The sequence below is a fragment of the Streptomyces sp. NPDC028331 genome (assembly GCF_055565775.1).
The window spans coordinates 279,028-335,617 of sequence record NZ_JBVHTR010000006.1; the positions used below are offsets into that span (position 1 = coordinate 279,028).

The window sequence follows — 56,590 nt, forward strand, 5'->3', positions numbered from 1 at the left end:
CGGGCCGGCGGTAGGCCGGCCCGGACCGCTGCCGTCGCAGGCGCCGCCCCGTGCGCCCGGCCCACGGCGCCTGCCCTGGCTCTGCCCGGCCGCTGCCCGGCTGCCGTTGCGCCGGGCCGACGGGCGGTGGAAGGCTGGAGGTGGACCGGGCCGGGGGTGTTCCGCAACCATCCGGCCCGGGAGGGCGCGGTCCGCTCCGGGCGGTCCTCCGCGTCCGCCACACGTGCGTGGCGGCAATCGGTTCCGTCCCACCAGCTGGAGGTATCCGTGGACAGCACCGAGGGATGGGGTGACGACGTCTACCAGCCCGACGGATCCGAGGTGCAGGACGACGCGGGGCTGCTCGACGCCGAGGACACTCTGGAGAGCGACGGGGTCACCAACCCGCTGGACCGGGGATGGTCGCCGCCCGAGCGGCCGTGGGCGGTGGAGCACGTGGGCGTGACCGCGGCCGAGGGGCATCGCGGCGAAACCCTGGACCAGCGACTCGCGGAGGAGATCCCGGACGTAACCGTCCCGGACGACGACGGCATCGGGGACTGGTCCGACGGTGAGGGGGAACCCCTGGACAACGAGGTCGGCGACGCCCGCTCCGGCCGCCTCGTCGCCCCGGACGAAGGGGTGCACGAGGACGAGGAGAGCGGACTGGTCGCCACCGACGTCGGCATCGACGGTGCGGCGGCCTCGGCCGAGGAGGCGGCCGTGCACATCGTCGACGAGGACACCCTGTCCGGCTGACGCCACCCGTCGCCCGCGCCGAAGGAGGCCCGATGCAGCAGGACAAGCACCCCGACTACCACCCCGTCGTCTTCCGCGACCGCGCCGCCGGCTACGCCTTCCTCACCCGGTCCACCGCGACCAGCGACCAGACCATCGAGTGGGACGACGGCACGACGTATCCGGTGGTGGATGTCGAGATCTCCTCCGAGAGCCACCCCTTCTACACGGGCAAGGCCCGCACGGTGGACACGGAGGGCCGCATCGCCCGCTTCGAGCGGCGCTACGGCACGGGACAGGGAGCCGACGGCGACTCCGGCCACTAGGCTGTAGTGCTCCGCGGGGGGGACGGTCGTCCCCCACGCCCTCAGATGACGTTGAGCGCCGCCGCGCAGCCCACGCCGCCGAGCAGCATGAACGCCGGCATCAGTACCCTCAGCTCGACCCAGCTGCCCGCCCGGAACCGCAGCGGCTTGGGCGTGCCCAACGGGTACCAGCGCTTGCGGCCCACCGGTATCGGCCACAGGATCGGGCAGCCCGAGACCGTCAGCGCGTCCCCGATGTCGTGCACCAGCGCACCCAGGACGATCGGCAGGCCGAGCCACAGGTACTGCTGGCCGGGCGCCGTGAACAGCCAGTCGGCTCCGTTGCCCGGTTTGTCGAGTATGCCGGCCAGAATCCACGCGCTCGTCGCAGCCAGCAGCCAGACCAGCACATCGCTGCTCGAACCGCGCGCCGCCCGCCACAGCAGCCCCTCGATGGCCAGCACCATGTGCACGAAGAGGATGGCCAGCACCGCCCAGCGGCCGCCCGTGACGGCCGCCACGGACGTGCCCGCACCGATCAGCGCCGCCCACAGCCAGGTGTGTGTGAGCGTGCGGTGTCCGCCCGACCGGCGAGGGTCGCCCGGCTTCCTGGTCGCCTTGTAGACGGCGTACGACAGCTTGTCGACGATCTCGCACAGCCAGCGGGAGAGGGGACCGAAGGCCCGCGAGATGGTGGCCGCCTTGTGGTCCAGGTCCGGGGCCAGCGCGGCCCCCGCGCAGATCAGCGCACCGACGAGCAGGACCGGCCAGGGCATCGGGTGACCCGACGCTGCGGCGGCCGCCCCCACCCCGAGCCAGGCCGCGGCCCCCGACAGTGAGTGTGCTGGTCCCATCATGGCCGCATCCCGCCCCATTCCTCTTGTTGCGCTGTCCAGTTGTCCGTGTGCGCTGACGTCGTGTCGGCGCCACAGCGTAGCGTTCGTGATCTTCGGGTCGGCAGCCGATTCCCCCATCAGGTGCGAGGGCAGGCAAGATGGGTGCGTGACCCTTATCGATCAGCTCCCGCAGACCGCAGACCCCGACGCCCTCTACGAAGCCTTCGAGTCGTGGGCCGGGGAACGCGGCCTCACCCTCTATCCGCACCAGGAAGAGGCGCTGATCGAGGTTGTCTCGGGAGCGAACGTGATCGTGTCGACGCCCACCGGCTCCGGCAAGAGCATGATCGCCGCGGGTGCGCACTTCGCGGCGCTGGCCCGGGACGAGGTCACCTTCTACACCGCGCCGATCAAGGCACTCGTCTCGGAGAAGTTCTTCGAGCTGTGCAAGCTGTTCGGCACCGAGAACGTCGGCATGCTCACCGGTGACGCCTCCGTCAACGCCGACGCGCCTGTGATCTGCTGCACGGCCGAGGTTCTGGCGTCGATCGCGCTGCGCGACGGCAGGCAGGCCGACGTCGGCCAGGTCGTGATGGACGAGTTCCACTTCTACGCCGAGGGTGACCGCGGCTGGGCGTGGCAGATCCCGATCCTGGAACTGCCACAGGCGCAGTTCATCCTGATGTCGGCGACGCTCGGCGACGTCTCGATGTTCGAGAAGGACCTGACCCGCCGCACCGGTCGCCCCACGGCGGTGGTGCGCTCGGCGACCCGTCCGGTGCCGCTCTCCTACGAGTACCGGCGCACCCCGCTCACCGAGACGCTCACCGAACTGCTGGAGACCCGGCAGGCCCCGGTCTACATCGTCCACTTCACCCAGGCGCAGGCCGTGGAACGGGCCCAGGCGCTGATGAGCATCAACATGTGCTCGCGGGAGGAGAAGGACCAGATCGCCGAACTGATCGGCAACTTCCGCTTCACCACCAAGTTCGGCCGCAACCTCTCCCGTTACGTGCGGCACGGCATCGGCGTCCACCACGCCGGCATGCTGCCCAAGTACCGCCGCCTGGTGGAGAAGCTGGCGCAGGCCGGACTGCTGAAGGTGATCTGCGGCACCGACACCCTGGGCGTCGGTGTCAACGTGCCCATCCGCACCGTGCTCTTCACGGCCCTGACCAAGTACGACGGCAACCGCGTGCGCACCCTGCGCGCCCGGGAGTTCCACCAGATCGCGGGCCGGGCCGGACGGGCCGGTTTCGACACCGCGGGCCTCGTCGTGGCGCAGGCGCCGGAGCATGTCATCGAGAACGAGAAGGCGCTCGCCAAGGCCGGCGACGACCCGAAGAAGCGGCGCAAGGTGGTGCGCAAGAAGGCGCCGGAAGGCTTCGTCGGCTGGACGGAGGACACCTTCGAGAAGCTGATCGCCTCCGAGCCGGAGCCGCTCACCTCCCGTTTCCGGGTCACCCACACGATGCTGCTGTCGGTGATCGCGCGACCGGGCAACGCCTTCGAGGCGATGCGCCATCTGCTGGAGGACAACCACGAGCCGCGCAGGCAGCAGCTGCGGCACATCCGGCGGGCGATCGCGATCTACCGCTCCCTGCTGGACGGCGGCATCGTCGAGAAGCTCGACGAGCCGGACGCCACCGGCCGTATCGTGCGCCTCACGGTCGATCTCCAGCAGGACTTCGCGCTCAACCAGCCGCTGTCCACCTTCGCACTGGCCGCCTTCGAACTCCTCGACCCCGAGTCCCCGTCCTACGCCCTGGACATGGTCTCCGTCGTCGAGTCGACGCTGGACGACCCGCGTCAGATCCTCATCGCCCAGCAGAACAAGGCGCGCGGCGAGGCCGTGGCCGCGATGAAGGCGGACGGTGTCGAGTACGAGGAGCGCATGGAACGGCTCCAGGACGTCACCTACCCCAAGCCTCTGGAGGAGCTGCTCTTCCAGGCGTACAACACGTACCGCAAGAGCCACCCGTGGGTCGGGGACCATCCGCTGTCGCCGAAGTCCGTCATCCGTGACATGTACGAACGAGCGTTGTCGTTCACGGAGTTCGTCTCGTTCTACGAGCTGGCCCGCACCGAGGGCATCGTGCTGCGCTACCTGGCCAGTGCCTACAAGGCCCTGGAGCACACCGTCCCGGACGACCTGAAGTCGGACGACCTGGAGGACCTGATCGCCTGGCTGGGCGAGATGGTGCGCCAGGTGGACTCCAGCCTGCTGGACGAGTGGGAGCAGCTGGCCAACCCCGAGGAGATGACGGCCGAGGAGGCCCAGGAGAAGGCCGACCAGGTAAAACCGGTCACCGCGAACGCGCGTGCTTTCCGGGTGCTGGTCCGCAACGCCATGTTCCGGCGCGTGGAACTCGCCGCCCTGGACCAGATCGAGGAGCTGGGCGAGATGGACGCCGAGTCCGGCTGGGACGCCGAGGCGTGGGGCGCGGCCATGGACAAGTACTGGGACGAGTACGACGATCTCGGCACCGGTCCCGATGCCCGCGGCCCCAAGCTGCTCATCATCGAGGAGGAGCCGGAGAACGGGCTGTGGCGGGTCCGCCAGATCTTCGCCGACCCGAACGGCGACCACGACTGGGGCATCAGCGCCGAGATCGACCTCGCGGCCTCCGACGCGGAGGGCCGCGCCGTCGTCCGGGTCACCGACGTCGGCCAGATGTGAGCACAGGAGCACTTCACCCATGACGAATCCAGCCGAGAGGCTCGTCGACCTGCTCGACCTGGAGCGGATCGAGGTCAACATCTTCCGTGGCCGCAGCCCGCAGGAGTCCTTGCAGCGGGTCTTCGGCGGCCAGGTGGCAGGCCAGGCGCTGGTCGCCGCCGGCCGCACCACGGACGGCGAACGGCCCGTGCACTCCCTGCACGCGTACTTCCTGCGCCCGGGCCTGCCGGGCGTACCCATCGTGTACCAGGTCGAACGGGTCCGTGACGGAAGGTCCTTCACGACCCGGCGGGTCACGGCCGTGCAGCAGGGCCGCACGATCTTCAATCTGACCGCCTCCTTTCACAAGCCGGAAGAGGGGAGCTTCGAGCACCAGTTGCCGCCGGCCCGGAAGGTGCCGGATCCGGAGTCGCTGCCGACGGTGGCGCAGGAGGTCAAGGAGCATCTGGGCGCACTGCCGGAGACGCTGGAGCGGATGGCCCGGCGTCAGCCCTTCGACATCCGCTATGTGGACCGGCTGCGGTGGAGCACCGACGAGGTCGAGGGTTCCGAGCCGCGCAGCGCGGTGTGGATGCGTGCCGTGGGCCCGCTCGGGGACGACCCGCTCGTGCACACCTGCGCGCTGACGTACGCGAGCGACATGACGCTCCTGGACGCCGTCCGCATCCCCGTCGAACCCCTCTGGGGGCCACGGGGCTTCGACATGGCGTCGCTGGACCACGCCATGTGGTTCCACCGGCCGTTCCGCGCGGACGAGTGGTTCCTGTACGACCAGGAGTCCCCGATCGCGGTGGGTGGCCGTGGTCTTGCCCGGGGCCGCATCTACGACGTCGAGGGGCGCCTACTCGTCTCGGTCGTCCAGGAGGGACTCTTCCGCCGACTCGAGCGGTGACGGCACGCGTGTCTCACGCCCCGCCGGCCGGTCCGCGCGGCGGCGGTGAGCTATCTCTGCGGCGCAGCCGGCCGAGCAGGCCTCGCGACGGCGCCGGTTCGTGGCGTCCGGCCGTCGCGTGCCGGTCGGGCGCGGTCCCGGTATGGATCACGGGTTCACCCGGGATCGGTGTCTCGGTGAGGCCGGGGGTCCGGCCCACGTCCGTGGCCCTGTGCACGGTCGTGTTCCCGCAGACGGTCACGGCCCCCCGGTCCGGCGCAGTGCGGTGCACGGTCCCGGACTCGCGTTCTTCGCCGGGGACTCCCGGTGACAGCCGCGGCGCGGGCCGCCGGCGCCGCGCCTCGATCAGCGCCTGGCCCAGATCGGCCCGGAGCCAGCCGACCTCGTCGGGGTCGTCCGCGATCATGATCCGTGCGGCGATCAGGGCCGCGGGCGAGTCGGGCGGCCACTGCACGGACTGGGCGGGCCGCAGGCGGTACAACTCGGCGCGCTCGCGGGGATCGCGGACGACGTCCGCCACATGGACCGGGTCCAGCAGCGATGCCATCACAGCGGCCTTCGCCCACGGGTCCTCCGCCAGTCGCAGCCGGAATCCGAGGTGGCGGCCGCGCCAGTTGCGGGGTCGCAGGTCCAGCCCCGCGTCCAACTGGTCGCGCAGCCCCTCCGGGGTCCGGCCGGTGAGCACCGGTGCGTTCGCCTGCCCGGCCGCGAACTGCTCGACTTCCTCGGCCAGATACAGCCACACCACGGCTCGGTAGCGGTTCAGGTACCACTTCACCGGCACGATCAGGCCCAGGCGTGCCAACCGTGTGAACCGGGCGGGCGTCACGCCCATCAGGGCCGCGCCGTCCCTCGTGCCCACCGTCGCGACCCGCGCCCGGAGCGTTTCGGGGAACCCGTCCTCGCATCGCACGCGGTCGATCTCGGCGCGCGGGACGCGGCGGCCTCCTCCCCTGGCGTCCGGTACCGTCCGCACCGAGCCGAGCTGGATCGCGAGGTCTAACTCGCCACGCTTGAGGTCGAGTTCATGTGCGGCGCGGCTCAACGCCAGCGACGGCGTCCGTGACGCGTTGTCGGCGGCGCCGGTGGTTTCCGCGATGACGGGCGTGATCGTGTGTCCGGACATGGCCGTTCTCCCCCGTGGAGTCCGCTGCGGGCGCCGTGTGCGTCCGCGTCGGAAAAAACCGTAGCCTCATCGCCGGATCCCGGAATCGACCTGTGGAAAACTCCGTTCACCCGACCGTCCACGCAGGTCAGAAGTCCACTGTCGGCGTGTGATCCCGCTGTCGCTCGGCCACGGCGAGGTGCTCCCCCACCCTGTTCACCATCAGCGTCATCTCGTAGGCGATGTGGCCGATGTCGGCTTCGGCGGCGCTGAGCACGCACAGGCAGCTACCCGGCCCGGCCGCCGTCACGAACAGGATCGCGTCCTCGAATTCGATCATGGTCTGTCGCACCTGGCCCGCGCCGAAATGGCGGCCCGATCCCTTGGCCAGGCTGTGCAGACCGGACGAGACCGCGGCGAGGTGCTCCGCGTCCTCGCGCCGCAGTCCGGTGCTGGTGCCGGTCACCAGTCCGTCGTTGGACAGCACCAGCGCGTGCCGTATGGGCTCCACCCGCTCGGTCAGGTCGTCCAGGAGCCAGCCGAGCTCCGTGTTCTGCGCCATGGTCCTCTCTCCCCGTGGTGTCGCTCCCCCTGGCTGGAGGATCCGGTCAGCCAGCCTTCACCACAGCCGCCGTCCCGGCAAGCAGGATGGAGGTATGGCACAGAAGATGACCGACGAGGAATGGCGAGCTTTCGTCTCACACGGCACCCGCACCGGGAAGCTTTCCACGGTCCGCGCCGACGGCAGCCCGCATGTGGCACCGATCTGGTTCGCGCTGGACGGCGACGACGTGGTGTTCAACACGGGGAAGGAGACGGTGAAGGGGCGGAATCTGGCCAGGGACGGCCGGGTCGCCCTCTGCGTGGACGACGACCGCCCTCCGTACGACTTCGTCGTGCTGCGGGGGCGCGCCGAGTTGTCCGAGGACCTGGAGGAGGTGCGGTACTGGGCGACACGGCTCGGGGCCCGGTACATGGGTGAGGACCGGGCCGAGGAGTTCGGTGCCCGCAACGGCGTTCCGGGAGAACTCCTCGTCCGGGTGCGGGTGGAGAAGGTCCTGGCCTATTCCTCCGTCGCCGAATAGCACCGGCTCCGTCGCGACGGCTGACCCGGGCCGACCGGCGCGTCAGCCCACGGAGTCGAGGAGCCGGGCGGTGTGCATCCGCCCGGCGTACTCGACGAGGCGGATCAGCACCTCCTTGCCCGAGTCGCGGTCCCGCGCGTCGCACAGCACCACCGGTGTGCCCTGGTCGAGGTCGAGGGCGCGGGACACGTCGTGGGCTGCGTGGGCGCGGGCTCCGGCGAAGCAGTTGACGGCGACCACGAACGGGATGCGCCGGTGCTCGAAGTAGTCGACCGCCGGGAAGCAGTCCTCGAGCCGTCGGGTGTCCGCGAGCACGACGGCACCGAGAGCGCCCTGGGAGAGCTCGTCCCACAGGAACCAGAACCGGTCCTGACCCGGTGTGCCGAAGAGGTACAGCGAGAGTCCGGACCGGATGGTGATGCGCCCGAAGTCCATGGCCACGGTCGTGGTGACCTTCTGGTCCACCCCGTCGGTGTCGTCCACGGACTGGCCGGCCTCGCTCAGCAGTTCCTCGGTGCGCAGCGGCCTGATCTCGCTGACCGCGCCGACCAGGGTGGTCTTGCCCACGCCGAACCCGCCGGCGACAAGTATCTTCAACGCCAGGGCGGCCATCTCGTCCTCGGTGGCGTCGGAGTGCTCGGAGACCATCGATCTCTTCTCTCGGGAGTGCCGACCACGGTCGACGTCAGTACATCCGTGCGAAGTCAGCATCATGGCAACGGCGGTCCGTCTCCGGGGAGTTCGACCGCATATTGACCGATGTGACCATCTGCCGTCCATTCGGTGACGAGTGGACGTACAACTCGGTACGGGTCCGGCCCGCTGTGGTTCCGGCCCATCGACTACAGCGCCCTCAGCCCCTCGATGACCTCGCGCAGAATCCGTTCGTCAGGGAGTTGGGCCGGCGGCACGGGGCGGCTGACCGTCACGCACCCGAGTTCCAGGAGGTCCCCGAGGAGCACACGGACCACGCCCACGGGCAGGTCGGCCCCCGCCGCGAGTTCGGCGACGGACTGCGTCTCGATGCGGCACAGGTCGACCAGGGCCCGGTGTTCCGGGCCCAGCGCGGCGTCGTCGTCGAGGTTCGGTGCCGCCAGGTCGAGCGTGACGAGGGCGATGAGGTCGAAGCGCACCCCGGTGGGGCCCGGTTTGGTGCGGCCGCCCGTCATCGCGTAGGGCCGCACGAGGGGGCCCGCCTCGTGGTCGTACCACTGGCTGCCCGGCTGGTACGGAACGTCGGTGCTGTCCTCGGTCATCTGCGACCGCCTCCGGTCCTCATCCGGCGGCGGGCGGTCGCGCACCCACCCTGGGCGGGGTGTAGAGGTGCTCGCCGACGCGCTTCACCAGTCGTGCCATCTCATATCCCACCAGGCCGATGTCGGCGGTGACGGCGGTGAGGACGGCGAGGCAGGAGCCGTCGCCCGCGGCCGCCACGAAGAGGAACCCGTCGTCCATCTCGACCATGGTCTGGCGTACGCCGCCCGCGCCGAAGTGCCGGCCCGCGCCCTTGGCGAGGCTGTGGAAGCCGCTGGCCACGGCCGCGAGGTGCTCGGCGTCCTCGCGGCTGAGACCGGTGGAGGCGCCGACCGCCAGGCCGTCGTTCGACAGCACCACTGCGTGCCGGACTTCGTTCACTCGTACCACCAGGTCGTCCAGCAGCCAGTCGAGTTCGCCCGACCGTTGGGCGGCCCTCATGCTCGGGTCCTGGATCATGCGGGGTCTCCTTCGCTGCTGTCGCCGTCGGGTCGGGCCGCCTGTCCGGGTGCGCGGCCGCCGCCGCGTGCCCAGCCGTCGCGGTAGGCCGCCATGCGGTCCCGTACCAGTTCGGGGGTGCGCTCGTCGTCGCGCCGGGAGGGGTGAGCGCCTGCCGCCGGTTCCTCCGGGCGGCGGTCGCGCAGTTGGGGGGCGAGGCTCGCCTGCCGTACCCGTCGCGGCAGGTCCTCGGACGCCTCGGGGCCGTCGCCGGGGCGGTGCAGCCTCAGGGGGGCGACACCCGGGGGGTTGTCCTCCGGTGGCGGGTCGGTGGAGCGCTCAGTTCCGGTCCGCGCGGTACGCGCCAGGGCGGGCCGTTCCGCGGCTTGCGCCACCGGTTCCCTTTGCGGCGGGACCGCGGCCACGCGCGCGTACTCGTGGTCCTCTTCCCGTTCGGCGGCCGCCGCAGGACGAGGGGGTTCCGCCGTGCCGTTGTGCAGCAGCGCGGTCGGCAGGAGGACGACGGCGGTGGTGCCGCCGTAGGGCGAGGTGCGCAGGTGCACCTTGATGCCGTGCCGCGAGGCGAGCCTGCTGACCACGAAGAGACCGAGCCGGTCGCTGTCGAAGAGGTCGAGCGCCTCCGACTGTTCGATGCGCCGGTTGGCGTCGGTGAGGGTCTCCTTGCCCATGCCGAGCCCCCGGTCCTCGATCTCGACGGCGTAGCCGTTGCCGACGGGTTCTCCGTTGACGCGCACGCGCGTGTGGGGCGGCGAGAACTGGGCGGCGTTCTCGATGAGTTCGGCCAGGAGGTGCGTGAGGTCGGCGACCGCGGTGCCGATCACGGAGGCCTCGGGGAGTTGCCGTACCTCTACGCGCGCGTAGTCCTCGATCTCGGAGACCGCGGCGCGTACCACGTTGGTCAGCGAGACGGGCATGCGCCAGGCGCGGCCGGGCGCGGCGCCGGAGAGGATGATGAGGCTCTCGGCGTGGCGGCGCATGCGTGTGGTCAGGTGGTCGAGACGGAAGAGGTCGCTCAGTTCGCCCGGGTCCTCCGAGCGGCGTTCCATGCTGTCGAGCAGGTTGAGCTGACGGTGCACGAGGACCTGGCTGCGCCGTGCGAGGTTGACGAACACCCCGGAGATGCCACTGGCGAGTTCCGCGCGTTCGACGGCCGCGCGCAGGGCGGCGCGGTGCACGATGCCCAGGGCCTCGGCGACCTGTCCGGTCTCGTCCCCGGCGGGCGGACCGCCGGGCGCCTCGGCGTCGACGTCGATCTCCTCCCCGGCACGCAGCTTGCGCATGGCCTGCGGGAGTTTGTGGCGCGCGATCTCCAGGGCGCTGTTGCGCAGGCTGACCAGTTCGACGACGAGTCCACGTCCGATGCGCACGGAGATGACGAGCGACGCGGCGACGGCGACGAGTCCGAGCAGAACGGCTGCGCCGGCGGGTGTGAGCACGCCGCGGGTGAACGGGTCGGCCTGGCGTGCGACGCTGCGGCCCGCCTCCGCCTCGATGCTCCGCATGCCGTCCTGCACGCGCGCGTGGGCCTGGTTCCAGGCGGCTTCGGGGGCGGCGGCGAGGGCCGAGGCGCCGGACCGCCGGGACAGCGTTCTGTCCTCCATGGCACCGATGTCGACGTACACGCTGCTCGACGCCAGCCGGTTCCAGGAGGTGCGTTCCGCGCCGCGCAGGTCCGCGACGGCGGACGCGGTCAGGGCGCGCCGCGTGTCGACGGCGCCGGTGAAGAGCCTCAGCCGGTCGCCGTCGAGGGTGTGCGCCAGGCGGGCGCCCGCGAGAACCGCGTCCTCCTGGGCGAGCGACTCACCCGCGCGGGAGAACTCGAGCAGCACGCGCGCGTCGGAGCCCAGGTCGGCGTCCTGCACGCCGGTGAGCGCACCGCCCACCTGGAAGGCGGCGGCGATGGTGCCGGTGTACTGCCGGTACGCCTCCTCCCAGCCGACGTGGTGGGCGAGTAGGCCGCCGCGCAGGGACCGAAGTTTTCCGGCCCCGGTGACGAAGGACTGGAGACGGCCGGCGACACCGGAGGGCAGGTCCGTGCCGTCGGCGACGGTGTGGTGCCCGTCGAGCCTCAGTGCGGCCACGGCCCGGTCGGTGCGTCCTGCGAGCGCTTGCAGATCGCTCTGCTGTTCGGCGGCGGGGTCGGTCGCATAGCGCACGGCGGCTGCACGCTCCTCCTGGAGCGCGGCAACGGCGTCCGCGACCGGCACGCGCACGGTGGAGTCCACCCGTTGCAGCTGGCGCAGCCGGGCGACGTCCTGGGCGGTGCTGACGGTGGCGTAGGCCCACAGGGCGATCAGCGAGATCACGGGCACCATGAGCAGGCAGACGATCTTCGCCCGGACGGTGCGGGGGCGTGTGCGCCACCGTCCCGCCCGCTCGGCGGTGCCGGGCGGCTCGTTGGCGCCGCTCTCGTCGGTCCCGGCGCGTTCGTCGGCCGGCGGGCCGGCGTGCGCCCGGCGGCCGCGCGCAGGCGGCCGGGGCGGCGGCTCGGCGCCTGTCGTGGGTGTCCTACGGGGTGTTCGCATGGCCTTCTCACTCGGAGTGTGTCGCGACGTGTGGTCCCTGGCCTGTGCTCAGCGGGCGGCGCTCTCGGCCGGCCGCTGCGCCGACGCGGAGGCCTCCCGCTCTCCGGCGGTCGGCGAGAGTGCGACGAACGCCGACGTGAGGAAGAGGTAGGACCCGAGACCGACGGCGAGGGGGAAGATGAACTGCATCGCCGTGGCCCCGGGCAGGACCTCGCCGGACGGGGTCACATCGACGCTCACCGCGAACATCGCGGTGTAGTGCATGCTGCTGACCGCGGCGCCCATGACGAGCGAGGCCACGGTGACCGCGATGGGCGACTTGATGTTGAGGCCCGCCCACAGCGCCGCCGTCGCCGCGACCACGGCGATCAGCACGGAGAGGGCGACGAGCACCGGGTCGTAGTGCACCGCCCCGTGCAGCCGCAGCGCCGCCATGCCGAGGTAGTGCATGCTCGCGACGCCGAGGCCGGTGGTGAGCCCGCCGAGGAAGAGCGCCCGGGGGCGGCCACCGCCGTAGCCGACGGCGAACACGCCGACGCCCACGACGATCATGGCGATGAGCAGACTGAGAATGGTCAGCGGCACGTCGTAGCGGATCTCGGTCCCGGTGACGCCGAAACCGAGCATGGCCACGAAGTGCATGGTCCAGATGCCGGTGCCGATCGCCGAGGCGGCGGTGACGAGCCAGTTGCGACGCGACCTGCCGGTGGCGCCCAGCGCGCGGACCGTGCAGCGCAGCCCGAGGGCGGCGCCTATGCACGCCATCACGTACGACAGCACGGGGGTCAGCCAGCCGAATGCGGCGTGGTCCAGGTGTCCCATGGCCACGGGACGCTAGCCCCGGCACAGAGGCGCAAAGGGGGCGCATTTCGAAAGCTGTCGGAATCTGACGCAGACGAGGCACGGAACGACCGCGTCATGTTCGAACGTGTGCACAGCGACATCCCTCGTGAAGGTGAGGGATCATACGGAGCATGAGCGAGGACCACACACGCGTCCAGGAGTTCTTCGCCGCGCGAGCCGCCGACTGGGACGCGAGGTTCCCCGACGACGGCCCGGCGTACGCCGCCGCTGTCGCCGCTCTCGGCCTGCGCGAGGGCGGCCGGGTGCTCGACGCGGGCTGCGGCACGGGCCGGGCTCTGACGCCGCTGCGCGCGGCCGTGGGACCCTCGGGCGTGGTGCTGGGGGCCGATCTCACCCCGGCGATGCTCCAGGCAGCCGTGCGGGCCGGACGGGACCGCGACGCCATGTTGGTGCTCGCCGACGTGGCCTCGCTTCCGCTGCGCACGGAGTCACTGGACGCGGTGTTCGCGGCGGGGCTGATCGCCCATCTCCCTCACCCGGCCCGGAATCTCCGGGAGTTGGCGCGCGTGGTGCGGCCCGGCGGACTGCTCGCGCTCTTCCATCCGATCGGCCGGGCGGCCCTCGCGGCCCGCCAGGGCCGGCAGATCACCCCCGATGATCTGCGCGCCGAGTCCAACCTCCGTCCGCTGCTGGCCGGCTCCGGCTGGCACATGACGTCGTACGTCGACGAGGACGCCCGCTTCCTGGCCCTGGCCGTCCGCGAGGGCTGACTCCCAGCCGCGCTCCGCGACCTCGGCCACCGGGGCGTCCGGGTTGCGAACATGACATCGCGCCCCGCACCCGGCGCCGACCACGCGATGGTGGGGGCGTACCGTGCACGAGGTGCGTCGCCCCGGCTGCGCACCGCGCGCGGCTCGAGGGCCTCACTCGGTGCCTGGGGTCGCCGGGGAGGCCCCTGCCTGCCGGACGGGACAGCCCCTGACCCCGGGGACCGGACGCGTGCCGAGATCGGCGATGCGGTAGCCGTTCGGGTAGCCCTTGATCTCCCAGTTCTGCCGTGCGTAGTGGGGGTTCCGGCGCGGGGGCATGAGGCGGACCATGCGGCCGCGGGTCCGCACCGCACGGCGCACCCACGCGCGCGTGGCGGCGCTCGGCGGCTCGTACCGGAAGGCCCGTAGGAGCGAGTCGTCGAGCAGGCAGAGGGTGGCCCGCCGCAGGACGGGGGCCAGGGGGCGCGGGTACCAGGAGGCCATCAGGTCCAGGGTCGCGTCGGACACGCTCCGGGCCTGCGGGTCCCAGCCGAAGTGGGCGGCCTCGTAGGCGTCGAGGCAGGTCTCGAACTCCTCGTAGGTCCCGGGGATGTCCTTGATGCCCATGTGCCGCCCCAGGGTGCGGTAGTGGACGGCGGAGGCGACGGTCTCGTGCCGGGACAGCCGGCGCCATCCGTAGGCGTCGATCCACCTCTTGGGCATCACCACGAAGGTGCACAGCACGTACCGCATGTCGTCGTTGCCGATGTCGTAGCTGCGGTGCATCTGGTTGATGCGGCGGACGGCGGTGCGCCCCTCGTCGCTGTCGAAGCCGTACTCGACCACGGTGTCGAGGAGCAGCGAGGTGTCGTCATAGCGCTTCTGCGTGCGGTCGGTCAGCTCCCGGGTCTCGGCGAGCAGGCGGCCGATGCTCGGGACGGCGTACGTGCGGTAGAGCGCCAGTTCCAGGGCGCGGGTGTAGTCCCAGGGGAACTCGTAGGCGGCGCTGAGCCGGTAGATCTGCAGAGCGTCCTTCTCGGGGTGCAGACGCCGGATCTCCTCGAGCCGCTCGAACCGCTTCACCGTTCCGTCCCCCTTCTGTCACGGCGACTCCAACCTTACGTTGAAGAGCAGCACACGCACGTCGGCGGCGGCAACCACGCTGGGGGAAGGTGGCTCGGCATGTTCGACAGGATCCGCGCATCGGTCGGAAGAGTCATGAACTCTCCGCGCGCCGGGGCGGCCGAGGGCAAGCGCACACACAACCTGTTCGAGGCGGCCGCCGCTTACGTGTCGGCGTGCGCCGAGGACGACCGGGACCGGATGGACGAAGCCGCCGCGTGGGTCTCGCCGGAGGCCCTGTCGTTCGGTGTGACGGAGCTCGCCTGCCGCGCTGTGATCGCTCTGGCGCGGGAGCGCGAGGAGTCTCCGCGGGAAGTGGCGCAGACACTTCTCGGCCTGCCCACCGCCTGACGCCGGAACTCGCCGGGCGCTTTCGCCCCGTCCGGCCGGAGACGTGCGGTTCCTTCTGTGATTCGCAGTCGTGACAACCGGCTGGTGGGAGCACTAGGGTCGCCGACGAACTACGGATCGGGAGGACGGCATGACCGGGACGGACGAGGACCCCGTCGCCGCCACGGACGACGCGCTGTATGTGCTGACGGCGATTCTGCTCACGCCCGCGCAGTTCCCGAGTGTGCTGGGAGACGACTATCCGGAGGCCTGTGCGGCGCTCGGTCTGCCGCCCGCCACGGACGGGTACGGCCTCGTGCTCGGCCAGGACGGTGACGGTGCGCGCTGGACGGTGGTCGTCGACGACGTGTCACTGGTGGCCGTCGCGATCGCGTCCTGGGACTGCGGCATGGAGTACGACCTGTCGCCGGACGAGCGCACGATCGTCACCGCGCTGCCGGGGTGGCCGCTGGCCGTGGCCGTCGCGGCGCCCGGTGTGCCCGCTCCGCACGACCCGGCCCCCGAGGACACCGACCGGGAGCCGCTTCGTCCCCCGGACACCGACACCTGGGGGCCGGCGCAACGACGCCTGGGCGCCGACCAGATCGCGTTGCAGTGGGCCATGTGGCGGGAGCAGGTCAATGATGCCGACTTCGCGTCGGAGGACGGCATGAAGTCGGCAGTGGAGGGTGACGACCCCGCCGACGACAAGGCTGCAGGCGGAGCCCGCGACGGCATAGACCGCGCGCTAGACGAAGCGCACGCCTATGTGGACTCCCCTCCGCCACCGGGCCGTGTCCGTTCCTCCTTCGCACCGGGTGACGCACGGCTGCTGCGGGCCGACGGGCCCGGCTGGTCCATGGTGGCCAGGACGGACGACATCGCGTTCTTCCTCCTCGACGAGAAGCCCGGGGAGGTGATCCCCGTGGGACGCGGTGCGCAGTTGCCCGGGCTGCTGGAGGGACTCGACAAAGTGGCGGCACGTCCGGCCTGAGGCGGGACTGCCGGGGCGAGTGGCCGCCCGCGGGCGGTGACGTGGTCAGCTCTTGCCCACTCGCGGGGACCGGGCCGGCCGCCGGGCTCTCAGCGGCCGAGCTCCTTGCGCGCCACCCGGCGCAGCCTGCGCCGCTGTGACGGGTCCAGGGTGAAGTACGCGGCGGCCGGTACCCCCAGCACGATCAGGAGGGCGGCCCACCACGGCAGCCATATCCACAGGATGAGCCCGGCCAGCACTCCCCCGGTGGCGATCTTCGCGTTCCTCGACATCTGTCGCCTCCTTCGCGGCCACTGCCGCTCTGTGTTCTGAGAACGGGCGCCCGCCGCGCGCGGTTCCGGCCCGCGACCCTGAGACAACCCGGAGCCGCGCCCCTCAGCCATCCCTGAGAAAACCCCTCAGGGGACGGCACCGGCCTCGGTGTGCGTCGGCGGAGCCGCGGCCGGCGCCGGGAACAGTGACTCCAGGCCGCTCGGAAAGCCGCTGGGCAACACGCTGGCCAACCCCGACGGCAACCTCGTCGGCAGGATGGAGGGCAGCTTCGAGGGCAGTTCGGTGGGCAGCCGGGTGGGGATGCCCAGGGGCGGGGCAGACGTGCGGCCGGTGGTCGCGCCGCTCTCGGTGGGCGATTTCCGCTGCGTCGCGCCACCGCCGCTGTCGACCACGAGGACTGCCGCGACGACGCCGAGGGCGACGATCACGGCGAGCGCGAGCAAGAGGCCGACGCGGCGGCCGGGCGGTCCGGGTGGGGGTGGTCCGGGCGGCTGCTGGAAGGGCGGGCCGAACCCGGTGTGGTCCGAAGGCGGCGTGTCTCCCGGCTGCATGGACATACCCTCAACCGTCGCCTCCGACCGGTCGTGACGGGACCCCCGCGCGGCTGTCGATACGGACCCATGCCAGGGACCGCATGGTTCCGCGACATTCCGCGCGAGGGCCCGTCACCGTGCGAGCGCAGGCAGCGTTCAGCCGCGCGCGCCCAGCAGATGGTCCATGGCCAGCTGGTCCAGGCGTTCGAAGGCCATCCCGCGCGCGGCGGCCGCCTCGACGTCGAACTCCTCGAAGGCACCGCGGTCGGCGAGCAGCGCCTCCAGTCCGTCCTCGGCGGTCGGCTGGGCAAGCTGGTCCAGACGGGAGGCACGCAGGGCCTCCTGCACCTCCGGGTCGGCCCGGAAGGCGGCCGAACGCTCCTTCAGGATGAGGTAGTTGCGCATGCAACCCGCCGCCGACGCCCACACGCCGTCGAGGTCCTCGGTCCGCGGCGGCTTGAAGTCGAAGTGGCGCGGTCCGCTGTAACCAGCGCTCTCCAGGAGGTCGACCAGCCAGAAGGCGGCCCGCAGGTCGCCCGCGCCGAAGCGCAGGTCCTGGTCGTACTTGATGCCGGACTGGCCGTTGAGGTCGATGTGGAACAGCTTGCCCGCCCAGAGGGCCTGCGCGATGCCGTGGGGGAAGTTGAGCCCGGCCATCTGCTCGTGGCCCACCTCGGGGTTGACGCCGTACAGCTCCGGGCGCTCCAGGCGCTCGATGAAGGCCAGGGCGTGGCCGACCGTGGGCAGCAGGATGTCGCCGCGGGGCTCGTTCGGCTTCGGCTCGATGGCGAAGCGCAGGTTGTAGCCCTGGGAGGTGACGTACTCGCCGAGCAGGTCGAAGGCCTCCTTCATGCGGTCGAGCGCGGCTCGCACGTCCTTGGCCGCTCCGGACTCGGCTCCCTCCCGGCCGCCCCAGGCGACGTACGTCCTGGCGCCCAGCTCCACCGCCAGGTCGATGTTGCGGATGGTCTTGCGCAGTGCGTAGCGACGGACGTCCCGGTCGTTCGCGGTGAAGGCGCCGTCCTTGAAGACGGGGTGTGTGAAGAGGTTGGTGGTGGCCATCGGCACGGTCATCCCGGTCGTGTCGAGGGCCTGACGAAAGCGCTTGATGTGCGCCTCACGCTCGCTGTCCGAGGACCCGAAGGGGATCAGGTCGTCGTCGTGGAAGGTCACACCGTAGGCCCCGAGCTCGGCGAGGCGCTGCACCGTCTCCACGGGGTCAAGGGCGCGCCGGGTGGCGTCGCCGAACGGGTCCCGTCCCTGCCAGCCGACGGTCCACAGGCCGAAGGTGAACCTGTCCTCGGGGGTGGGCTGGTAGCTCATGCGCGGCTCCTTGCTCGCTGAGACTATTTCGTCATGGCACTTAACAAATTAGTATGCGGAGGCATCTCTGGGAAGAGACGATGTGTCCTCCGTCCGGGGACTCCGTGCGGGGAGTCCGTGCGGGGAGTCCGTGCGGGGAGTCCGTGCGAGGAGCCGGCGCGGGCCCTCCGTACCGGTTTCCGTACCGAGCACTCCGTGCGGGGAACTTCGTACGGTGACGATGGGCGCACGTTCGGCCGACCGGTCGGCGGCACGCCCGCCCACAGGTCAGATCCCGCGAGCCGCGGAAGAGGGAGAGCCCGATGTCAGCAGCCGAGGGTCCGCTCGTCGTCGGGGTGGACTCGTCCACCCAGTCCACCAAGGCCCTGGTCGTCGACGTGTCGACCGGACGGGTGGTGGCGAACGGCCAGGCACCGCACACCGTCACGTCGGGCGCCGGTCGCGAGAGCGACCCGCGCCAGTGGTGGGAAGCGCTGTGCGAGGCCCTGAACCAGTGCGGCGAGGCGGCACACGAGGCCGCCGCCGTGTCGATCGGCGGCCAGCAGCACGGCCTGGTCACCCTGGACGCCCGGGGTGAACCGGTGCGCCCGGCGCTGCTGTGGAACGACGTCCGGTCGGCGCCGCAGTCCCGCCGCCTGGTGGAGGAACTGGGCGGCCCCAAGGTATGGGCGGAACGCACGGGAAGCGTGCCCGGCCCGTCGTTCACGGTCACGAAGTGGGCCTGGCTGGCCGAGAACGAGCCCGAGGCCGTCCGCGCGACCAAGGCTGTACGGCTGCCCCACGACTACCTGACCGAGCGCCTCACCGGGCAGGGCACGACCGACCGCGGCGATGCCTCCGGCACCGGCTGGTGGGCGTCGGCGACGGAGTCGTACGACGAGGAGATCCTCGCGCACGTGGGCCTCGACCCCGCTCTGCTGCCGCGTGTGGTCCGGCCCGGTGAGGTGGCCGGCACCGTGCGCGACGCCCATGACCTGCCCTTCTCCAAGGGCACCCTGGTCGCGCCGGGCACCGGGGACAACGCGGCCGCCGCGCTGGGACTGGGGCTGCGCCCGGGGACCGCGGTGCTGAGCCTCGGCACCTCCGGGACGGTGTACGCGGTCTCGAGACGGCGGCCCGCCGACCCGACCGGGACCGTGGCGGGCTTCGCGGACGCGCACGGTGACTGGCTGCCGCTGGCGTGCACGCTGAACTGCACCCTCGCCGTGGACCGGATCGCCGCCCTGCTCGGCCTGGACCGGGAGGCCGTCGAGCCCGCGACCGGCGTGACGCTGCTCCCCTACCTCGACGGCGAACGCACCCCCGCCCTGCCGCACGCCTCGGGGTTGCTGCACGGCCTGCGGCACGACACGACGGCCGGGCAGCTGCTGCAGGCGGCCTACGACGGCGCGGTGCATTCGCTGCTCGGCGCCCTGGACCTGGTGCTCGACGCGGACGCGGACCGCTCCGCTCCGCTGCTGCTCATCGGAGGCGGCGCGCGAGGCCGGGCCTGGCAGGAGACGGTGCGGCGGCTCTCGGGACGTCCGGTCCAGGTCCCCGAGGCCAAAGAGCTGGTCGCGCTGGGTGCCGCCGCGCAGGCCGCCGGGCTGCTGACCGGTGAGGACCCGGCAGCCGTCGCCCGGCGCTGGGGCACCGCCCGCGGGCCGGTCCTTCAGGCCGTGGAGCGGGACGAGGCGACGCTGGCGAGAATCGCCGGGGTACTCTCCGACGCGGCGCCGCTGCTGGAGCGGGAGCCGGACCGGCGCTGACGAGATCCGAGGGAGGCATGACCGCACCGCTGCACGAAGCCCACCCGTCCAGCCCCGGCCGACGGCTGCCGGACACCCAGCAGGGCATGCGCCGCCGCAATCTGGCGCGAGTCATGCACACGCTGAGCGCCGAGGGGCCGCTGTCGCGTGCCGCGGTCGCCTCACGGATCGGACTGACCCGCGCGGCGGTCTCAACGCTGGTCGACGAGCTGATCCGGTCGGGACTGCTGGAGGAGCTGGGGCCCGAGCGGCCCGGCCGGGTCGGGCGTCCGGGTTCCGCTCTGGCCGTCAGCGGGCACGGTCCCGCCGGGATCGGCGCCGAGATAGGCGTCGATCACCTGGCGGTGTGCGCGGTCGATCTGCGCGGCGAGGTACGGGTGCGAGCGGTGCGGCGCGGCAGGAACCGTGGCCGCCCGCCGCAGCCGGTGCTCGGCGAACTGACCGCACTGGTACGGCAGGTGGCCGAGCAGGCGGAGGGAGAAGGGCTGCGGCCCGTGGGCCTCGCCGTCGCCGTGCCGGGCCTCGTCGCACGCGACGCCCGGACCGTGGTGCGCGCCCCCAACCTCGACTGGCACGACGTCGACCTGGGGCCCCTCCTGCCGGACGAGCTGCCGCTGACGGTGGACAACGAGGCCAACTTCGGCTCCCTGGCGGAACTGTGGCTCGGTGACGACACGCCCCGCGACTTCCTGCACGTCTCGGCGGAGATCGGCATCGGCGGCGCCGTGGTCGTGGACGGGCGGCTGCTGCGCGGGACGCGCGGCTTCGCGGGCGAGCTGGGTCATGTGCCCGTGCGCCCGGAGGGTCCCGCGTGCGCCTGCGGCGGGCGCGGCTGTCTGGAGCAGTACGCCGGCGAGGAGGCCGTGCTGCGGGCGGCCGGGCTGACACCGGGCGAGGATCGCGTCGAACTCCTGGCCGAGCGCGCGGCCCAGGGCGACCGTGAGGTACTGCGAGCCCTGCGCGGTGCCGGAACCGCGCTCGGAGTCGCACTCACCGGAGCGGTCAACCTGCTCGACCCGGAGACGGTCGTGCTGGGGGGAGCCCTGGCCGCTCTCGCGCCTTGGCTCCTGCCGTCCCTGGAACGGGAACTGGCGCGCCGAACGGCCGGCCCGGCCTGCGCCGTGACCGTCTCACGGCTGGGGTCCGAGGGGCCGCTGCTGGGTGCCGCGCACTCGGTGGTGCGGGCGGTGCTGGACGATCCCGCGGCGGTGGCGGCGCGGACGTGACCGCTTGGCCCGTGGATCCGGGAACCCGGTCACGTAGGGGCCCCCGAACGGGTGATGGAGATATCCACAGTCTCCTGTTTGTCCACCGGCGACACCGCCCTCTTCCTGCCCAACCGCCCAGCGCCGTACCGTGATTCACGCGGGGCGCAGCCGCCGGGCAGTGGCTGCGCGGGCGCAGAATCGGGGGGTTCACATGGCGGGGGACACGGCTTTCGGCCTGAGGCGTGAGGCGATCGGCCTGCGTGAGGTCCTGTTCCAGAGCATCACAGCGATGGCGCCGGCAGCAGCGGTCGCAGCCTCCATTCCCTCCGGCGCGGCCTTCGCGGGCGGCAGCCTGCCGTTGTCGGTGCTCGTCGCCCTGGTGGCATGCCTGTTCACCGCGTCGTGCGTGGCCGAGCTGGCGCGGCGGCTGCCTGCCGCCGGCTCGGTGGCGACCTATGCGGCGCAGGGGCTGCATCCGGCCGTCGGCTTCCTCGTCGGCTGGGCGTACGTGTTCGTGGAGGCGCTGGTGCCGCCGCTCCTGCTCCTGCAGCTCGGCTTCACGACGGCGGGCACGCTCCACCAGGAGTGGTCCACGTACCCGGCCGGTCTGTGGTGGCCGTGGGCACTCGCCGGTGCGGTCGTCATCGGGGTGACGGGTTACTTCGGCGTGCGCGCCTCGGCCCGGTTCGGCACCGTCCTCGGCGTCTTCGAGGTGCTGGTGTTCCTGGTCTTCGCCCTCTGGCTGATCGTCAGAGCAGGTGGGCACAACACGCTGTCGGTGTTCGGGACCTCCCACGCGGCGAAGGGGTACGAGGGCGTGAGCGGCGTGTTCGCCGGGTCGGTCTACACGGTGCTCGCCTTCGCCGGCTTCGAAGCGGCTGCACCGCTGGCGGAGGAGACGAAGGATCCGCGACGGACGATGCACCGCGCGGTCCTCGGAGCGGCGCTCGCGATCGGACTCTTCTACGTGGTCACGACCTACGCGATGACCGTGTTCGTCGGCCCCGACCGCTTCGCGGCATTCGGCGCGTCGGGAGCGGCGTCCTGGGAAGGTGTGGCGCGGGCCTCCTTCGGGCTCTTCTGGGTGCTGGTGTTCCTCGCCGTCGTCAACTCGACGGTCGCCAACGCCAACGCGTGCGCCAACGTGTCGACGCGTACGGCCTTCGCATTGGCGCGCATCCGGGTGTTCCCACCGCTCTTCGCGCACCTGCACCCCCGGTACCGCTCCCCCGCCACCGGCATCGCCGTGCAGAGCGCGGTGGCCGTAGGGGTCATGCTGGGGCTCGGCCTGGCCTACGACCCGGTCACGGCGTTCCTTCTGCTGGCCACCGTCATCGTGACGGTCGTCATCGGTGTGTACATCGTGGTCAACCTGGCGTGCGCGGGCTACTTCCTGCGCCGCGGGCGGGAATCGTTCAGCCCGGTGCGGCACCTGCTGTTCCCGCTGCTGGGCGTCGCCGCCTTCGTGCCCGCCCTGCTGACCGCGGCGGGCCTGCCGGTGTTCCACTTCGTGTCCACGCTGACCGCACCGGTGTCGTACGCCGGCCCCGTCGTCGGGGTCTGGATGGTCGCGGGGGTCGTGGTGCTCCTCGTCCTGCTGCGGCGCCACCCCGGTCGGATAGCCGAGACCGCCCGCGTCCATCTAGACGACTCCCCCACACCCGACCCTCTGCCGAACGGAGCCGTGCGGCCATGAACGATCCCCGAATCCTTACCGTGCGGCCCACGCCGGACGAATACGCCTGGACCTTCGGCGGCGCACCGCCCGTCGCGCGGATCCCGCCGGGGACGGTCCTCGACCTGTACACGGAGGACTGTTTCGCCGGACGGGTCCGGTCCGAGAAGGACCTCGTGTCGGAGGTGTGCGAGTTCCCGTTCCTGAATCCGCAGACCGGTCCGTTCCATGTGGAGGGCGCCGAGCCGGGCGACACCCTCGCGGTCCACTTCGTGTCCATCGAGCCGGCCCGGGACTGGGCGGCCTCGACGACGGTGCCCCTGTTCGGCGCGCTGACCTCGACACACACCACCGCGACACTGCAGCCGCCGCTGCCGGAAACCGTGTGGATCTGGCATCTGGACCGGGAGCGGCGCACCGCACTGTTCACCGCGCGCGACAGCGACATCCGCGTCGAGCTGCCGATGGATCCCATGCACGGCACGGTGGGCGTGGCACCGGCCAACCTGGAGGTGCGCTCCGCGCTGGTGCCGGACGCGCACGGCGGGAACATGGACACCCCGGAGATGCGGGCGGGCGCCACCTGTTATCTGGGGGTGAACGTCGCGGGCGGGCTGCTCAGCCTGGGTGACGGCCATGCCCGGCAGGGTGAGGGCGAGACCTGCGGAGTGGCCGTCGAGTGCGCGATGAACACCGTGGTGATCGTCGAACTGCTCAAGGGCGTCGCCACACCCTGGCCGCGCATCGAGACGGACACGCACATCATCTCGACGGGCTCGGCACGCCCGCTGGAGGACGCGTTCCGGATATCCCAGCTCGACCTGGTGCAGTGGCTGGTGCGTGACTACGGGTTCAGCGAGCTGGACGCCTACCAGTTCGCCACCCAGACGGTCGAGTCTCCGCTGGCGAACGTCTGCGACACCAACTACACGTGCGTGGCCAAGCTGCGCAAGGAGTGGCTGCCCGCACGCGAGACACACCGAGGAATCCACGCCCGGATGCGCGAAACGGCGACCGCGCTGGGGCGTTGAGCAGACCAGGAACAAGATGGCCATTTCTTCGAAAGTCAGGCCGGAAGGCACTCCGTCCATGGAACGAACCGAGCAGGAACGGGCACGACCTCTCACGAGCAGACGGCGGTTATTGCAGGGTGCGGCCCTCGCAGCGGTTCCATACGTCCTGCTGCCCTCCGCACCGGCCCAGGCCCGGCCCCGGGTCGTCGACCATCCCTCGGCGGACTGGATGTCGGCGGACCCCGGTAACTACACGCCGTCCGACCGGCCGTTCAGCTACCCGCTCGACCTCGTCGTCATCCACGTGACACAGGCGACGTACACGAACACCCTGGGGATCTTCCAGAACCCGCGGAAGAACGTGTCCGCGCACTACGTCGTCCGGTCGGCGGACGGGCACATCGCGCAGTGCGTCCGCGAGCACGACATCGCCTGGCACGCGGGCAACTGGGACTACAACACGCGCAGCATCGGCATCGAGCACGAAGGGTGGGTGGAGCGGCCCGGGTATTTCACGAACGCCCTGTACGAGGAGTCGGCCGGACTCACGGCGGCGATCTGCGCCCGGCACGGCATCCCCAAGGACCGGGCGCACATCATCGGCCACTACGAGGTCCCGGGCACCGACCACACCGATCCCGGACCGAACTGGGACTGGACGCGGTACATGAGACTGGTCAATAGCTCTTGACGCCCGGGCGAGCTGCCGATCCCGTGGGGGTTGATGGCGGTCGAAACGGTTGTCGGCGGCGCCGGCTCGGAGCGACGATGTCACCCACCGCACCGCCGTTCCCGGGAGGCCGAGTTGACCGAGCCGTGGGTGGCCCTGGAGCCAGGGGTCGATCCCGCCGAGCGGGTGCGGGAGCTGCGCCGCGCGCATGAGACGTTCACGGCGGTGGGCACGGTTGCCCGGCGGGTGCGCCCGGTGGTGGCCGAGTCGTGGCGGCGTTCGGCGCGGGCGGGCGTCGGACCGGACGGCACGGCGCGGGTGGAACTGACGGACGGCGACCTCGGCTCGTACCGGGCCGAGCATCCACTCGCGCGGGTGATGCCGCTGGTGCGTGAGCTGATGGGTCCGTTCGCGGCGGACGGCGAGCATCTGCTGGCGGTGTGCGACGCGCAGGGCAGGCTGCTGTGGGTCGAGGGGCATCCGGCGACACGGCGGCGGGCGGACGGCATGAACTTCGTGCCCGGTGCCCGCTGGGCGGAGTCCGCGGTGGGGACGAACGCGCCGGGGACGGCCGTCGCCGTGGACCGGCCGGTGCAGGTGTTCGCCGCCGAGCACTTCGTGCGGCGGGTCCAGCCCTGGACGTGCGCGGCGGCGCCGGTGCACGATCCGCGCACGGGAAGGGTGCTCGGCGCGCTGGACATCACCGGCGGGGACCGGCTCGCGCATCCGCACAGCCTGGGGTTCGTGCAGGCGGTGGCCCGGGCGGCCGAGTCCCAGCTGGCGCTCCTGGCGCCGGCCGAGGACACGGCGGACACGCTGCTGCTGACCGCGCTCGGCCGCGACGAGGCGCGGCTCCTCGTCGGCGGCCGAAGGATCCGGCTCAGCCGCCGGCACAGCGAGATCCTGGTGCTGCTGGCGCGGCACCCAGAGGGGCTGACCGGGGACGAACTGCTGTGCGCGCTGTACGAGGACGAGTCGGTGACACCGGTGACGCTGCGCGCCGAAATGGCCCGGCTGCGCCGGATCCTCGGCCCCGGCGTGCTGGCGTCGCGCCCGTACCGAATCGCGGCGGCGGTCGAATCCGATGTCACCGTCGTGGAGCGCCGGCTGGCGTCGGGGGCGGTGGCGGAGGCGGCGGCCGCGTACCGGGGACCGTTGCTGCCGGGTTCGCAGGCGCCCGCGGTGACCCGGCTGCGGCGCAGGCTCGCCGACGGGTTGCGGACGGCGCTGATCGCCCGCCGCGACCCCGACCTGCTGGCCGACTGGGTCCACGCGCCGTGGGGCGAGGACGACCTCGAGGTCTGGCGGGCGCTGGCGGCGGTGCGGCCGACCGCGGCGGTCAGGGCACGCCTCCGGGATCTGGAGGCGGAACTCGCGGCGCCGGCGGGGTGGTAGGGGCCCCGGCCGCACTGGCGCGGGAAACAAGACGGCTTCCGTTCGCCGGCCCGGGACGCAACGTCGTCGCAACGTCCCCGTTCCTAGCCTCGGCGTCGAGAGCCGCCCAACGGCGGGCGGCGCTTTCCCAGGAGGCAGAGCCGCAATGACCCGTTACGCAGCGCCCGGCACCGAGGGCGCGATCGTCTCCTACCGGGCGCGTTACGACCACTTCATCGGCGGCGAGTACGTGCCGCCGGCGCGTGGCCAGTACTTCGAGAATCCGACTCCGGTCAACGGGCAGCCGTTCACGGAGATCGCGCGGGGCACCGCCGAGGACGTCGAGCGCGCACTGGACGCGGCGCACGCCGCCGCGCCCGCCTGGGGCCGTACGTCGGTGACCGAGCGCTCCGACATCCTCCGGAAGATCGCCGACCGGATGGAGGCCAACCTGGAGCGGTTGGCGGTGGCCGAGAGCTGGGAGAACGGCAAACCCGTCCGGGAGACGCTGGCCGCGGACATTCCGCTCGCGATCGACCACTTCCGCTACTTCGCCGGCGCGATCCGCGCGCAGGAAGGTTCGCTGGGCGAGCTCGACGACGACACGGTGGCGTACCACTTCCACGAGCCGCTCGGCGTGGTGGGCCAGATCATCCCGTGGAACTTCCCCATCCTGATGGCGACCTGGAAGCTCGCGCCGGCGCTCGCCGCGGGCAACGCGGTCGTGCTGAAGCCCGCAGAGCAGACCCCGGCGTCCATCCACTACTGGCTCAGCCTGGTCTCCGACCTGCTGCCGCCGGGTGTGGTGAACATCGTCAACGGGTTCGGCGTGGAGGCGGGCAAGCCGCTGGCGTCGAGTCCGCGCGTGGCGAAGGTCGCGTTCACCGGCGAGACCACGACGGGGCGGCTGATCATGCAGTACGCCTCGGAGAACATCACACCGGTGACGCTGGAACTCGGCGGGAAGTCTCCGAACATCTTCTTCGACGACGTGTGGTCGGCGAACGACGACTTCCGCGACAAGGCGCTGGAAGGCTTCACGATGTTCGCGCTCAACCAGGGCGAGGTGTGCACCTGCCCCTCGCGGGCGCTGGTGCAGCGGGGCCACTACGCGGAGTTCATGGAGGCGGCGGTCGCGCGCACGGAGAAGATCACGACGGGGCACCCGCTGGACACGGACACGATGATCGGCGCCCAGGCGTCGAACGACCAGTTGGAGAAGATCCTCTCCTATCTCGACATCGGCCGGCAGGAGGGCGCGAAGGTCCTCACGGGCGGAGAACGCGTCGAACACGACGGGGAGTTGAAGGGCGGGTACTACGTCCAGCCGACGATCTTCGAGGGCGACAACCGGATGCGGATCTTCCAGGAGGAGATCTTCGGGCCGGTGGTGTCGGTGACGTCGTTCCACGACTTCGACGACGCCATCAAGATCGCCAACGACACCCTGTACGGCCTCGGCGCGGGCGTGTGGACGCGGGACATCAACACCGCGTACCGGGCGGGCCGCGCCATCCAGGCGGGCCGCGTCTGGACGAACTGCTACCACGCGTACCCGGCGCACGCGGCGTTCGGCGGCTACAAGGGCTCGGGCATCGGCCGTGAGACCCACAAGATGATGCTGGAGCACTACCAGCAGACCAAGAACCTGCTGGTGAGCTACTCGCCGAAGAAGCTGGGCTTCTTCTAGACGCAGAACAAGGGCGCCTGACCAGGGCAGAAGCCCGTCAGGCGCCCTTCTCGGCGCACCTCTGAGCGGCGCGTCGCCACCATGGCCCGGCCGGGCGGCTGCCGTCGCCTGCACACGCCGTCAGGGTCGGCGTCTCGGTCGTGCGCCGGCCACTGGTCACGTGACGGTCGGGCACGCGATGGCGGTGCGCGCCCCGCCCGGGAAGGAACTCCCCACGGCTCGGAGCCACCGCACTGATCACCGCGTCGTAGCCGTGACGTGCCGCGGCGGCGTAGCTGTGCTCGACAGATCGCCGTGGAACGGCTGCTGCTTGTCCGTTGCGGCGTGCGTAGGGGCCTGTGTGCGGGGCCAAGCCCGTACGGTGCCCGTGCCTGGCCCCGGGGTGTCAGTTCTGCAGGCTCCAGTGCTGGTTCGCAGCGCCCGTGCAGTTCCACAGCTGGACTTTCGTCCCGTTGGCGGTCCCCTGGCCGTTGGCGTCCAGGCAGAGCCCCGACTGCGCTGCTGTGATCGTGCCGTCGGGATTGATGTTCCATTGCTGGTCCGCCTGCCCGCTGCAGTCCCAGATCGCCGCCGGGGTGCCGTTGCCGGTTGCTTGGCCGGAGGTGCCCAGGCACTTGTTGCCGTAGACGACCAGCTGCTTGCCGGCGGTGTAGGTCCACCGCTGGTTGGTGCCGCCGTTGCAGTCCCAGAGTTGTGCCTGGGTGCCGTTGGCCGTGGTGAAGTTGTTGATGTCGAGGCAGCGCCCCGACTGCTGGCCGACGATCTTCTGGTTCCCGGAGGACGGTGGCGGTGGCGGCGGCGTGTTCGAGTCGAACTGTGTGAAGAACTGCCACACCGCCGCCGACGTCCAGGTGCGCCAGCCGTCACCGGTGGAACCGTCTATGGGCCCGGGGTCGTGGCCCGCTCCGTCGAACGCGGCCCAGACGACGGGGTATCCGGACCTGCATCCTGAGTAGGCGGTGATGATGTGCGTCAGGCTGCCGTTGGCCGGCTCGGGCGGGTTCTGCGGGGTGCAGCCGTTCGCGTGGACGAAGGTGTCGCGCAGTCCCCGTCCCAGCGAGATGGGCAGCACGTTGTCCCTGATGCCGTGCAGACCCATGTAGGCGATGGGTTGATTTCCGCCGTCGCACCCGCTGAGGTTCGCGCCGGAGTAGACCGCGACCGCGCGGAACACCGTCGCCCGGGAGCAGGCGAGGGCGTACGACATCGCGCCGCCGTAGCTGAAGCCCGCGGAGAACAACTGGGTGGTGTCGACGCACAGGCCTGATTCGATCTGGCTGACCATGGCGTCGACGAAGGCAACGTCCTGGCCGCCGGGGTTGGCCCAGCCGTTGCCATTGCCCTGGGGAGCGACGAAGATCGTGCTGTTGTTCGCGTCCGCCAGGCGCCGCAGACCGTAGTAGGACCAGTTGTACCCGTCCGTTCCGCCCGAGTCGACGTCATTGGCCGTGCCGCCCCGCCAGTGGAATCCGAAGATCAGCCGGTAGGGGTGGTTGCTGTCGTAACCGGCAGGAACCCGCAGGATGTAACTGCGGGTCTGGCCGCCGCTCTGAATCGTGTGTGTACCACTCGTCAGCGTCGGGGCCTTGCCGCAGCCGCCGGTCGCCCGGACGGTGCCGGTGGTGGTGGCCGACGCACGCGCACCGAGGCCGCTGCTGAACGAAGTGCCCGCCGCTGACAGGACGAGAAGTATCGCAGCCGCTATCGCCATTAAGAGCGGTTTGCGTTTCATACACTCCTTCTTCCGTGGTTGAGGGATGGGCAGGGGGCGTCGGTCGCCGGGGCGTTTCAGACCCCGGTGATGGTCCATTCGTTGTTGGTGCTGGAGTTCGGCGTCCACATCACCGTGGTGGAGCCGACGGTGGTGCTGCCGCTGCCGTCAAGGGCGGTGCCGGTGCCCCGATTGATGATCTGGTAGCGGTTGCCGCCGAGGCTGTTGAGCGCCCACTGCTGGTTGTTGCCGCCGTTCCACGCCTCCTGCCGGGCGGGAGCGCCGTTCGCGGAATTGCCCCAGCTGTCGGCGGCCATGCCATTGGTGCGGTTCATGATGCGGTAGTAGCCGTTGCCGAGGTCGATCAGCTGCCACTGCAGGTTGGTGCTCCCGTCGTAGTTCCACTGCTTGAGGTTGGAGCCGGAGGCCACGTTGCCCCCGCTGTCGAGCACCAGTCCGCTGGTCACGTTGGCGATCTTGACCCAGGTGGTGGAACCGCCCGGCGCGCCCAGGACGGGGATCTCACCGGAGAAGGTGAGCTTGACCGTGTACGCCAGGGCGCTGAACGGCGGATTGGACGAGGGCATGGTGAGGTGCAGGCCGGAAGCGTCCTGGGTCGGTGCGGGGAGGTTGATGTAGGTGCCGGCGGTGTTGTTCAGCAGTTGCGCGCTGGTCAGGCTGCTGAGGTTGATCTGGTTCGAGTTCAGCGTGGTGATGGTCATGGTGCCGCCCTGCCAGCCCAGCGCGGTGGCGTAGAGGACCTTGTTGTCCTGACTCCGGGTGAACCGGATGTCCTGCGGTTTGCCGGCCACCGGTCCGCTGAACGAGCCTCCGCCCATTTTGGTGGGGCCCTCGCCGTAACTGGCCCAGGAGCGGGTGCCGTAGACCGCCTCTCCGAAGCGGCCGAGCCAGTCACCCATGGCGAGCAGGATGGACTGCTGCCCGGAGGGGATGGTGCCGTCGGCCATCGGCGCGATGTTCAACAGCATGTTGCCACCCTTGCTGACCCGGTCGATCAGCGAGTGGAGCAGTGCCTGCGTCGAGTAGTAGCCGATGCCCGCCGTGTAGCACCAGCTGGAGGAGGAGATGCTGTCGTCGGTCAGCCAGTAGGGGGTGAGCAGCCCTGCCGGGCCGCCGCGCTCGAAGTCGAAGACCTCGCCCTTGTTGTCGAGGCCGTCCTTGTAGGTGGCGACCACGTCCTTGTTCCAGGAGACGGCCTGGTTGTAGTAGTGCGCGAGGAACTGGAGCCGGTAGGACTCCTGCACCAGGCCCAGGTCGAAGTCCTGCCAGACCAGGTCCGGCTGGTAGCCGTCGATGACCTCGACCAGCTTGTCGTACCAGAGTTTGTTCTCCGCGGCGGAGTCCTGCTGACCGAAGAGGATGCGCAGCGTCGGGTCCGACTGGGACGGCACGTGGTCGTAGTAGCCGTTGAAGTGGTAGGCGTGGTGAAGCGAGGCCATGAACTTCAGTCCCTGCCCGCGGATGGCCTGCGCGTGCAGCCCCACCAGGTCGAGTCTGGGGCCGTGCTGGACCGAGTTCCACGGGTTGGCGCGGCTGTTCCACATGGAGAAGCCGTCGTGGTGCTCGGCGACCGGGCCGGCGAACTTCGCGCCCGCGGCCTTGAACAGCCGCGCCCAGGCGTTCGGGTCCCAGTTGCCGCCCTGGGAGACCAGTTTGGGGGCGAACTGCACGTGGTTGCCGGCCTTGTCGCGGGCACCGTCGATGAAGTTCTGGTACGGCCACACCGAGGGGTCGCCGTAGGTGGCGATGTGGTGCTGGTTCTCGGCCGAGCCGCCGATGTACATGTTGCGCGGATACCACTCGTTCCCGAACGCGGGAACGCTGAAGACGCCCCAGTGGTAGTAGATGCCGAACTTGGCGTCCTGGAACCAGGCCGGGGCCGGGGGGTGCTGGTCCACGGAGGACCAGCTCGCGGTGTAGCTTCCGGGACCGTCGGTCGCGGCGGCCTCGGGGGCGAACCGCAGCAGGCCGAAGGCCGTGGCGGCGCCGGCCGCCGCAAGCAGCCGGCGCCGGCTGATCGGGAGGGAAGAGGAAGTCATGGGGGCCTCTCGGAGGAAGTGACGGGGGTGGCTCAGGAGGATCGACAGCCGGTCACCTGATCAACTGCGCGTCCACTTCTGGTTGCTGCTGCCGTTGCAGGTCCACAGCTCCAGCAAGGTGCCGTTGGCCGTTCCCGCGCCCGTGGCGTCCAGGCACAGGCCGGACTGGGCACTGGTGATCGTGCCGTCGGCGTTGATCGTCCACTTCTGGTTGCTGCCGCCGTTGCAGGTCCAGATGTCCACCTTGGTGCCGGGGCTGGTGCCCTGGCCTGCGGCGTCCAGGCAGTCGCCGCCGTACACCCGCAGCTCACCGGTCGGGGTACTGGTCCACTGCTGGTTGCTGCCGCCGTTGCAGTCCCACAACTCCACCTGGGTACCGGACGTCTGCGACTGGTTCGGCACGTCCACGCACCGGCCGGAGCCGACCCCGACGATCGCGCCGATCGTGCCGCCGCCGCTTCCGCCGCTGCCGGGGGTGATGGAGAGGTTGTCGAACTGCGCCGTCTCACCCTGGCTGGTCGCGTAGCCGGCCTGGCCGCCGGCCCAGGTGCGGTCGTTCACGGAACCGACCGTGAAGCCGTCGATGACTGCGGTGACGGTGGTGCCGGAGAAGGTGAGGGCCAGAGTGTGCCACCGGTTGGTGCCCAGTCCCGTGGTCGTGCCGTGGGCCAGGGTGGAGACGTTTCCGTTGGTGTTCGAGTTCAGGATCGACCAGGCTCCGGTGTCGCTCACCCGCAGGTGGTAGGCGTTCAGTCCTCCCGTGCTGCTGTAGTCCTGTGCGTTGGCACGGCCGATCAGCTCGGCGTATCCCGGCTGTTCGAGCATCACGTCGGACGAAACGGTGTAGTTGCTCCAGCTCACGTCACCGAGCAGGGCGTGCGGATCGGACAGCGCGTCCCAGGTGATCGGTTTCTGCGGGCTCATCTGGCGCACGCACGTGCCGCTGCGGCCTCCGCCGCAGCCCACCGCCTCGAAGGCACCCTGCCAGTCCATGAGGTACTTCGCCTCGGTGCCGGTGGCGTAGCCGTCGAAGGAGTCGCTGTACGGCAGGCTCATCGTGCCCTGGGCGGGACCGGTGGCGGTGCCCTTGCCCTGTCCGGTCGTGGTGGTCAGGGTGTAGACGCGATGGGGCTGCACGGTCAGGCTGAAACCGCCGCCGGACGGGGTGATGTCCGTGGAGTGCACGAAGTAGTCGGCCGGGTTGCTTGAGTTGACGTCGGTCGACCAGACGTGGACGGTTCCGGTGGACAGTCCCCCGGTGACATTGAAGTTCAGCGTCTGGGGGCTGCCGGCGTCCATCGTCTCGATGACCGTGGAATAGTCGGAGTTGTTCGTCGACTTCAGTGAGACATAGCTGCCGTTGTTCCGGTTGCCGCCGATGTAGCCGCTGGAGGCGTCGAGGTACTTCCACCCCGGGGCGGTGAACTGGCTGGTCTGCGCCATCACCCAGGCGTTCTTGCCGATCGCGTAGTGGCCGGACCACGGCTGCGAGGCCAGGGCGAGACCCATGGTGGGGTACGGCAGGTTCGGCGTGATCGCGGCGACCACCGGCCAGTTGAGGTACGCGGTCATCCGGCCGTCGATATAACCGCGGTTGATGCCGCGGGCCACGGCCGGCGCTCCCGCGTTGTAGTCGTCGGAGCCGTTCTCGCTCGCCCACAGCGTCTTGCCGGACGATGTCGCGGCCGACGGCACCGAGCAGTTGGACTGGGACGACCGGTAGCCGCAGGGGTAGTGCGTGCCGATGACGTTCACCGCGGCGGCGAACGCCGGGTTGGAGTCGATGTCGTTCGCCACGTTCCAGTCCGAGTCGGCTGCGACGATCTTGATGTTGCCGTAGCCGTTGGTGTTGAGCGCGCTGCGCAGCTGCTCGTACCAGGAGATGTTGTAGCCTCTCTCGTTCCATCCGCCGAGGTAGTCGATGCTCAATCCATGCTGTTTGGCGCAGCCCAGCCACGAGAGCAGATAGTTGATCATGTCGGTGGACCAGAAGTTCCCGCCGCCGATCCAGCCGGGGGCGCCCCAGGCGAGCCCGTACAGCTTGATGTCCGGGTTGCGCGCTTTGGCCTGCTCCATCAGCCACCATTCGTAGCCCCGGTTGCAGTTGAGGTCGGACCGGGTGTGCTGGTGACTCGGCTCGGCCCCCGAGGTGGAGTTGGTGTCACCGCCGATCTCGGCCTTGAGGATCTGGAGGGAGGCGCCGTAGCCGGGCCGGAACAGGTAGTCCAGGATCTGGCCGCGTTCGGGCTCGGGATAGTCGACCAGGAGTCTGCTGTTGCCGCCGCCGCCGCTGATCGCGCCGACGCCGTCGAAGGTCCGGCCGCCGGACGCGCCGTTGATCGTGATGGAGGTGGCGGCATGGGCCGGCGCGGCGGCCGTGCCCACGACGCCGCCGGCGGCCAGGACGAGGCCCGCGAGCACGGCCGTCGAGGCGCGTACACGCCGGAACAACCGTACGAATGCTGACACGGTGGGTTCCTTTCGCAGGTCGGAGGTGTCCCATGGCCGGTGTGCTGGGTCCGGCCACAGGGCCCGAGGGCTGTGCTGTTCGTGGTGGTCATGACCACGGGGTTGCGTCCGTGGGGCTGTGGTCAGCGCAGGACGAAGTCCTGGTTGGTGCCGGGCCCGTTCTTGCACGGCCACTGGTCCAGTTGCTGACCTGCGTTGCTGCCGGCGCCGTAGACGTCCAGGCACAGACCGCTGTTCCGGTTCTGGAACGCGTAGGAGCCGTCGGACTGCCGCACGGGCAGCCAGAGGCCGTTGGCCGTTGCGCCGGGGGCCTGTTGGACGATGTCCGGGGTGCCTGCCGCCGTGGAGCTGCCGGCGACCGCCACGTCCTGCCCTGAGCTCTGGGCGCGCAGTTCGCCGTAGCCGCCCGAGGCCGGCACGAACTGGAACTGCTGGTTGCCCTGCCCGTTGCAGGTCCACTGGTCGATCGCGGCGCCCGCGCTGCCGGAGTTTCCGTACACGTCCAGGCACAAGTTGTCGCTGGCGACGACGAGTTGGTGATAGCCGTCCGGGAAGCCCCCACCGCCACCACCACCGGACGAGGCCGGTGTCAGATAAACGGCGAACGCGTCGTGCGAGGCCTGGAACGTGAACGGCACGGTGATCGAGCCGCCCGAGGTGCTCACGTTCTGGTCGAACACGATCTGCGGGGCGGCGAGCGGCGCCTGGTCCGGGATGCGATGCACGGTGACGTGCACGCTGCCGGCGTTCGCCAGCCAGGGTACGGACGACAGCCCGTTGAAGGTCACGGACGCGGCGCCGGTGTACCCGTTCGAGTCTCCGATGACCGCCACCGCGCGCTTGGCGGTGGAGTCCTCGGAGGCCGAGATCGCCGTCGAGCCGACCTGGCCCGAAGTGTCCACGAGGGTGCCGGTCATGTCGGCGTAGTCCCGAAGCGCCCACCAGTTGCCGGTCGGCTGCCAACTGCCCCCGCTCTGGGTCAGGACTCCGGTCAGGTTCGGGGTGACGCAGCACACCCAGTTGCCGCGCATCGCGTTGGTGTACCCGGACTGCGCGAACCGCGCCAGGTACCACGCTGTCACCCCGGCGGTCTGCCGGTCGGCCGGCTGGTACTCGTTCGAGGACAGCGGCAGCGGACCGATACCCGCAGCGGTCAGGTCGCTGTCGAGGGTCTGCGCGACGGTGACCGGGTCGTCGACATCGCCCTCGTTGTGGTTGGTGATCATGTCCGGCACTGTCCCGGCCGCCTTCACGTGCGCGAGCCAGGTCTGCCATTCACCCGGGTTGTGCTGCGGGTTGAACGCGAGCGACGGCCCCACGATCTGCGCCCCGGGGGCGATGCGCCGGATCTCCCGGTAGGCGGTGTCCCACATCCGGAAGTACTGGGCGCTGTTCACACCCCGGGTCCAGAAGACGGAGATGTCCGGCTCGTTCCAGATGTCGTAGGCGAACGTCAGCCCCGAGGCCTGCAGTGCTCCCACCGTGGAGTCGATGAAGCTGATCCAGTTGGAGCAGTCGCCGTTGTCGCACGGGTACGTCGTGTTCGACGGCTGGCCGCCGTTCGCGCCGTAGATGTCGCTGACCAGTACCTGGTACTGCGCGTGATAAGGCGGCCGGGTGAGCCGTTTCGCCTGCGCGATGATGGAATCGACGTCGGCACGGGTGGCCGGGCCGTCCTTGTAGCCGTCCCTGATCCAGCCGCCGGAGAACCATCCGCCGCCGCGGAACGCGTTGAGTCCCAGTGGCTGGATGAACTGGTCCGCCGGCTGGCTGCCGTCTTCGGTGATGCCGTAGAGGAACCCCTCCCCCACGCCGGTCGACGGCCCCCGCGTCGACGCCAGGTTCACGCTGAGCGACTCGCCCGAGGCGGCCCGGCTCGTGGTCGTCGACAGCAGCGGCAGCACGAGCGCCAGGACGATGCCGGCCATCAGTGCCAGACGGCCGGGTCTTCCTCTCGTCCTCATCCGGTCCTCCTGCGGTTCGGCGCCGCTGCGCTGCGTGGGCGGTACGGCGCGGTGACACGCCGGGGCGGCCGTCGGGTGCCGCCCCGGCGTTGGGTGCGGGTCGCTCACGGGGTCAGTTCAGCGACCATTGCTGGTTGGATCCGCCGTTGCAGGTCCACAGTTCAACGGGGCTGCCGTTGGCGGTGGCGGCGCCTGTCACGTCCAGGCACAGGCCGGACTGGGCGCTGGTGACGGTGCCGTTGGCGTTGAGGTTCCACTGCTGGTTGGTCTGGCCGTTGCAGGGCCAGGTGATGGCCTTGGTGCCGGGGCTGGTGCCCTGGTTCGAGGCGTCCAGGCACATCTGGCTGCTGCCGGAGTACACGGTGAGCCGGCCGGAGGCGGTCTGGGACCAGGTCTGGTTCGCCCCGCCCGAGCAGTCCCGGATCTGTGTCTGCGTCCCCGGCGTCGTGGACGCGCCCGGCACCTCCAGACACCTGCCCGCACCCACCGCGTGCAGCGCACCCGTCGTGCTCGGGCCACCACCGCCTCCCGTCCCGTAGCCGGCGGCGGTGATGCCGGCCTGCACGGCGTTCTCGGTGGCGTCGGAGGGGTACCCCGCCGTCATCGCGCCCTCGAAGAACTCGCCTTGTCCCGAGTTGCTGTTGTCGCCCCCGGTGCCGAGCAGGACTGAGCTGTCGACCTTCATCGGTGAGTAGCCGTTCGGCAGGGGGCCGGAGAAGGTGGTGGTCAGGCCGCCGCTGGTGGCGTTGCCGTATTTGAGAGTGAAGTTGCTGGTGCCGTTGTTCTTCTCCCAGGCGCTGACGAAGGGGTAGTGCACTCCGGGGTTGTTGGGATCATGGTTGGAGCCCGTGTTGGTGTGGTACATGCCGTTCTCGAGGTCGGCCTCGACCCACGGCCCGCTGCCGGTACATCCGTTGAACCAGCAGGCGTTGCCCCAGTAGATGGCGTTCATGGTGGCGTTACCCGTGTCGGTGTGGGAGTTCTCGCCGCTGCCGTAGTCGAAGCAGCACCACTGGTTGGTGTAGTTCGACGACGTCACCATGTAGATGCCTTCGGGCTGGGAGCCGGTGGCCACGCCGCTCGCGTGGTCGAGCCGGTAGCCGACGCCCGGGGTGACCTTGACTCCGAAGACCTGGTGGCCGGCCAACGTCACCGGAAGGGCCATGGCGTCCGCCCCGACGTCGGAACCGTTGGGTCCGGGGCCCTTCCAGTAGCCGCCCCAGGAGATCGGCAGATCGTTGTGCCTGGCGGTCTGGTCGTAGATCTTCGTGATCGTGCACGACGTGCCCGAACAGAACGACACCTGGGAGGCGCCGTCTGCGTAGCCGCCCGCGCTGAGCACTCCGATGTCGCGGTAGCTGTGGTCAGAGGCCCGCTGGATCCGGTACAGCGGCCCGTTGTACGACGCGAAGAGCGCTCTGGTGGTGGAGTGCGCCGTCACGCACGGCGTGCCGCCCGCGGCGTAGATGTCGCACGGGAGCGACGCGTCGGCCGCGGAGGCGTTCGCCGACAGGGCCGCCGAGTGAACGGCGGCGGCCGTGCCGGTCTGCGAGGATGTGGCGAATGCCGGTGCGCCGAACGCGGCCAGGGCCATCGCCAGGGCGATCAGGAGCACGGCCGGGAATCGCCTTCGCCGGCGATCGGTTGCTGATCCGAGCAAGGAGACCTCCTCTGTGGCGGTGCCGCCGCACGGCGGCACCGAAGCTGCCGGTGGCCGACGGGAGGGGGGACTCATCCCAGCGTCCACCGCTGGCTGCTGCTGCCGTTGCAGGTCCACAGCTCGGCGAGGGCTCCGTCAGCCGTGGCCGCTCCGGTGACGTCCAGGCACAGGTGGGACTGGACGCCGGTGATCGTGCCGTCGGAGTTCAGCGTCCACTGCTGGTTGGTCTGGCCGTTGCACGGCCAGATCTCCACCTTCGTCCCGGGGGTGGTCTGGTTGTTGTAGGCGTCCAGGCACATCTGGCTGCTGCCGGAGTAGACGGTCAGCTGGTTGGAGGTGGTGTGCGTCCATGTCTGGTTGGCCCCGCCGTTGCAGCTCCAGATCTCCACCTGGGTGCCGGCGGTCGTGGTCGAGTTCGGTACGTCCAGGCACTTGCCCGCCCCCACCGCGTGCAGCTCACCGGTCACGCTGGTGCCGCCACCGCTGCTGGTGCCGCCCGCGACCCGGTACATCACCGTGCCGTGCGCCGGCACGGAGGCGCTGATGGTGCCCGAGGTGGTCGAGGACGCCCCCGACCACAGGTCGGTCAGGGTATAGGTGGACGCCCCGGTCTTCCCGATCGCGGCCGCGGTGGTGGTGATGGTCGCCGTCGAGCCCGTCTCGTTGAACAGCGCCACCGACACGTCCCCGTTGGCGAGCGGCTTGGCCAGCACGTCCAGGCCGCCCGAGGACGACACCATGGTGCCCTGCTTGCCCAGGGGGTCCTGGTCGACCGCGATCACCCGGGAGTTGGTCAGGACGGACAAGGTGGCCGCACTGGCCGACGGGATGTTGGTGCCCGCGATCAGCGGCGCGGCCATCTCCGCCCACAGGCTGAACTCGCTGCGGCTCTCGGTGGCCGTCAGTGAGCCGTTGCCGACCTCCAGCATGTCGGGGTCGTTCCAGTGGCCGGGGCCGGCGTAGGAGGCCAGTCCCACGTTGCTGTGGAAGATCGACAGCATGCTGGAGTAGTCGGCGGTGATGTCCCCGGTCGTGCGCCAGCTGTTGCCCACGTCCGCGCCCCAGGTCCACACGTTCTCCTGGCCCCAGTTGCACAGGCTGAACAGGATCGGCCGGCCGGTTGCCGCAAGGGCGTCCCGCATCGCGGTGTACCGGGTGCGCGCCGGCACCCCGGTGTTGTTGCAGTTGTCGTACTTCAGGTAGTCCACGCCCCAGGACGCGAACGACTGCGCGTCCGTGGTCTCGTGCCCCAGGCTGCCCGGATACCCGGCACAGGTCGCGGTGCCCGCGTCCTCGTAGATCCCCAGCTTCAGCCCCAGCGAGTGCACGTAGTCCGCGGTGCCCTTGATGCCGTCGGGGAACTTGGCCGGGTCCGGCACCAGCCGGCCGCCGGAATCGCGGTTGTGGGTCATCCAGCAGTCGTCGATGTTGACGTACGTGTAGCCCGCCGCCTGCATGCCGTTGGTGTGCATCGCCTGGGCGGTGGACTTGATCAGCGACTCGGAGACATTGCAGCCGTACGCGTTCCAGTCGTTGAATCCCATCTGCGGGGTCAGGGCGAGCCCGTTGCCGAGCGCGGCGGCCGGCTGCGCCGCAGCGAGGGAGAGGAGGGGGAGGGTCACGGCGAGCAGCACGGCCGAGAACGTGAGCGCCAGGGTCCTGCGCAGGGACTGCAGCGGGTGCAGCGGCCGAAGGCGCCTGGCTCTCGCAGTGGTCATGGGCATAGGTCATCGACTCCTGGGCCGAGGGGTGGGAGAGCACGTGCAGGGCTGCGGGACAGGTCCCGTGATGGTCCTTCGGGCGTGCGGGAGGATCTACGCCTCCCGCACGCCCGAAGGGGCTTCAGCGGTACCCGGCCGCGGTGATGTTGGCCTGCACCGCGTTGTCGGTCGCGTCGGAGGGGTAGCCGGCGACGATGGCTCCTTCGTAGAAGGTGCCGGCGCTCAGATTGGCGCCGCCGCCGGGCTTGCAGCAGTCACCGCCGCTTCCCAGGACGATGGCCCCCTGTTTCTTCATGGGGCTGTATCCGCCGGGAAGTCCGCCGTCCCAGAGGGTGGTCAGGGCGCCGGACTGCGCGTTGCCGCCCTTGAGGGCGAACCTCGACGTCCCGTTGTTCTTCAGCATCGCGGTGACGAACTTGTTCGGAAAAGCACGCTGGTTGGTGTTCCAGGACTGGCTGCCGCCGGAGTACAGGCCCCATTCGAGATCGGCCTGGACCCAGGGACCGCTTCCCGAGCAGCCACCGAACCAGCACTCGGTGCCGAAGTTGATCGCGTCCATGGCCCCGGCGGCGTCGGCCTTCCTGGTCGTCTCGCTGTTGCCGTAGTCGAAGCAGCAGCCGCTGTTGACGTGGGTGCCGCTGGTCACCATGTACGCCCCTTCGGGTGCGGCACCGGTCGGCACGCCCGTCAGGTGACCGTCCCGCCAGTAGCTGTTTCCGGGGTTGATGTACAGCGAGTAGGCCTTGGATCCCCCGGCGGTCAGCGACTCCGAGGTCGCCTTCGCGGGGCTACTCTGACTCGATCCGGGGACCTGGGCCGATCCCTGGTACCACAGGTCGTTGCCGTGCCCGGACTGGTCGCGGACGACCGTGATCACGCACGAGGTACCCGCGCAGAACGAGTCCTGCGCCGCCGCGTCGGCGACACCGCCGGGCGCCAGGACGCCGATGTCCCTGGTCGCGTTGTCCGAGGAGCGCCTGACCTGGTACAGGGAGCCGTTGTACGAACGGTAGAGCGCCCGCACCGTGCTGTGCGCGGCCACGCACGGCGTACCGCCCGCGGCGTAGATGTCGCACGGGCCCGACCCACTGGGCGGAGGCGGAGGCGGAGGTGCCGGCGTGCTCCACTTCTGGTTGCTCTGGCCGTTGCAGGTCCACAGGATGACCGCAGTGCCGTTGGCCGTGGCCGCCCCGTTGACGTCCAGGCAGAGGCCGGATGCGGTACCGGTGACGGACCCGTCGGAGTTCTGCCGCCACATTTGGCTCGGCCGGCCGTCACACGACCAGATGACCACCGGGGTACCCGGGGTCGTCCGGTTGTCGTAGGTGTCCAGGCACCGGGTGCCGCTCATCGTCCTCAGCTCACCCGCCGCCGTGAACTCGAACGCCTGATTGGCCTGGTTGTTGCAGTCCCAGATCTCGAGCGCCGTTCCCGGCGTGTCGATGTTTCCCTTGACGTCCAGACACCGCCCTGAGGCCGAGCTCACCAGGGGTGCCGTCACCGTCGGCACCGATGCCGGCCATGTCGGCGCGGTCGCCAGCACCATGCTCAGCAGTGCCATCACGCAGACGGCGGCGACCGCCGGTAAGCGTGGTCTACGAAAGCCCCCACAGAGAACCCTCAGACATCCCATGTTCATAGTGATTCCATGCACCCCTGACACTGTCAATAGCCAAACCTCCCTCAATCCGAACTGATCCATCCCATGTCTCTGGCCTGGTCAGCCCTCCGTGACGGCATGCCGAAACCCGCGTCCGGCGACGGCTGCCGTGCCGGGCGCGGGGTTCGTTCCGGCCCCCGAAGTGATCCGGGCCGAAGCGCGGGTTCGGCGCCGATCACCTCACCTGAAGTTCCAGTGCTGGTTGGCGCCGCCGTTGGAGTCCCAGATCTGGACCGGGGCCCCGTTGCCACTCTGCCCGGCGGGGATCTCCAGCACCCGGCCGGAAGCGACGTTGGTCAAGGTGTACGAACCGTCGCCGTTGCGGCTCGCCCGCCAGTGCTGGTTCGCACCACCGTTGGCGTCCCAGATCTCCACCCGCGTGCCGTTGCCCGTCTGACCACCCGGCTCGTCCAGAACCCGGCCACTGCCGACATTGGTCAGCGTGTACGAACCATCACTGTTCTGGCTCGCCCGCCACTGCTGGTTCGCAGCAGAACCGTTGGCGTCCCAGACCTGCAGAGGCGTGCCGTTCCCCGTCTGGCCCGCCGGCGCGTCCAACACCCGGCCCGCAGCGACATCGCTCAGCGCATACACCTGGCCCGAGACGATGCCCCCCGGGTCCCCCGGGTTCCCCGCGCTGCCGCCCAGCGCGGACAGGACCGCGTCGTAGGCCGGCTTCTTGTTGCCGTTGCGGTCGAACAGCAGCGGATTGTCCCCGCTGCGCCAGGAGTCGCTGTCCCTGATCCCCCACACCGTGATGCCGGTGCAGCGGGCGACGTTCATGCACGCCTGGACGGTGTCGGCGTAGGCGGTCGGCGACGCCTGGGCGATGTCGAGTTCGGTGATCTGGACGTCGACGCCGAGGGCGGCGAAGTTGGCCAGGGTGGTCCGGAAGCTCGACGGGGGGCCGCCGGCACCGAAGTGGCTCTGGAAGCCGACGCAGTCGATGGGCACACCGCGGGACTTGAAGTCCTTGACCATCGCGTAGACGCCCTGCGTCTTGGCGTCGGTCCAGTTCTCGATGTTGTAGTCGTTGTAGCAGAGCTTGGCCGAGGGGTCGGCGGCCCGGGCCGTGCGGAACGCCTCCTCGATGAAGCCGTTGCCGAGCACGTCCTGGAACACCGAGCTGCGGTGCTGGGTGGAGCCGTCGGCGAAGGCTTCGTTGACCACGTCCCAGGCGTAGATCTTGCCCTTGAAGTGGGTCATCTCCGTGGTGATGTGGTTGTTCATCACGCTGCGCAGCGTGTTCGCGTCCCTGATTCCGCTGACCCAGCCGGGCAGCTGCGAGTGCCACACCAGGGTGTGGCCGCGCATCCGCTGCCCGTGCGCGGTGGCGTGGCCGACGATCTGGTCGGCCGGGCCGAAGTTGAAGGTGCCGCGGGACGGTTCGGTGGTGTCCCACTTCATCTCGTTCTCCGGGGTGATCATGTTGAATTCCCGGTCGAGAATCGTGGAGTACGTCGGGTCGCCGAGCTTTCCGGCCGCCACGGCCGTGCCGAAGTAGCGGCCGCTGCCGGCCGCTGCCGCGCCCAGCGTGCCGGAAGCCGCATGTGCGGCGGGGGCCGCTGCCCCGGCCAGGGCCAGTACCGTGCCGGCTGTCAAACCGGTGACCGAGGCCAGGGCCTTGCGAAGACGGGGCTCCTTATTGAGCCAGAACATAAAGATCGCTCTCCTTGTGTGGGGGTGAGACACCGACCGCGAGACGGTGCCGCGGTGGAGTCGGGTCACGGGCTCAGGAGACCGGCAGAGCGGTCCACTGCTGGTTGGCGCCACCGTTGCAGTCCCACAGGACCAGTTGCGTACCGTCGGTGGTGGACGCACCGGGGTCGTCGAGGCAACGGCCGGAGACCGGGTTGCGGTAACCGCCGTTGTACGCCTGCCACTGCTGGTTGGTGCCGCCGTTGCAGTCCCAGATCTCGATCTTGGTGCCGTTGGCCGTACCACCACCCGTGGCGTCGAGGCACTTGCCGAGCGCCCGCAGAGTGCCGTCGGAGCGCGCGGACCACTGCTGCGCGTCGGAGCCGTTGCAGGACCAGATCTGCGCGGCGGTCCCGTTGGCGCTGTTGCCGCCGTTGACGTCCAGGCACTTCCCCGCGACCCCGGAGCGCACCTGACTGCCCACGGAAACCGGCGGCTTGATCCAGCCTGCCGCGTCCGCGGCCTGGACCCCGGCGTTGAAGGCGTCCGCCATCTTGCGGTAGCCGTTGTCGTTGGGGTGCAGGGAGTCGGACAGGTCCGCGGTGGTCACAGCGCTCATGTCCACCAGGCGTACGTGCTTGCCGGCAGCCTGCTCGGCCTGGACAATTCCGGGGAGCTTGGCGTTGAACGCGGACCGGCTGGCCTCCTCGGTGCCGCTGGTGGAGACGATCAGGGTGCCGACGAGGACGGTCGCGTCGGGGGCGTCGCGGGTGATCTGGTCGATGAGCGCACGGAGCCGGTCGGTCGCGGTCGGGACCTGGTAGTTGCCGTTCAGGTCGTTGGTACCGATCTCCAGGGTGACCACGTTCGGCCGGTAGCGGGCGAGCACGCTGTCCGCGATGCCGGCTATCTGGTCGATCCGCCAGCCGGAGTGGCCTTCGTTGTCCGGGTCGGACATGGTGCCGGCCCGGCCCGAGCCGACGAAGTCCAGCGCGTGCCCCTCGGCCGACAGCTGGTTCCACAGGAAGCTTCGATAGCCGTTCCCGGACGGGCTGCCGACGCCCCAGGTGATCGAGTCGCCCAACGGCATCAGCCGCAAGGTGGCGGGCGCGGCGGCCCGCACGGCGGCGGGCGGCGCCTCGGTGCCGGTGGCGGCCGCCGCGGGCAGGGCACTGCCCATGCCGAGCGCGGCCGTCAGCGCCGCGGCCAAGGGTGCCGAGTACTTCTTCATCAGCGTTCCTCACTGGTGCGGGACAGTGGGTGGGGTGAACGGGCCGGCGAGCCGGTCAGCGGGGGGTGAAGTCCTGGTTGCTGCCGGCCGTGTTCTTGCAGGGCCATTGGTCGAGCTGCTGGCCGGGGTTGCTGCCGCCGCCGTAGACGTCCAGGCACAGGCCGCTGTTCTTGTTCTGGAAGGCGTAGGAGCCGTCGGACTGCCGCACCGGCAGCCACAGAGCGCCGGCCGCTCCGTCCGGGGCCTGCTGCACGATGTCGGGCGTGCCGGCGGCCGTGGACCCGCCCGACACTGCCACGACCTGCCCGGAGTTCTGCGCCCGCAGCTGCCCGTAACCGCCCGAGACCGGCACGAACTCGAACTGCTGGTTGCTCTGCCCGTTGCAGGTCCACTGGTCGATCGCGGCGCCCGCGCTGCCGGAGTTGCCGTACACGTCCATGCACAGGCTGTCGCTGCCGATCACCAGCTTGTGGTAGCCGCTGGGGAAGCCGTCGCCACCGCCGCCCGAGGACTGGATGCCTGCCTGCTGGATGACCTGCCTGGCGCCCTGCGGCCAGTTGGTGCCGCTGACCTGGACGTTGCCGGTGAGGACGTTGTTGTGCGGAGGGCCGGTGGCCACGTACGTGTTGCCGCCGTTGTACCAGTTGCCGGAGAAGGTGCTGTCGTCGGTGTGGTTGTTCCCGTTGGCATTGGTCAGCGCCCAGTTACCGGCGTCCTGCACCACGTTGTGGGACACCGTCAGATACCGGGAGCCCTCGTCGAGGTACAGCGCGGTGGTGTGGTTGTTGTCGTACATGTAGTTGTCGGAGATCACCGAGCCGGGGTTCGCGGACAGGCTGTAGATGCTGCCGCCGTCGAACATGGCGTTCTTGGTGTCGAAGACCAGGTTGTGCGAGACGGTGTTGTTCTTCAGCGTCGTGGGAGTGCTGTAGACGGGCTGGTACGTGTACGTGCCCCGGTTGACGTAGTCCTGGCTGCCACCCGGGTCGTTGATGCCCCAGCCCCAGCCGATGTCGATCCCGTCGTAGGGCAGGTGATCGCACTGGTTGTGGGTGATCGTCGCGTTCGTGACGTAGGTGGACAGGATGGCCGCGGTCTCTTTGTAGTCGGTCCCCACCCCGCTGACCCGGTTGTTGCTGATGACGATGTTCTGGTTGGTCATCTGCGGGTTGCTCGGGTGGTGCGCGTCCGGCTGGATCCCGCCGACCTGGATGCCGCTGCCGGCGTCGTCGGTGAACGTGTTGCCGGTGATGGTGATGCCGCTCGCGCCGAGTCCGGTGCCCGAGGCCGTGGCGACACCGTCGTTCCCCACACCCAGTCCGGCCTGCCCGAGTTCGGAGAAGGTGTCACCGGAGAACGTGATGCCGGTGGCGGCGGAGACCTGTACGGCCGCGGGCATCTGCGCCCAGTGGTTACGGGTGGCCTCGAACTGCGTGCACCCGGACTTGCAGGTGCTCAGCCAGTTGGCGGGCATCGCGTAGGCACCGGTGATGTGCGCGCCGCTCTGCTGGTCGGCGTAGCCGTCGGGTCCGCTCGGGCCGAGCCAGGAGGTTCCCGTGAACTTGATGCCGGTGAACGCCAGGCCGGTCGCCGGTGAGCCGTAGCTGCCGCTGATGCCGAGCAGGCTCTGCAGCCTGGGCAGTTCGATGTCGAGGCTGTCCGGGTTCTGCCCCGGCTCGGCCCGGTAGTACAGGTCGCCGGTGGACGAGTCGAGATACCACTGTCCGGCCTGCCGCAGGAACGAGTAGTTGTTCTCGAGGTACATCGTCCCGCCGGCGAACGGCGCGTTGACGGTGTCGTAGCCCCAGGAGTTGTTGTTCCACGCGGGCTGCTGCATGGTGATGGTCCTGCCGCTGATCGACTGGACCGGCGCATAGCGGTCGGTGAAGGAGTTGACGCTCTCGACTTCCATGTGGTTCTGGTCCGAAAGGCCGGCCAGGTAGTCGAGGGAGGGGTCGGTGATGGTCAGGCCGGTCTGGGTGAAGACGAAGCCGGAGCGCGGCACCTGGATCGCCGCCCGCGGTGCCTCCCTGCCGTTCACGTACAACTGGCGCGTGGTCACGCCGGTGCCGACGTGGACCGACCAGATGTTGTTGCTCTGATCATGCACCTGCCAACCAGATACCTGTTGGGCGCCGGTCACGACCGGCTGCTGCCCGGACATGGCCTGGTAGGTGATGGTGTGGCCGTTCTGGCCGCCGTCGCCCGAGCCGAAGGTCAGCGGCTTGGACAGCCGGTAGGTGCCACCGGCCAGGCGGACCACGACGTCCGAATCGGCCGAGAGCCGGTGCGCGGGCTGCTGCGCCTGGTCGATGGTGGCGAACGGCCGCTCGGCGGTGCCGTCCCCGCCGGGAGCCGCATCCGGCGCCACGTACAGGACGGCGGCTGTTCGGCTCCCGACCGGTACGGCACCTGCGGCCCCAGCCGTGGTCACGCTTGCGGCCAGTAAGGCGAGCACAGCCACCGGGGCGGCCCTGAGGCCGCGGAGCAGTCTGGCTGTGGACATCGTCATCCTCCAGTGGTGGCGCGTGTGCCCCGGTGGTCCCGGGGCGGTGTGGCGTGCTTCGCCGTCGATGCCGCCCGCGTGACGCGTCCGCCCGGGGCCGGGGCGAGGAGACCGGGCGATGCGGCGGCCGGACGGTCGGAAGATCCCGGAGGTGCCCGGCGGGCGCCGGGCATGCGGAGACCTGCTCCGGGGGCAGTGGCCGTGGCCGACGGTGAGCCGGCCACGGGCGGAGCCGTTCAGGTCAGTTCAGGCTCCATTGCTGATTGGAGCCACCGTTGCACGTCCAGAGTTCGGCCAGGGCGCCGTTGGCCGTGGAGGCGCCCGTGACATCGAGGCAGAGCCCGGACTGGACGCCGGTGACCGTGCCGTCCGAGTTCAGCTGCCACTGCTGGTTTGCGCCGCCGTTGCACGGCCAGGTCTCCACCTTGGTGCCGGCGGAGGTCTGGTTGTCGTACGCGTCCAGGCACATCTGGCTGCTGCCGCTGTAGACCGTCAGCTGGCCCGAGGACGTGCGGGTCCAGGTCTGGTTGGCGCCACCGCTGCAGTCCCAGATCTGCAGCTGAGTGCCGGCCGTGGTGGACGAGTTCGGCACGTCCAGGCACTTGCCCGCACCCACCGCGTGCAGCGCGCCGGTGCTCGTCCCGCCGCCGGAGGAATTGCTGTATCCGGCCGCGGTGATGTTGGCCTGGACCGCGTTCTCGGTGGCGTCCGACGGGTAGCCGGAGGTCATCACGCCTTCGTAGAAGGTGCCTTGGGCGCCCTTGCTGTTGTCGCCGCCGGTGCCCAGGATGATGGCGCCCTGCTTGCGCATCGGGTTGTAACCCGGGACGTTGGGACGCACCCCGTCGTAGAAGGTGGACAGACCGCCGGACTGCGCGTTGCCGCCACGGATCGCCCAGTGGTTGGGCCCGCCCTTGATGATGGCGGTCGTGTACCGGTAGTTGATGGTCGGATCGTTCGCGTTGTAGTGCTGGTTGACCCCGGAGAACAGGCCGTTCTCCAGGTCGGCCATGATCCACGGACCGTTGCCCGAACCATAACCCCAGACCCTGATGTTGCCGAAGTAGATGGCCTCCATGGTGCCGTTGCCGTCGTCGTTGCTGTCCGTCTCGGCGTTGCCGTAGTCGAAGCAGCAGCCGCCGTTGTAGTGCGTGCCGTCGAAGATCGCGTACATGCCCTCGGGGTTGTCCCCGGTCGCGATGCCGTTGGTGTGGTTGTTGCGGTAACCGGTGCCGGGCGCCACGAAGACGCCGTAGGCCTTGCGACCGCCCACCGTGGTGGGCGCGGCGGTCGCGTTCGCGAGGTTGTCGGGGCCGCCCGCGGCACCCCCGCCGGGCGCCTGCGTGAGGTTGTTGCCGCGGGCGGACTGGTCGTAGATGATCGTGATCAGGCAGGTCGTTCCCGAGCAGAACGAGTCCTGGGCGGCGGCGTCGGCGTACCCGCCCGCGCTCAGAACGCCGATGTTCCGGGTGGTGTTGTCCGAGGCACGCCGGACCTGGTAGAGCGGCCCGTTGTACGAGGCGTACAGCGCCCGGGTCGTGCTGTGCGCCGCCACGCAGGGCGTGCCGCCTGCCGCATAGATGTCACATGGCCCGGACGCGGCCGCCCGAGCCGTGCCGGCCGTGGCCGTCGCGCCGGCAAGCGCCCCCACGACAAGTGCGGCTGCGGCCCCCGCCCGGGCGAACGTCTTCGACCGAGAGCGGGGCGAGCGCGCCGGTGGCGGAACGTGCCCCTGGTCCGGCAGGCCGTGCGGCCTGCCACGGTGCCGTACCGCCGCGAGTAACCGCTGGACGCCACTGCGCCCGGGCAGCAGGCGACGTCCCGTACGTATGGTTCTCATCCGATCTCCCTACCGTGCCGACGCAACCCGGCCGGGTTGAGTTGGGGGGCGCTGGGGGGCGCTGACAATCCGGAAGCGCTTGAAGGTGCCGTTTTGCAGCGAGATTGCAGAGAGGTTTCGGGGGGAGACGGTGCTCCCGGTTTCGCGGGGCTGTCAAGGGTGCGGAGCCCACTGCTGCGAACGTTGTCGCGGAATCGATTCGAAGGCTGATTCCTGCGGTTCGGAAGCTTTCGGCGCGCTCGAAGAGTCGCGGCGTGGCGGCAGGCGGCCGGCGACGTGACCGCCCGTCGTTCGGGCGCGGTGTGCCGGGCGGGTGTGCGACGGCCTGGCCGGGATCATCCGGATGATCTACCTTCATGCCGGTGAGCAGGGGTGCAGCCCACGAACCGGGGCGGCTCAGGGCCGGCTCGCAGGGCACCCGGCACAAGCGGCGCGGCCTCTACCCGCGCGTCGGCTCCGCATTCGCCTCGCGGCACGCCATTGACCCCGCACACCGCCGGTCGTAGCATCCCGTCGAAGCGCTTGCGTGGAATCGATTCGCTCCACGCCTCCCGGCGCTGCGTGAGACGCGGAACGCATGACGGTTCCGACAGCCCGACGCCGTTCCCCGCGGACTCACGGCCCTCGGGCACCGTGCGTCGCACGCCGGCACGTCGGCGGTGCGCGACCAGCCCCCACGTGGTGGCGAGGCGGACGCACCTGCACCACCGCCACCACCCGTCAGTATCCTTGCGGCCTCGGTGCGGTCTTGAGGAGCTGGATGAACATCGGGGAGATTGCTCGACGCGCGGGAGTGTCGCGCAGCACGGTGTCGTACGCGCTCAGCGGCAAACGACCCGTCGCCACCAGCACTCGCAGACGTATCCAAGATGTGATCAACGAATTGGGATACCGTCCCAACGCGACCGCGAGGGCCCTGAAGGAGGGCCGGACCCGGACCATCGGGCTCGTCATCCCGCCCGCCGGCAACAGGCTCACACACATGCAGCTCGACTTCGTCGCCAGCGTGGTGGACGCCGCCGCGCGGGTCGACCTGGACGTCCTGCTGTCCCCTTCCGGCAGGGAACACGAGCGTTCCTTCGAGCGGTTGGTCTCCGAGAGCCGCGTGGACGGCGTCATCCTGATGGAGATCCGCCTGGAGGACCCTCGTGTGGGGCGCCTGCAGGATGCCGGGCTCCCCTTCGTCGGCATCGGGCACACGGCCGGCGACCACGAGATGTCCTGGATCGATGTCGATTACGCCGGTCTGGTACAGCGCTGCGTGCGGCACCTCGCCGACCTTGGGCACCGCCGGGTGGCTCTGGTCACTCGTTCCCAGGAACTCATCTCGGCCGGCTACGGCCCGGCGCACAGGGCCAGGGAGGGTTTCGAGGCGGCCCTGGCGGAACGCGGTCTCGACGGGCTCGAAGTGCCGTGCGGTGACGACGCCCGCTCCGGTCAGGAATGCGTCGAGGCGCTTCTGCGCAGCCATCCGGACGTCACCGCCGTCACCACCGTCAACGAGGCCGCCCTGCCCGGCATCCAACGCGCTCTGGCGGACGCCGGTCTCGAAGTGCCGTACGACTTCTCCATCACCGGAGTCGCGGCCGCGACGTGGGCCGAGGACTTCCGTCCACCGCTCACGGCAGCGGACGTACCGGCTCTGGAAATGGGTGAGAAGGCCGTTTCCCTGCTCGTGGAGCGCATCGCCGCGCCGGACACACCACCTCGGCACATCCTGTTGACCCCGCCGATCTCCTTGCGTTCCAGCACGGCCGCCGTACCCGCCGGCGGGCCGGCACGGTCCGGCCGCCCGGCGCGCTGAGCCGTGCGGTACGGCCATCGCGTTCACACGACGTCCCCGAGTGCGGCAGGGGTAGGAGGCACGGCCGTCAGGCGCTGAAGCGGGTGACCAGGCGGGTGGGCAGGATCAGCGGGGTGGGGTCCCCTCCGTTGACGAGCGTGACGAGCATGCGCGCCATCTCCCGTCCGAAGGCCTGTATGGGCTGGTGGACGGTGGTGAGCGGCGGATCGGCGATCTGGGCGACGGTCAGGTCGTCGAAGCCGACCACGGCGACATCGGCAGGGACCGGTCGTCCGGCCTCCCGCAACGTGCGCAGCGCTCCCGCCCCCATGTTGTCGTTCGCGGCGAACACCCCGTCCACCTCGGGGTGGTCAGCCAGCAGTGCGGCCATGGCGGCCGCTCCACCCGGTTCGGTGAAGTCCCCCTCCCGGGGCGGGTACGGGTCGAGGCCGGCCGCCAGCATGGCGTCCCGGTAGCCGCGGTACCGGGCGCGCCCGGCCTCGGTGTCCAGACGCCCGCAGATCGTGGCCACCCGGGTCCGGCCACGCGAGAGCAGGTACTCGGTGGCCTCGCGCGCTCCGCCGGCGTTGTCCACGTCCACGTACCACCGGGGAGCCGGACCGACCGGGCGACCGCCGAACACGACGGGCATCTCCGCGTCCTCGGCCACACGGGCCAGGGGATCGCCCTCGCGCAGCGCCATCAGCATGACGCCGTCGGCGCCCCGGGACCGGAGGAGTTCCGCCACCCGCTCGCGGCCCCGGTCGGAGGCGGCCAGACACAGCATCAGATGCAGGTCGGCCTCCTCCAGGGCGGCCGACGCCCCCACGATCACCTGGGCGAAGAACGGGTCCGCGAAGATGGACGGATCCTCCCCCGCGACGACCAGGGCCGCCGCTCCCGTCTGGCGGGTGGCCAGAGCGCGTGCGGTCGGGTTGGGGACGTAACCGAGCTGTCGGACGGCTCGTTCGACCGCCTCGCGTTTGGCGCGGCTGACGTGCGGGGCGTTGTTGAGGACGCGGGAGGCCACCGAGCGGGAGACGCCGGCGCGTTCGGCGACCTCGTCGAGCGTCGACTGCCGACGCGGCACATTCTCCCCCATGAACCCTGAGCCTTTCCTTCTCGGCCTCGCGGCAGGCATCTCGCCCCCGGCCTGGTTCCCCTGGGATCCGCCCGGTGGGCGACGGAGCGCAGACGCGGGCCCCACCGGCCGGGACTGGAAGCGCTTCCGGTTTCCGGGTGGTAGAGCGTTGTCTCCGCCGTGTGAAGTGCGGGTTCCGCGTGGCCCCTTGACAGCTTCACCAGGGCGCAACACGATACCGGCCACACGCCAAGAGTTGTCAGAGTTTTTGGGAGCGCTTCCAATGGGAGCGCTCCCAAGATCAGCCTCCAGCCCCTGCGGATCCGCGTCCCTGCCGGAGTCCGCCGACCCAAGGGGGCTCGTACCACCGCACTTCCTCAGCGCGTCGCACGCTCGGGACGAGGGCGTGCCACGCATCCCTGCCAGGAAAACCGAGGTACCGTCATGCGCCGCAGACTCCGCGCCCTCGTGGCAGCGTTCTCCGCTCTGCCGCTGGCACTCGCCGTCGCGCCGTCCGCCCACGCCGCCGATCCGACCACCATGACCAGCGGGTTCTACGTGGATCCCGACTCCAGCGTGAAGCGGTGGGTCGCCGCCAACCCCGGTGACGGCCGGGCGTCCGCGATCAGCGCCTCCATCGCCAACACCCCGATGGCCCACTGGTTCGGCTCCTGGAGCGGCACGATCGGCACCGCCACGGGTGCATACGTGGGGGCGGCGGACTACCAGGACAAGCTGCCCGTCCTGGTCGCGTACAACATCTACAACCGCGACTCCTGCGGCGGGCAGTCCTCGGGCGGGGCCTCCTCGCCGTCCGCCTACGCCACCTGGATCGCCCAGTTCGCCGGCGGGATCGCCAACCGCCCGGCCGTCGTCCTGCTCGAACCCGACTCGCTGGCGGACTACGGCTGCCTGACGCAGGCTCAGATCAATGAACGCCAGGGCATGATCAAGGGTGCGCTCACCCAGTTCAACCGCCAGGCCCCCAACACCTGGGTCTACCTCGACGCGGGCAACCCGAACTGGGTGAGCCCGGCGACCATGGCCCAGCGTCTCGACGAAGCCGGCCTCCGACAGGCTCACGGCTTCTCGCTCAACATCTCCAACTACTTCACCACGGCCGAGAACATCGCCTACGGCAACGCCGTCAACAGCGAACTCGGCGCCCGCTACGGCTACACCAAGCCGTTCGTCGTGGACACCAGCCGCAACGGCAACGGCTCCAACGGCCAGTGGTGCAACCCCTCAGGCCGCCGCATCGGCACCCCCACGCAGAAGGGCGGAGGCGCCGAAATGCTTCTGTGGATCAAGACCCCGGGCGAGTCCGACGGCAACTGCGGCGTCGGAGCCGGCTCCACGGCCGGACAGTTCCTTCCCGAGGTCGCCTACAAGATGATCTACGGCTACTGATCGCGGATCGCCCTGGCCCGGTACGGCCCCGCTCCGCAACCGGGCGACGGGCACCGCCGCCGCAGCCCGGCCGTCCACCGCTCACCGCTCTCCGCACCGGCGGCCGGCAGCCCGCCCCGGTGGCAGACGCTCCCCCATCCGTCCATCCACTCCCGGAGCAGCCATGAAACCACGCACCTCACGGCGCCGCGCGGCCGCCGTCATCGCGGCGCTCACCGCCTGCGCCGCCCTCGCCGCGACGCAGGCGCAGGCCGCACCCGCGCAGCACGTGATCACCACGGCCACGAAGTTCTACGTGGACCCGCACGGCAAGGCCGCGAAACAGGCCCTCGTCGACTTCAGGAACGGGGACTTCGAGGACGCCGCGAACATGGCAAGGCTCGCGAGCTGGCCGCAGGCCGAGTGGTTCACCGAGGGCACGCCCGACGAGGCGCGCGTCAAGGTGAACCAGCTCGTCCGCCGGGCCCGGGCGGTCGGCCGGACCCCCGTCCTGGTCGCGTACGACGTCCCCGGCCGGGACTGTTCGCAGTACTCCAGCGGCGGAGCGGCATCCTCCGCCGCCTACCGCCAGTGGATCGACGCCTTCGCCGCCGGCATCGGCGACGACAAGGCGGTGATCGTCGTCGAACCCGACGGCCTGGCCAACCTTCCCAAGGACTGCGGGCCCACCACCGATCCGACCGGCGAACTCACGGCCGCCCGCATCGCCGACCTCGCCTACGCCGTGAAGGCCCTGAAGGCCCGGCCCCGCACCGCGGTCTACCTGGACGCCGGCAACGTACAGTGGCGGTCCGTCGGCGACATCGCGCAGCGACTGCTCGATGCCGGGGTCCAGTACGGCGACGGCTTCGCCCTGAACGTGTCCAACAACCACCCCACCGACCACAACGCCAGATACGGCACCTGGATCGCCAAGTGCATCCGGTTCGCCACTGAGGGGCCCGAGCAGGCACGCGGCCACACCGACTGGTGCGCCAGCCAGTACTACTCGTCCGCCGCCCCCAACGACGGCGCCCCCGGCAACGCCGTCTCCCCCTCGGACCCGACGACCTGGCGGTGGACCGACGCCTGGTTCGACCAGAACGTGGGCACCCCGCCGGCCGACGAACTGCGTCACTTCGTGATCGACACCAGCCGCAACGGTCAGGGCGCCTGGACCCCGGCGCCGGGCAAGTACAGCGGGGACCCGGAGGCCTGGTGCAACGCGCCCAGCCGCGGTCTCGGCCCGCGCCCCACCGCCGACACCGGCGTCCCGCTCGTCGATGCCTACCTGTGGGTGAAGGTCCCCGGTGAGTCCGACGGCAGTTGCACCCGCAACACCGGCGGCACGATCGACCCCGAGTACGGCATCGTCGACCCGCCCGCCGGCGCGTGGTGGCCCGACCAGGCCCACGCACTGGCCCGCAACGCGGTACCGCGTCTGGCGTTCAACCGCTGAGTCTCGCGGACGCCTCCGGCGCCACCATGTGCCGCCGGCCACGGCCTGAAGGCGCCACCATGTGCCGCCGGCCACGGCCTGAAGGTCCGACCGCCCGGCGCAGCACAGGCCTCACCGGCCACGGCAGAATCACCTCATGCATCTGATCTCCGTGGTCCTGGTGGCGCTCATGGCGCTGCTGCACGCGTACATCCTCGTTCTGGAGATGTTCCTGTGGCAGCGCGGCCCTGGCCGCCGCTTCTCCGGCTTCGACGCCGACATGGCCCGCGCCACCGCGACACTGGCCGCCAACCAGGGGCTCTACAACGGCTTTCTGGCCGCGGGCCTGGTGTGGGGTCTGACAGCCGACGATCCGACCGGCCACCGCGCCCAGATCTTCTTCCTGTCCTGCATCGTCGTGGCGGGCGCCTACGGGGCGCTCACCGCCAACCGCCGCATCCTGTTCGCCCAGGCGCTGCCGGCCCTCGTGACCCTCGCCACGGTCATCGCGGCCGGCTGAGTGCGGCCGCGATGCCCCGCCTTCACGGCGCGGTGTTCTTGACGATCACCGTGTCGCCGACCCGGCTGAAGTCGTAGAAACGGTGGGCGTCCGCCGTGTTCAGGTGGATGCAGCCGTGGGAGGTGTCGGCCCGGCCGATGGCGTGGTCCCAGGGCGCCGCGTGGATGAACACGCCGGCGGTGGTCAGGCGCACCGCCCAGTGGACCGGGAGGACGTAGTAGTCGGGACTGCGCGGATTGCACGTGATGTGCGCGCTGCACGACGTCATCGTGACGACCTCGTCCTTGCCCAGCACATGGAACGTTCCGGACGGCGTGGGGAATGCGGGCTTTCCGAAGCCCACGGTGAAGGTCATCACCGTCCGGCCGCCCTCCGTGACGGTCATCCGGTGGGTCGCCGCGTCGATCGTCGAAACGTGGTCCGCGGAGGCCGCCTGCACGGGAGCCGCGCCCAGGGTCAGGACGGCCGCCAGAGCGCCGGCCGGTACCAGCCGGGCGGCGTCACGAAGACGCGGGCGGGGGACTCGGTGTGGACGGGTCATTTCTGATCACCGCCATTCTTTGCACAAACCAGGATATTCCACCTGCCCGAGGGCCACACCGGCCCCGGCTCCGGAGGTTTTCAGGCCACCGCGCCGATGAGTTCATCGGCGACCCACCGTGCGACGTCGGCGGGGTAGGGCGCCGGCAGTCCGAGGACGACGTGCCGGAAGCCGGCGTCGCCGGCGCTGCGAGCTGCGCCCTGGCGATCAGCGGCGCCGCAGCGACGGGTCGAGCAGAGCGGGCGGGGTGTCGAACTTTTCGTGGGGGGCGAGGTCGGTGCCGGGAGCGACGACGGCGTCGATCGCGTCGAGCACATCGGCGGAGAGCACGGTGTCGGCGGCGGCGAGTTGCGACTCCAGGTGCGCCGTCGTGCGCGGACCGATGAGCGCGCTGGTCACGGCGGGATGGGCGGTCACGAAACCGAGGGCGAGCTGAATCAGCGTCAGTCCCGCCTCGTCGGCGACCTGGGCCAGCTTCTCGACGGCGTCGAGCCTGGCCCGGTTGGCCGGAAGGGTGGTGTCGAAGCGTTCCGGCATGAACGTCGAGCGGCTGGTGGTGATGTCCCGACCCTCGCGGATCGCACCCGACAGCCAGCCGGAAGCCAACGGGCTCCACGCCAGCACACCCAGTCCGTACTCCTCCGTCACGGGGAGCACGTGGGCCTCGATCCCGCGCTGCAGGATCGAGTAGCTGGGCTGTTCGGTGACGTAACGGCTCAGGTGATGCTCGCGGGCGGCCCACTGCGCCTGGACGATGCGGTATGCGGGGAAGGTCGAGGAGCCGAAGTAACGGATCTTTCCCGCGCGCTGCAGGTCGGTCAGGGCCGACAGCGTCTCCTCGTCACTGGCGCTCGGGTCCCACCGGTGGATCTGGTAGAGATCGACGTGGTCGACGCCGAGGCGGCGCAGGCTGTTGTCCAGCTCGGTGACCAGCCAGCGGCGCGAGGCGCCCCGGTGGTTGTGCCGGTCACTCATGGGCATGCCCGCCTTCGTGGCCAGCACGATGTCGTCCCGGCGGCCGGCGATGGCCTTGCCGACCATCCCCTCCGACTCGCCGCCGCTGTACATGTCGGCGGTGTCGATGACGTTGATCCCGGCCTCGAGAGCGGCGTCGACGATGGCGGTGGCCTCGTCCTGGGTGGTACGCCCGATCCTGCCGAAGTTCATCGCGCCGAGCGCGAGGGAGCTGACCTGCACACCGGTGCGGCCCAAGGTGCGGTACTGCATGACCGTGTTCTCCATTGCGGGTGAGGTGGGGCAGTGCGTGGCTTGGTCGTCGGGCCGCTGCTCTGGCATCATCGAGCAAACGGAACCGTGTTCCGGAACGATACGGAACACTGTTCCGGTTTGGCAAGCTCGGTAGCGGAGGAGTGGCGCGGTGAACGGCAGCGACGAGGGCGCGGGGACGTCGGCCCGATCGAAGCGGGCGGACGCCCGGCGCAACAAGGAGACGCTGCTCGACGCGGCCGCCGCGGTCTTCGTCGCGTCGGGCGTGGACGCGCCGGTACGCGACATCGCGGCCCGGGCCGGCGTCGGGGTGGGCACGATCTACCGCCACTTCCCGACGCGAGCGGATCTGATCATCGCCGTCTACCGGCACCAGGTCGACGCCTGCGCCGAGGCCGGTCCAGCCCTCCTGGCGACCAGCGAGACTCCGCACGCCGCGCTGAGGCGATGGATCCACCTCTTCGTCGACTTCCTGGTCACCAAGCACGGACTCGCCGCCGTCCTGCAGTCCGACAACGCCGGCTTCGAAACGCTGCACGCCTACTTCCTCGACCGTCTCGTGCCCGTCTGCACCGAGCTGCTCGAGGCCGCAGCCGGTGCCGGCGAGATCCGCTCCGACGTGGAGGCCTACGCGCTCATGCGCGGCGTCGGGAACCTCTGCATCGGCGCGGACAGCGATCCCCGCTACGACGCCCGTCGACTGGTCGAGCTCCTCATCGCAGGACTGCGCCGGACGCGCTGACCATCGGCAGGTCGGCCGAGCGGGCGGGCCGCCCCGGCCGCGGCC

The 56,590-nt window shown here is 70.4% G+C and carries 45 protein-coding genes and 2 pseudogenes; 20 read left to right on the plus strand and 27 right to left on the minus strand.

The window, feature by feature from the left end; translation table 11 throughout:
• The first annotated feature begins 267 nt into the window (after positions 1-267).
• Entirely contained in the window at positions 268-738 is a 471-nt protein-coding gene (locus tag ACZ4SW_RS11275; protein WP_468240978.1) for a DUF5709 domain-containing protein, read from the plus strand.
• A gap of 32 nt (positions 739-770) precedes the next feature.
• Entirely contained in the window at positions 771-1,043 is a 273-nt protein-coding gene (locus tag ACZ4SW_RS11280) for a type B 50S ribosomal protein L31 (protein ID WP_468240981.1), read from the plus strand.
• A 41-nt stretch (positions 1,044-1,084) separates the two neighbouring features.
• Here ACZ4SW_RS11280 and ACZ4SW_RS11285 read toward each other — a convergent pair whose 3' ends face one another.
• Positions 1,085-1,879 (minus strand): metal-dependent hydrolase, encoded by a 795-nt coding sequence (locus tag ACZ4SW_RS11285; RefSeq protein WP_468240984.1) that lies wholly within the window; start codon positions 1,877-1,879, stop codon positions 1,085-1,087.
• A 145-nt stretch (positions 1,880-2,024) separates the two neighbouring features.
• Here ACZ4SW_RS11285 and ACZ4SW_RS11290 point away from each other — a divergent pair, with 145 nt between their 5' ends.
• Together ACZ4SW_RS11290 and ACZ4SW_RS11295 are read left to right on the plus strand one after the other, a co-directional pair.
• Positions 2,025-4,538: a DEAD/DEAH box helicase gene (locus tag ACZ4SW_RS11290; RefSeq protein WP_468240987.1), complete on the plus strand. Its 2,514-nt coding sequence runs from the start codon at positions 2,025-2,027 to the stop codon at positions 4,536-4,538.
• A gap of 19 nt (positions 4,539-4,557) precedes the next feature.
• Positions 4,558-5,430 (plus strand): acyl-CoA thioesterase, encoded by an 873-nt coding sequence (locus tag ACZ4SW_RS11295; RefSeq protein ID WP_468240989.1) that lies wholly within the window; start codon positions 4,558-4,560, stop codon positions 5,428-5,430.
• A 13-nt stretch (positions 5,431-5,443) separates the two neighbouring features.
• Here the strand turns inward: ACZ4SW_RS11295 and ACZ4SW_RS11300 are convergent, their stop codons facing one another.
• A complete protein-coding gene (locus ACZ4SW_RS11300; RefSeq protein ID WP_468240992.1) occupies positions 5,444-6,556 on the minus strand; it encodes a DUF6397 family protein in 1,113 nt (370 codons plus the stop codon).
• Between the two features lie 127 nt (positions 6,557-6,683).
• Positions 6,684-7,097 carry a roadblock/LC7 domain-containing protein gene (locus tag ACZ4SW_RS11305; RefSeq protein WP_468240994.1) on the minus strand — a complete coding sequence of 138 codons (414 nt, stop codon included), beginning with the start codon at positions 7,095-7,097 and terminating at the stop codon, positions 6,684-6,686.
• Positions 7,098-7,191: 94 nt separating this feature from the next.
• Here ACZ4SW_RS11305 and ACZ4SW_RS11310 point away from each other — a divergent pair, with 94 nt between their 5' ends.
• Positions 7,192-7,620: a PPOX class F420-dependent oxidoreductase gene (locus tag ACZ4SW_RS11310; RefSeq protein ID WP_468240997.1), complete on the plus strand. Its 429-nt coding sequence runs from the start codon at positions 7,192-7,194 to the stop codon at positions 7,618-7,620.
• A 42-nt stretch (positions 7,621-7,662) separates the two neighbouring features.
• Here ACZ4SW_RS11310 and ACZ4SW_RS11315 read toward each other — a convergent pair whose 3' ends face one another.
• From ACZ4SW_RS11315 to ACZ4SW_RS11335, 5 genes are all read right to left on the minus strand, one after another.
• Positions 7,663-8,268: a GTP-binding protein gene (locus ACZ4SW_RS11315; protein ID WP_468240999.1), complete on the minus strand. Its 606-nt coding sequence runs from the start codon at positions 8,266-8,268 to the stop codon at positions 7,663-7,665.
• Between the two features lie 194 nt (positions 8,269-8,462).
• Positions 8,463-8,876, minus strand: coding sequence for a DUF742 domain-containing protein (locus ACZ4SW_RS11320; RefSeq protein ID WP_468241001.1), 414 nt, complete (start codon positions 8,874-8,876; stop codon positions 8,463-8,465).
• A gap of 19 nt (positions 8,877-8,895) precedes the next feature.
• Positions 8,896-9,333, minus strand: coding sequence for a roadblock/LC7 domain-containing protein (locus tag ACZ4SW_RS11325; protein ID WP_468241003.1), 438 nt, complete (start codon positions 9,331-9,333; stop codon positions 8,896-8,898).
• Complete coding sequence (locus ACZ4SW_RS11330; protein WP_468241006.1) at positions 9,330-11,858, minus strand: sensor histidine kinase; 2,529 nt, start codon at positions 11,856-11,858, stop codon at positions 9,330-9,332. The genes ACZ4SW_RS11325 and ACZ4SW_RS11330 overlap by 4 nt, the downstream gene beginning before the upstream one ends.
• Positions 11,859-11,906: 48 nt before the next feature.
• Entirely contained in the window at positions 11,907-12,680 is a 774-nt protein-coding gene (locus tag ACZ4SW_RS11335; protein WP_468241008.1) for an MHYT domain-containing protein, read from the minus strand.
• 152 nt (positions 12,681-12,832) lie between these two features.
• Between ACZ4SW_RS11335 and ACZ4SW_RS11340 the strand changes: the two genes are divergently transcribed.
• Positions 12,833-13,432 carry a class I SAM-dependent methyltransferase gene (locus ACZ4SW_RS11340; RefSeq protein WP_468241011.1) on the plus strand — a complete coding sequence of 200 codons (600 nt, stop codon included), beginning with the start codon at positions 12,833-12,835 and terminating at the stop codon, positions 13,430-13,432.
• 153 nt (positions 13,433-13,585) lie between these two features.
• Here ACZ4SW_RS11340 and ACZ4SW_RS11345 read toward each other — a convergent pair whose 3' ends face one another.
• Positions 13,586-14,494: an oxygenase MpaB family protein gene (locus ACZ4SW_RS11345; RefSeq protein WP_468241013.1), complete on the minus strand. Its 909-nt coding sequence runs from the start codon at positions 14,492-14,494 to the stop codon at positions 13,586-13,588.
• Between the two features lie 99 nt (positions 14,495-14,593).
• Between ACZ4SW_RS11345 and ACZ4SW_RS11350 the strand changes: the two genes are divergently transcribed.
• Together ACZ4SW_RS11350 and ACZ4SW_RS11355 are read left to right on the plus strand one after the other, a co-directional pair.
• On the plus strand, positions 14,594-14,884 hold the full coding sequence (locus ACZ4SW_RS11350; protein ID WP_468241015.1) for a hypothetical protein: 291 nt from the start codon (positions 14,594-14,596) through the stop codon (positions 14,882-14,884).
• A gap of 130 nt (positions 14,885-15,014) precedes the next feature.
• The gene (locus ACZ4SW_RS11355) at positions 15,015-15,857 is read left to right on the plus strand and encodes a hypothetical protein (RefSeq protein WP_468241018.1); all 843 of its coding nucleotides are present in this window, start codon (positions 15,015-15,017) and stop codon (positions 15,855-15,857) included.
• A gap of 89 nt (positions 15,858-15,946) precedes the next feature.
• Here the strand turns inward: ACZ4SW_RS11355 and ACZ4SW_RS11360 are convergent, their stop codons facing one another.
• The 3 genes from ACZ4SW_RS11360 to xylA all read right to left on the minus strand — a co-directional run bounded on the left by ACZ4SW_RS11360 (position 15,947) and on the right by xylA (position 17,986).
• A complete protein-coding gene (locus tag ACZ4SW_RS11360) occupies positions 15,947-16,129 on the minus strand; it encodes a hypothetical protein (protein ID WP_103842773.1) in 183 nt (60 codons plus the stop codon).
• Positions 16,130-16,255: 126 nt separating this feature from the next.
• Complete coding sequence (locus ACZ4SW_RS11365) at positions 16,256-16,687, minus strand: hypothetical protein (RefSeq protein WP_468241020.1); 432 nt, start codon at positions 16,685-16,687, stop codon at positions 16,256-16,258.
• Positions 16,688-16,819: 132 nt separating this feature from the next.
• Positions 16,820-17,986 carry a xylose isomerase gene (xylA, locus tag ACZ4SW_RS11370; protein WP_468241022.1) on the minus strand — a complete coding sequence of 389 codons (1,167 nt, stop codon included), beginning with the start codon at positions 17,984-17,986 and terminating at the stop codon, positions 16,820-16,822.
• 302 nt (positions 17,987-18,288) lie between these two features.
• Here xylA and xylB point away from each other — a divergent pair, with 302 nt between their 5' ends.
• The 7 genes from xylB (at position 18,289) to adh (ending at position 27,364) form a co-directional block, all read left to right on the plus strand.
• Positions 18,289-19,734, plus strand: a complete 1,446-nt coding sequence (xylB, locus tag ACZ4SW_RS11375) for a xylulokinase (RefSeq protein ID WP_468241024.1) — start codon at positions 18,289-18,291, stop codon at positions 19,732-19,734.
• A gap of 17 nt (positions 19,735-19,751) precedes the next feature.
• Positions 19,752-20,960 carry an ROK family protein gene (locus tag ACZ4SW_RS11380; protein WP_468241027.1) on the plus strand — a complete coding sequence of 403 codons (1,209 nt, stop codon included), beginning with the start codon at positions 19,752-19,754 and terminating at the stop codon, positions 20,958-20,960.
• Positions 20,961-21,153: 193 nt separating this feature from the next.
• On the plus strand, positions 21,154-22,638 hold the full coding sequence (locus ACZ4SW_RS11385) for an APC family permease (RefSeq protein WP_468241029.1): 1,485 nt from the start codon (positions 21,154-21,156) through the stop codon (positions 22,636-22,638).
• Positions 22,635-23,648, plus strand: a complete 1,014-nt coding sequence (locus ACZ4SW_RS11390; RefSeq protein ID WP_468241031.1) for an acetamidase/formamidase family protein — start codon at positions 22,635-22,637, stop codon at positions 23,646-23,648. Before ACZ4SW_RS11385 ends, ACZ4SW_RS11390 begins: the two co-directional genes overlap by 4 nt.
• A 58-nt stretch (positions 23,649-23,706) precedes the next feature.
• Positions 23,707-24,321, plus strand: coding sequence for an N-acetylmuramoyl-L-alanine amidase (locus tag ACZ4SW_RS11395; protein ID WP_468241034.1), 615 nt, complete (start codon positions 23,707-23,709; stop codon positions 24,319-24,321).
• A gap of 114 nt (positions 24,322-24,435) precedes the next feature.
• A complete protein-coding gene (locus ACZ4SW_RS11400) occupies positions 24,436-25,695 on the plus strand; it encodes a GAF domain-containing protein (protein ID WP_468241036.1) in 1,260 nt (419 codons plus the stop codon).
• Positions 25,696-25,840: 145 nt separating this feature from the next.
• Complete coding sequence (adh, locus tag ACZ4SW_RS11405) at positions 25,841-27,364, plus strand: aldehyde dehydrogenase (RefSeq protein WP_468241039.1); 1,524 nt, start codon at positions 25,841-25,843, stop codon at positions 27,362-27,364.
• A gap of 385 nt (positions 27,365-27,749) precedes the next feature.
• Here the strand turns inward: adh and ACZ4SW_RS11410 are convergent, their stop codons facing one another.
• From ACZ4SW_RS11410 to ACZ4SW_RS11460, 11 genes and pseudogenes are all read right to left on the minus strand, one after another.
• The gene (locus ACZ4SW_RS11410; protein WP_468241041.1) at positions 27,750-29,075 is read right to left on the minus strand and encodes an RICIN domain-containing protein; all 1,326 of its coding nucleotides are present in this window, start codon (positions 29,073-29,075) and stop codon (positions 27,750-27,752) included.
• A 77-nt stretch (positions 29,076-29,152) separates the two neighbouring features.
• Positions 29,153-31,135 (minus strand): alpha-L-fucosidase, encoded by a 1,983-nt coding sequence (locus tag ACZ4SW_RS11415; protein WP_468241043.1) that lies wholly within the window; start codon positions 31,133-31,135, stop codon positions 29,153-29,155.
• A 60-nt stretch (positions 31,136-31,195) separates the two neighbouring features.
• On the minus strand, positions 31,196-33,604 hold the full coding sequence (locus ACZ4SW_RS11420; protein ID WP_468241046.1) for a ricin-type beta-trefoil lectin domain protein: 2,409 nt from the start codon (positions 33,602-33,604) through the stop codon (positions 31,196-31,198).
• A gap of 122 nt (positions 33,605-33,726) precedes the next feature.
• Positions 33,727-35,568, minus strand: a complete 1,842-nt coding sequence (locus tag ACZ4SW_RS11425) for an RICIN domain-containing protein (RefSeq protein ID WP_468241048.1) — start codon at positions 35,566-35,568, stop codon at positions 33,727-33,729.
• A 112-nt stretch (positions 35,569-35,680) separates the two neighbouring features.
• A complete protein-coding gene (locus ACZ4SW_RS11430; RefSeq protein ID WP_468241262.1) occupies positions 35,681-37,162 on the minus strand; it encodes an arabinofuranosidase catalytic domain-containing protein in 1,482 nt (493 codons plus the stop codon).
• A gap of 137 nt (positions 37,163-37,299) precedes the next feature.
• Positions 37,300-38,946: a glycoside hydrolase family 27 protein gene (locus tag ACZ4SW_RS11435; RefSeq protein ID WP_468241050.1), complete on the minus strand. Its 1,647-nt coding sequence runs from the start codon at positions 38,944-38,946 to the stop codon at positions 37,300-37,302.
• A 124-nt stretch (positions 38,947-39,070) separates the two neighbouring features.
• Positions 39,071-40,510 (minus strand): arabinofuranosidase catalytic domain-containing protein, encoded by a 1,440-nt coding sequence (locus tag ACZ4SW_RS11440; RefSeq protein WP_468241052.1) that lies wholly within the window; start codon positions 40,508-40,510, stop codon positions 39,071-39,073.
• 282 nt (positions 40,511-40,792) lie between these two features.
• Positions 40,793-42,268, minus strand: a pseudogene (locus ACZ4SW_RS11445) (glycoside hydrolase family 10 protein); the annotation flags it as partial.
• Between the two features lie 73 nt (positions 42,269-42,341).
• The gene (locus tag ACZ4SW_RS11450; RefSeq protein ID WP_468241054.1) at positions 42,342-43,478 is read right to left on the minus strand and encodes a ricin-type beta-trefoil lectin domain protein; all 1,137 of its coding nucleotides are present in this window, start codon (positions 43,476-43,478) and stop codon (positions 42,342-42,344) included.
• 55 nt (positions 43,479-43,533) lie between these two features.
• On the minus strand, positions 43,534-45,984 hold the full coding sequence (locus ACZ4SW_RS11455) for an RICIN domain-containing protein (protein WP_468241057.1): 2,451 nt from the start codon (positions 45,982-45,984) through the stop codon (positions 43,534-43,536).
• Positions 45,985-46,225: 241 nt separating this feature from the next.
• Entirely contained in the window at positions 46,226-47,824 is a 1,599-nt protein-coding gene (locus ACZ4SW_RS11460; RefSeq protein WP_468241059.1) for an arabinofuranosidase catalytic domain-containing protein, read from the minus strand.
• A 760-nt stretch (positions 47,825-48,584) separates the two neighbouring features.
• On the opposite strand from ACZ4SW_RS11460, the gene ACZ4SW_RS11465 reads away from it, so the two are divergent.
• Positions 48,585-49,628 carry a LacI family DNA-binding transcriptional regulator gene (locus ACZ4SW_RS11465; RefSeq protein ID WP_468241061.1) on the plus strand — a complete coding sequence of 348 codons (1,044 nt, stop codon included), beginning with the start codon at positions 48,585-48,587 and terminating at the stop codon, positions 49,626-49,628.
• Positions 49,629-49,695: 67 nt separating this feature from the next.
• Here the strand turns inward: ACZ4SW_RS11465 and ACZ4SW_RS11470 are convergent, their stop codons facing one another.
• Complete coding sequence (locus ACZ4SW_RS11470) at positions 49,696-50,709, minus strand: LacI family DNA-binding transcriptional regulator (protein ID WP_468241064.1); 1,014 nt, start codon at positions 50,707-50,709, stop codon at positions 49,696-49,698.
• A gap of 423 nt (positions 50,710-51,132) precedes the next feature.
• Here ACZ4SW_RS11470 and ACZ4SW_RS11475 point away from each other — a divergent pair, with 423 nt between their 5' ends.
• From ACZ4SW_RS11475 to ACZ4SW_RS11485, 3 genes are all read left to right on the plus strand, one after another.
• Positions 51,133-52,098, plus strand: a complete 966-nt coding sequence (locus tag ACZ4SW_RS11475; RefSeq protein WP_468241066.1) for a glycoside hydrolase family 6 protein — start codon at positions 51,133-51,135, stop codon at positions 52,096-52,098.
• Between the two features lie 163 nt (positions 52,099-52,261).
• Positions 52,262-53,536: a glycoside hydrolase family 6 protein gene (locus tag ACZ4SW_RS11480; RefSeq protein ID WP_468241069.1), complete on the plus strand. Its 1,275-nt coding sequence runs from the start codon at positions 52,262-52,264 to the stop codon at positions 53,534-53,536.
• A 136-nt stretch (positions 53,537-53,672) separates the two neighbouring features.
• On the plus strand, positions 53,673-54,035 hold the full coding sequence (locus ACZ4SW_RS11485; RefSeq protein ID WP_468241071.1) for a DUF1304 domain-containing protein: 363 nt from the start codon (positions 53,673-53,675) through the stop codon (positions 54,033-54,035).
• Between the two features lie 22 nt (positions 54,036-54,057).
• Here ACZ4SW_RS11485 and ACZ4SW_RS11490 read toward each other — a convergent pair whose 3' ends face one another.
• The 3 genes and pseudogenes from ACZ4SW_RS11490 to ACZ4SW_RS11500 all read right to left on the minus strand — a co-directional run bounded on the left by ACZ4SW_RS11490 (position 54,058) and on the right by ACZ4SW_RS11500 (position 55,803).
• Positions 54,058-54,576, minus strand: coding sequence for a L,D-transpeptidase (locus ACZ4SW_RS11490; protein WP_468241073.1), 519 nt, complete (start codon positions 54,574-54,576; stop codon positions 54,058-54,060).
• An 80-nt stretch (positions 54,577-54,656) separates the two neighbouring features.
• Positions 54,657-54,779: pseudogene (locus ACZ4SW_RS11495) on the minus strand (LLM class flavin-dependent oxidoreductase); the annotation flags it as partial.
• A gap of 4 nt (positions 54,780-54,783) precedes the next feature.
• On the minus strand, positions 54,784-55,803 hold the full coding sequence (locus tag ACZ4SW_RS11500) for an aldo/keto reductase (RefSeq protein WP_468241076.1): 1,020 nt from the start codon (positions 55,801-55,803) through the stop codon (positions 54,784-54,786).
• 151 nt (positions 55,804-55,954) lie between these two features.
• Here ACZ4SW_RS11500 and ACZ4SW_RS11505 point away from each other — a divergent pair, with 151 nt between their 5' ends.
• Entirely contained in the window at positions 55,955-56,545 is a 591-nt protein-coding gene (locus ACZ4SW_RS11505) for a TetR/AcrR family transcriptional regulator (RefSeq protein WP_468241078.1), read from the plus strand.
• Positions 56,546-56,590 lie beyond the last annotated feature (45 nt).

Excerpts from the sequence above, each read along its gene's own strand:
- ACZ4SW_RS11280 (WP_468240981.1), top strand. The coding sequence starts at position 771 with ATGCAGCAGGACAAGCACCCCGACTACCACCCCGTCGTCTTCCGCGAC.
- ACZ4SW_RS11285 (WP_468240984.1), bottom strand. The coding sequence starts at position 1,879 with ATGATGGGACCAGCACACTCACTGTCGGGGGCCGCGGCCTGGCTCGGG.
- ACZ4SW_RS11295 (WP_468240989.1), top strand. The coding sequence starts at position 4,558 with ATGACGAATCCAGCCGAGAGGCTCGTCGACCTGCTCGACCTGGAGCGG.
- ACZ4SW_RS11300 (WP_468240992.1), bottom strand. The coding sequence starts at position 6,556 with ATGTCCGGACACACGATCACGCCCGTCATCGCGGAAACCACCGGCGCC.
- ACZ4SW_RS11305 (WP_468240994.1), bottom strand. The coding sequence starts at position 7,097 with ATGGCGCAGAACACGGAGCTCGGCTGGCTCCTGGACGACCTGACCGAG.
- ACZ4SW_RS11310 (WP_468240997.1), top strand. The coding sequence starts at position 7,192 with ATGGCACAGAAGATGACCGACGAGGAATGGCGAGCTTTCGTCTCACAC.
- ACZ4SW_RS11315 (WP_468240999.1), bottom strand. The coding sequence starts at position 8,268 with ATGGTCTCCGAGCACTCCGACGCCACCGAGGACGAGATGGCCGCCCTG.
- ACZ4SW_RS11320 (WP_468241001.1), bottom strand. The coding sequence starts at position 8,876 with ATGACCGAGGACAGCACCGACGTTCCGTACCAGCCGGGCAGCCAGTGG.
- ACZ4SW_RS11325 (WP_468241003.1), bottom strand. The coding sequence starts at position 9,333 with ATGATCCAGGACCCGAGCATGAGGGCCGCCCAACGGTCGGGCGAACTC.
- ACZ4SW_RS11330 (WP_468241006.1), bottom strand. The coding sequence starts at position 11,858 with ATGCGAACACCCCGTAGGACACCCACGACAGGCGCCGAGCCGCCGCCC.
- ACZ4SW_RS11335 (WP_468241008.1), bottom strand. The coding sequence starts at position 12,680 with ATGGGACACCTGGACCACGCCGCATTCGGCTGGCTGACCCCCGTGCTG.
- ACZ4SW_RS11340 (WP_468241011.1), top strand. The coding sequence starts at position 12,833 with ATGAGCGAGGACCACACACGCGTCCAGGAGTTCTTCGCCGCGCGAGCC.
- ACZ4SW_RS11350 (WP_468241015.1), top strand. The coding sequence starts at position 14,594 with ATGTTCGACAGGATCCGCGCATCGGTCGGAAGAGTCATGAACTCTCCG.
- ACZ4SW_RS11355 (WP_468241018.1), top strand. The coding sequence starts at position 15,015 with ATGACCGGGACGGACGAGGACCCCGTCGCCGCCACGGACGACGCGCTG.
- ACZ4SW_RS11360 (WP_103842773.1), bottom strand. The coding sequence starts at position 16,129 with ATGTCGAGGAACGCGAAGATCGCCACCGGGGGAGTGCTGGCCGGGCTC.
- ACZ4SW_RS11365 (WP_468241020.1), bottom strand. The coding sequence starts at position 16,687 with ATGTCCATGCAGCCGGGAGACACGCCGCCTTCGGACCACACCGGGTTC.
- xylA (WP_468241022.1), bottom strand. The coding sequence starts at position 17,986 with ATGAGCTACCAGCCCACCCCCGAGGACAGGTTCACCTTCGGCCTGTGG.
- xylB (WP_468241024.1), top strand. The coding sequence starts at position 18,289 with ATGTCAGCAGCCGAGGGTCCGCTCGTCGTCGGGGTGGACTCGTCCACC.
- ACZ4SW_RS11380 (WP_468241027.1), top strand. The coding sequence starts at position 19,752 with ATGACCGCACCGCTGCACGAAGCCCACCCGTCCAGCCCCGGCCGACGG.
- ACZ4SW_RS11385 (WP_468241029.1), top strand. The coding sequence starts at position 21,154 with ATGGCGGGGGACACGGCTTTCGGCCTGAGGCGTGAGGCGATCGGCCTG.
- ACZ4SW_RS11390 (WP_468241031.1), top strand. The coding sequence starts at position 22,635 with ATGAACGATCCCCGAATCCTTACCGTGCGGCCCACGCCGGACGAATAC.
- ACZ4SW_RS11395 (WP_468241034.1), top strand. The coding sequence starts at position 23,707 with ATGGAACGAACCGAGCAGGAACGGGCACGACCTCTCACGAGCAGACGG.
- adh (WP_468241039.1), top strand. The coding sequence starts at position 25,841 with ATGACCCGTTACGCAGCGCCCGGCACCGAGGGCGCGATCGTCTCCTAC.
- ACZ4SW_RS11410 (WP_468241041.1), bottom strand. The coding sequence starts at position 29,075 with ATGGCGATAGCGGCTGCGATACTTCTCGTCCTGTCAGCGGCGGGCACT.
- ACZ4SW_RS11415 (WP_468241043.1), bottom strand. The coding sequence starts at position 31,135 with ATGACTTCCTCTTCCCTCCCGATCAGCCGGCGCCGGCTGCTTGCGGCG.
- ACZ4SW_RS11425 (WP_468241048.1), bottom strand. The coding sequence starts at position 35,568 with ATGAGGACGAGAGGAAGACCCGGCCGTCTGGCACTGATGGCCGGCATC.
- ACZ4SW_RS11430 (WP_468241262.1), bottom strand. The coding sequence starts at position 37,162 with ATGGCCCTGGCCGCGTTCGGCGCACCGGCATTCGCCACATCCTCGCAG.
- ACZ4SW_RS11435 (WP_468241050.1), bottom strand. The coding sequence starts at position 38,946 with ATGACCACTGCGAGAGCCAGGCGCCTTCGGCCGCTGCACCCGCTGCAG.
- ACZ4SW_RS11440 (WP_468241052.1), bottom strand. The coding sequence starts at position 40,510 with ATGGCACTGCTGAGCATGGTGCTGGCGACCGCGCCGACATGGCCGGCA.
- ACZ4SW_RS11450 (WP_468241054.1), bottom strand. The coding sequence starts at position 43,478 with ATGAAGAAGTACTCGGCACCCTTGGCCGCGGCGCTGACGGCCGCGCTC.
- ACZ4SW_RS11455 (WP_468241057.1), bottom strand. The coding sequence starts at position 45,984 with ATGTCCACAGCCAGACTGCTCCGCGGCCTCAGGGCCGCCCCGGTGGCT.
- ACZ4SW_RS11460 (WP_468241059.1), bottom strand. The coding sequence starts at position 47,824 with ATGAGAACCATACGTACGGGACGTCGCCTGCTGCCCGGGCGCAGTGGC.
- ACZ4SW_RS11465 (WP_468241061.1), top strand. The coding sequence starts at position 48,585 with ATGAACATCGGGGAGATTGCTCGACGCGCGGGAGTGTCGCGCAGCACG.
- ACZ4SW_RS11470 (WP_468241064.1), bottom strand. The coding sequence starts at position 50,709 with ATGGGGGAGAATGTGCCGCGTCGGCAGTCGACGCTCGACGAGGTCGCC.
- ACZ4SW_RS11475 (WP_468241066.1), top strand. The coding sequence starts at position 51,133 with ATGCGCCGCAGACTCCGCGCCCTCGTGGCAGCGTTCTCCGCTCTGCCG.
- ACZ4SW_RS11480 (WP_468241069.1), top strand. The coding sequence starts at position 52,262 with ATGAAACCACGCACCTCACGGCGCCGCGCGGCCGCCGTCATCGCGGCG.
- ACZ4SW_RS11485 (WP_468241071.1), top strand. The coding sequence starts at position 53,673 with ATGCATCTGATCTCCGTGGTCCTGGTGGCGCTCATGGCGCTGCTGCAC.
- ACZ4SW_RS11490 (WP_468241073.1), bottom strand. The coding sequence starts at position 54,576 with ATGACCCGTCCACACCGAGTCCCCCGCCCGCGTCTTCGTGACGCCGCC.
- ACZ4SW_RS11500 (WP_468241076.1), bottom strand. The coding sequence starts at position 55,803 with ATGCAGTACCGCACCTTGGGCCGCACCGGTGTGCAGGTCAGCTCCCTC.